41 protein-coding genes, 14 pseudogenes and 2 other annotated features (1 of these 57 running past the window's edge) are annotated in these 57,671 nt (G+C 41.5%); of the genes and pseudogenes, 10 read left to right on the top strand and 45 right to left on the bottom strand.

Annotation, left to right across the window (positions count from 1 at the left end; genetic code table 11):
- Positions 1–83: pseudogene (gene trpC / locus MFLO_RS05385) on the bottom strand (indole-3-glycerol phosphate synthase TrpC); it reaches 687 nt to the left of the window's first position.
- Positions 80–1,099 (bottom strand): anthranilate phosphoribosyltransferase, encoded by a 1,020-nt coding sequence (trpD, locus tag MFLO_RS05380; RefSeq protein ID WP_036096884.1) that lies wholly within the window; start codon positions 1,097–1,099, stop codon positions 80–82. Before trpD ends, trpC begins: the two are co-directional and overlap by 4 nt.
- 163 nt (positions 1,100–1,262) lie before the next feature.
- Positions 1,263–1,475: a binding site (T-box leader), on the bottom strand.
- Positions 1,476–1,519: 44 nt separating this feature from the next.
- Positions 1,520–1,768: a binding site (T-box leader), on the bottom strand.
- A gap of 336 nt (positions 1,769–2,104) precedes the next feature.
- Here trpD and adhE point away from each other — a divergent pair.
- The 3 genes and pseudogenes from adhE to MFLO_RS05365 all read left to right on the top strand — a co-directional run bounded on the left by adhE (position 2,105) and on the right by MFLO_RS05365 (position 6,850).
- Positions 2,105–4,706, top strand: a pseudogene (gene adhE, locus MFLO_RS05375) (bifunctional acetaldehyde-CoA/alcohol dehydrogenase).
- A 162-nt stretch (positions 4,707–4,868) separates the two neighbouring features.
- A complete protein-coding gene (locus tag MFLO_RS05370) occupies positions 4,869–5,786 on the top strand; it encodes an ABC transporter ATP-binding protein (protein ID WP_036096882.1) in 918 nt (305 codons plus the stop codon).
- Positions 5,783–6,850, top strand: a complete 1,068-nt coding sequence (locus MFLO_RS05365) for an ABC transporter permease (protein ID WP_036096880.1) — start codon at positions 5,783–5,785, stop codon at positions 6,848–6,850. The genes MFLO_RS05370 and MFLO_RS05365 overlap by 4 nt, the downstream gene beginning before the upstream one ends.
- Positions 6,851–6,885: 35 nt before the next feature.
- Here MFLO_RS05365 and MFLO_RS05360 read toward each other — a convergent pair whose 3' ends face one another.
- The 7 genes and pseudogenes from MFLO_RS05360 to MFLO_RS05330 form a co-directional block, all read right to left on the bottom strand.
- A complete protein-coding gene (locus MFLO_RS05360; protein WP_036096879.1) occupies positions 6,886–7,452 on the bottom strand; it encodes a DNA-3-methyladenine glycosylase I in 567 nt (188 codons plus the stop codon).
- A gap of 21 nt (positions 7,453–7,473) precedes the next feature.
- Positions 7,474–7,707, bottom strand: coding sequence for a hypothetical protein (locus MFLO_RS05355; protein ID WP_036096877.1), 234 nt, complete (start codon positions 7,705–7,707; stop codon positions 7,474–7,476).
- Positions 7,708–7,814: 107 nt separating this feature from the next.
- Entirely contained in the window at positions 7,815–10,514 is a 2,700-nt protein-coding gene (acnA, locus tag MFLO_RS05350) for an aconitate hydratase AcnA (protein ID WP_036096876.1), read from the bottom strand.
- Positions 10,515–10,670: 156 nt separating this feature from the next.
- A pseudogene (locus MFLO_RS05345) lies at positions 10,671–11,088 on the bottom strand (general stress protein).
- A 14-nt stretch (positions 11,089–11,102) separates the two neighbouring features.
- Positions 11,103–14,291, bottom strand: a pseudogene (locus MFLO_RS15830) (DEAD/DEAH box helicase).
- A 66-nt stretch (positions 14,292–14,357) separates the two neighbouring features.
- Positions 14,358–17,423: an AAA family ATPase gene (locus tag MFLO_RS05335; protein ID WP_036096874.1), complete on the bottom strand. Its 3,066-nt coding sequence runs from the start codon at positions 17,421–17,423 to the stop codon at positions 14,358–14,360.
- 2 nt (positions 17,424–17,425) lie between these two features.
- Positions 17,426–18,550 carry an exonuclease SbcCD subunit D gene (locus MFLO_RS05330; RefSeq protein ID WP_036096873.1) on the bottom strand — a complete coding sequence of 375 codons (1,125 nt, stop codon included), beginning with the start codon at positions 18,548–18,550 and terminating at the stop codon, positions 17,426–17,428.
- A 98-nt stretch (positions 18,551–18,648) separates the two neighbouring features.
- Between MFLO_RS05330 and MFLO_RS05325 the strand changes: the two genes are divergently transcribed.
- Positions 18,649–19,272: a lysophospholipid acyltransferase family protein gene (locus MFLO_RS05325; protein ID WP_036096871.1), complete on the top strand. Its 624-nt coding sequence runs from the start codon at positions 18,649–18,651 to the stop codon at positions 19,270–19,272.
- Between the two features lie 133 nt (positions 19,273–19,405).
- Here MFLO_RS05325 and MFLO_RS05320 read toward each other — a convergent pair whose 3' ends face one another.
- The 6 genes and pseudogenes from MFLO_RS05320 to lepA form a co-directional block, all read right to left on the bottom strand.
- Complete coding sequence (locus MFLO_RS05320; protein ID WP_036096869.1) at positions 19,406–19,681, bottom strand: hypothetical protein; 276 nt, start codon at positions 19,679–19,681, stop codon at positions 19,406–19,408.
- 69 nt (positions 19,682–19,750) lie between these two features.
- Positions 19,751–20,242 (bottom strand): hypothetical protein, encoded by a 492-nt coding sequence (locus tag MFLO_RS05315; protein WP_036096868.1) that lies wholly within the window; start codon positions 20,240–20,242, stop codon positions 19,751–19,753.
- Positions 20,243–20,375: 133 nt separating this feature from the next.
- Positions 20,376–20,858, bottom strand: a complete 483-nt coding sequence (locus tag MFLO_RS05310) for a CcdC family protein (RefSeq protein WP_036096866.1) — start codon at positions 20,856–20,858, stop codon at positions 20,376–20,378.
- Between the two features lie 67 nt (positions 20,859–20,925).
- Entirely contained in the window at positions 20,926–22,737 is a 1,812-nt protein-coding gene (locus MFLO_RS05305) for an ABC transporter ATP-binding protein (protein WP_036096864.1), read from the bottom strand.
- Positions 22,730–24,478, bottom strand: a complete 1,749-nt coding sequence (locus MFLO_RS05300) for an ABC transporter ATP-binding protein (protein WP_036096862.1) — start codon at positions 24,476–24,478, stop codon at positions 22,730–22,732. Before MFLO_RS05300 ends, MFLO_RS05305 begins: the two co-directional genes overlap by 8 nt.
- A gap of 426 nt (positions 24,479–24,904) precedes the next feature.
- Positions 24,905–26,727: pseudogene (gene lepA, locus MFLO_RS05295) on the bottom strand (translation elongation factor 4).
- A 255-nt stretch (positions 26,728–26,982) separates the two neighbouring features.
- On the opposite strand from lepA, the pseudogene rpsT reads away from it, so the two are divergent.
- A pseudogene (rpsT, locus tag MFLO_RS05290) lies at positions 26,983–27,235 on the top strand (30S ribosomal protein S20).
- 67 nt (positions 27,236–27,302) lie between these two features.
- Here rpsT and holA read toward each other — a convergent pair.
- The 14 genes and pseudogenes from holA to MFLO_RS05225 all read right to left on the bottom strand — a co-directional run.
- A pseudogene (gene holA / locus MFLO_RS05285) lies at positions 27,303–28,328 on the bottom strand (DNA polymerase III subunit delta); the annotation flags it as partial.
- A gap of 53 nt (positions 28,329–28,381) precedes the next feature.
- Positions 28,382–29,152: a ComEC/Rec2 family competence protein gene (locus tag MFLO_RS14595; RefSeq protein ID WP_051993522.1), complete on the bottom strand. Its 771-nt coding sequence runs from the start codon at positions 29,150–29,152 to the stop codon at positions 28,382–28,384.
- Between the two features lie 7 nt (positions 29,153–29,159).
- On the bottom strand, positions 29,160–30,620 hold the full coding sequence (locus tag MFLO_RS14590; RefSeq protein ID WP_051993521.1) for a ComEC/Rec2 family competence protein: 1,461 nt from the start codon (positions 30,618–30,620) through the stop codon (positions 29,160–29,162).
- Positions 30,621–30,649: 29 nt separating this feature from the next.
- Positions 30,650–31,210, bottom strand: coding sequence for a ComE operon protein 2 (locus MFLO_RS05275; protein WP_036096861.1), 561 nt, complete (start codon positions 31,208–31,210; stop codon positions 30,650–30,652).
- Between the two features lie 68 nt (positions 31,211–31,278).
- Positions 31,279–31,680 carry a helix-hairpin-helix domain-containing protein gene (locus MFLO_RS05270; RefSeq protein ID WP_051993520.1) on the bottom strand — a complete coding sequence of 134 codons (402 nt, stop codon included), beginning with the start codon at positions 31,678–31,680 and terminating at the stop codon, positions 31,279–31,281.
- Between the two features lie 8 nt (positions 31,681–31,688).
- Positions 31,689–31,928 carry a hypothetical protein gene (locus MFLO_RS17180; protein WP_036096859.1) on the bottom strand — a complete coding sequence of 80 codons (240 nt, stop codon included), beginning with the start codon at positions 31,926–31,928 and terminating at the stop codon, positions 31,689–31,691.
- A 49-nt stretch (positions 31,929–31,977) separates the two neighbouring features.
- Positions 31,978–32,711: pseudogene (locus tag MFLO_RS05260) on the bottom strand (class I SAM-dependent DNA methyltransferase).
- A gap of 70 nt (positions 32,712–32,781) precedes the next feature.
- Positions 32,782–33,138, bottom strand: a complete 357-nt coding sequence (gene rsfS, locus MFLO_RS05255) for a ribosome silencing factor (RefSeq protein ID WP_036096858.1) — start codon at positions 33,136–33,138, stop codon at positions 32,782–32,784.
- Complete coding sequence (gene yqeK, locus MFLO_RS05250) at positions 33,139–33,717, bottom strand: bis(5'-nucleosyl)-tetraphosphatase (symmetrical) YqeK (RefSeq protein ID WP_036096856.1); 579 nt, start codon at positions 33,715–33,717, stop codon at positions 33,139–33,141.
- Positions 33,704–34,279 (bottom strand): nicotinate-nucleotide adenylyltransferase, encoded by a 576-nt coding sequence (locus MFLO_RS05245; protein ID WP_277619763.1) that lies wholly within the window; start codon positions 34,277–34,279, stop codon positions 33,704–33,706. The genes yqeK and MFLO_RS05245 overlap by 14 nt, the downstream gene beginning before the upstream one ends.
- A gap of 19 nt (positions 34,280–34,298) precedes the next feature.
- The gene (gene yhbY, locus MFLO_RS05240; RefSeq protein ID WP_036096853.1) at positions 34,299–34,589 is read right to left on the bottom strand and encodes a ribosome assembly RNA-binding protein YhbY; all 291 of its coding nucleotides are present in this window, start codon (positions 34,587–34,589) and stop codon (positions 34,299–34,301) included.
- Positions 34,590–34,599: 10 nt separating this feature from the next.
- Complete coding sequence (gene aroE / locus MFLO_RS05235; RefSeq protein ID WP_036096852.1) at positions 34,600–35,412, bottom strand: shikimate dehydrogenase; 813 nt, start codon at positions 35,410–35,412, stop codon at positions 34,600–34,602.
- Positions 35,413–35,422: 10 nt separating this feature from the next.
- Positions 35,423–36,522 (bottom strand): annotated as a pseudogene (yqeH, locus tag MFLO_RS05230) (ribosome biogenesis GTPase YqeH).
- The gene (locus tag MFLO_RS05225; RefSeq protein ID WP_036096851.1) at positions 36,519–37,040 is read right to left on the bottom strand and encodes a YqeG family HAD IIIA-type phosphatase; all 522 of its coding nucleotides are present in this window, start codon (positions 37,038–37,040) and stop codon (positions 36,519–36,521) included. The pseudogene yqeH and the gene MFLO_RS05225 overlap by 4 nt, the downstream one beginning before the upstream one ends.
- A gap of 176 nt (positions 37,041–37,216) precedes the next feature.
- Here MFLO_RS05225 and MFLO_RS05220 point away from each other — a divergent pair, with 176 nt between their 5' ends.
- Complete coding sequence (locus MFLO_RS05220; protein ID WP_036096850.1) at positions 37,217–39,019, top strand: M3 family oligoendopeptidase; 1,803 nt, start codon at positions 37,217–37,219, stop codon at positions 39,017–39,019.
- A 49-nt stretch (positions 39,020–39,068) separates the two neighbouring features.
- On the opposite strand, the gene MFLO_RS05215 is transcribed toward MFLO_RS05220, so the two are convergent.
- From MFLO_RS05215 to MFLO_RS05185, 7 genes and pseudogenes are all read right to left on the bottom strand, one after another.
- Complete coding sequence (locus MFLO_RS05215) at positions 39,069–39,749, bottom strand: 5'-methylthioadenosine/adenosylhomocysteine nucleosidase (protein WP_241433552.1); 681 nt, start codon at positions 39,747–39,749, stop codon at positions 39,069–39,071.
- 69 nt (positions 39,750–39,818) lie between these two features.
- Positions 39,819–40,455, bottom strand: a pseudogene (locus MFLO_RS05210) (YrrS family protein).
- Positions 40,456–40,492: 37 nt separating this feature from the next.
- Positions 40,493–40,972, bottom strand: a complete 480-nt coding sequence (greA, locus tag MFLO_RS05205; RefSeq protein WP_036096848.1) for a transcription elongation factor GreA — start codon at positions 40,970–40,972, stop codon at positions 40,493–40,495.
- 180 nt (positions 40,973–41,152) lie between these two features.
- The gene (gene udk / locus MFLO_RS05200; protein WP_036096846.1) at positions 41,153–41,788 is read right to left on the bottom strand and encodes a uridine kinase; all 636 of its coding nucleotides are present in this window, start codon (positions 41,786–41,788) and stop codon (positions 41,153–41,155) included.
- A complete protein-coding gene (locus MFLO_RS05195) occupies positions 41,785–42,426 on the bottom strand; it encodes an O-methyltransferase (RefSeq protein ID WP_036096845.1) in 642 nt (213 codons plus the stop codon). Before MFLO_RS05195 ends, udk begins: the two co-directional genes overlap by 4 nt.
- A 28-nt stretch (positions 42,427–42,454) precedes the next feature.
- Entirely contained in the window at positions 42,455–43,522 is a 1,068-nt protein-coding gene (gene mltG, locus MFLO_RS05190) for an endolytic transglycosylase MltG (RefSeq protein ID WP_149022972.1), read from the bottom strand.
- 138 nt (positions 43,523–43,660) lie between these two features.
- A complete protein-coding gene (locus tag MFLO_RS05185; RefSeq protein WP_241433549.1) occupies positions 43,661–43,810 on the bottom strand; it encodes a hypothetical protein in 150 nt (49 codons plus the stop codon).
- A gap of 216 nt (positions 43,811–44,026) precedes the next feature.
- On the opposite strand from MFLO_RS05185, the pseudogene MFLO_RS05180 reads away from it, so the two are divergent.
- A pseudogene (locus MFLO_RS05180) lies at positions 44,027–44,667 on the top strand (DedA family protein).
- Between the two features lie 30 nt (positions 44,668–44,697).
- Here the strand turns inward: MFLO_RS05180 and MFLO_RS05175 are convergent.
- The 7 genes and pseudogenes from MFLO_RS05175 to MFLO_RS05140 all read right to left on the bottom strand — a co-directional run bounded on the left by MFLO_RS05175 (position 44,698) and on the right by MFLO_RS05140 (position 51,769).
- On the bottom strand, positions 44,698–45,027 hold the full coding sequence (locus tag MFLO_RS05175; protein ID WP_036096843.1) for a DUF1292 domain-containing protein: 330 nt from the start codon (positions 45,025–45,027) through the stop codon (positions 44,698–44,700).
- Between the two features lie 14 nt (positions 45,028–45,041).
- A complete protein-coding gene (gene ruvX / locus MFLO_RS05170) occupies positions 45,042–45,458 on the bottom strand; it encodes a Holliday junction resolvase RuvX (RefSeq protein WP_036096842.1) in 417 nt (138 codons plus the stop codon).
- On the bottom strand, positions 45,455–45,727 hold the full coding sequence (locus tag MFLO_RS05165; RefSeq protein WP_036096840.1) for an IreB family regulatory phosphoprotein: 273 nt from the start codon (positions 45,725–45,727) through the stop codon (positions 45,455–45,457). The genes ruvX and MFLO_RS05165 overlap by 4 nt, the downstream gene beginning before the upstream one ends.
- A gap of 165 nt (positions 45,728–45,892) precedes the next feature.
- Entirely contained in the window at positions 45,893–46,246 is a 354-nt protein-coding gene (locus MFLO_RS05160) for a hypothetical protein (protein WP_036096839.1), read from the bottom strand.
- A gap of 308 nt (positions 46,247–46,554) precedes the next feature.
- A complete protein-coding gene (alaS, locus tag MFLO_RS05155) occupies positions 46,555–49,191 on the bottom strand; it encodes an alanine--tRNA ligase (protein WP_036096838.1) in 2,637 nt (878 codons plus the stop codon).
- A 296-nt stretch (positions 49,192–49,487) separates the two neighbouring features.
- A pseudogene (locus tag MFLO_RS05145) lies at positions 49,488–50,185 on the bottom strand (ABC transporter ATP-binding protein).
- Between the two features lie 6 nt (positions 50,186–50,191).
- Positions 50,192–51,769, bottom strand: coding sequence for an ABC transporter permease (locus tag MFLO_RS05140; RefSeq protein ID WP_036096836.1), 1,578 nt, complete (start codon positions 51,767–51,769; stop codon positions 50,192–50,194).
- Between the two features lie 153 nt (positions 51,770–51,922).
- Here MFLO_RS05140 and pieR point away from each other — a divergent pair, with 153 nt between their 5' ends.
- Together pieR and pieS are read left to right on the top strand one after the other, a co-directional pair.
- On the top strand, positions 51,923–52,618 hold the full coding sequence (gene pieR / locus MFLO_RS05135; RefSeq protein WP_036096835.1) for a two component system response regulator PieR: 696 nt from the start codon (positions 51,923–51,925) through the stop codon (positions 52,616–52,618).
- A gap of 6 nt (positions 52,619–52,624) precedes the next feature.
- Positions 52,625–54,059, top strand: a pseudogene (pieS, locus tag MFLO_RS05130) (two component system sensor histidine kinase PieS).
- Positions 54,060–54,473: 414 nt separating this feature from the next.
- Here the strand turns inward: pieS and MFLO_RS05125 are convergent.
- Together MFLO_RS05125 and MFLO_RS05120 are read right to left on the bottom strand one after the other, a co-directional pair.
- The gene (locus MFLO_RS05125) at positions 54,474–54,929 is read right to left on the bottom strand and encodes a hypothetical protein (protein WP_036096832.1); all 456 of its coding nucleotides are present in this window, start codon (positions 54,927–54,929) and stop codon (positions 54,474–54,476) included.
- 12 nt (positions 54,930–54,941) lie between these two features.
- Positions 54,942–57,152: a GW dipeptide domain-containing protein gene (locus MFLO_RS05120; RefSeq protein ID WP_036096830.1), complete on the bottom strand. Its 2,211-nt coding sequence runs from the start codon at positions 57,150–57,152 to the stop codon at positions 54,942–54,944.
- Positions 57,153–57,534: 382 nt separating this feature from the next.
- Between MFLO_RS05120 and MFLO_RS16300 the strand changes: the two are divergent.
- Positions 57,535–57,671, top strand: a pseudogene (locus MFLO_RS16300) (IS5/IS1182 family transposase); the annotation flags it as partial.

The following is a 57,671-nucleotide window of genomic DNA, read 5'->3' as shown; positions in this document are numbered from 1 at the left end:
TTTGGGAGCAAGTTTTCAAGCGGCATCTCGGCGACTTCAAGGCGTTTTGCGGCAAGTATTTTTTCCAAAAAAACGGGTTTCATCCTGCAAGCACCTCCTTTTGTTTTGTAAGCAATTCATGAAGTTTTGCGTTCGCTTCGCCGGAAAGGATAATTTGTCGTGCCAGCGTTACGCCTTTTTCTATAGAAGAAACTTTTCCGTAAGCAAAGAAACCAAGTCCGGCATTTAGAAGAACGGTATCAAGATACGCGCTTGGCTCTCCTGAAAGAACGTTTAACAGAATGGCTGCATTGGTGCTCGCATTACCGCCGCGAATTGTTGTTTTTGGCGCGCGCTTCAATCCGACATCTTCTGGTGTGAAACTCATTCGTTTGATGGCTCCTGCTTCAAGTAAGGCAAGCTGATTTTCACCGACAAGGCTCGCTTCATCCAATCCGCCTCCTCCGCTTATAACAATTGCCCGCTTGCGCCCAAGTTTTGAAAGGACGGTCGCTGTTTGTTCAAGCAAATCACTGCGATAAATGCCAAGTAGTTGTGCCCCAAGCGGAACGGGATTCGTGAGCGGTCCAATTAGATTAAAGATTGTTGGTGTTTTGAGCTCTTTTCGGACGTTCATCACATGTTTTAAGCTTGGATGAAGCTGTGGAGCATATAGGAAGGCTATTCCTACTTCATCAAGCAAGTAAGCGAGTTGCTCGCTTTGAAGTTCAAGCTCGATTCCAAGCGCTTGGCAGACATCTGCACTGCCGGAACGGCTCGAAACACTTCTATTGCCGTGTTTTGCCATTTTGACTCCGCCTGCCGCTAAAACAAAAGCACTTGTGGTGCTGATATTGAAACTATTCGAATGATCTCCGCCGGTTCCGCAATTATCCATTGCATCATTTTTCGTATAAGGTAGTGGCAATGCAATATTTCGAACGGCTCGTGTTAGGCCTGTCATCTCTTCTGCTGTTTCTCCCTTCATTTTGAGTGCAATCAGAAATGCTGCAAGTTCTGAATCCGTTAGCTCGCCTTTCATCATCATGTTTGCGACCTCTTCCATTTCGTTTTCGTTTAAATCTTGATGCTGATAGATTTTTTGCATGTATTTTTGCATATCTTTCCCTCGCTTTCTCTAATATGTCTGCGAATCAATCTTCACATTGTTTGGTGTCTTTCCGCTTTTTCTTCATCTTTTCCTAAGTTTTAAGCTGCATCACTATTTTTACTCCTTTCATGATATTTGTGAAAACAAAAAAGCCCTCTAAACGAAATATCGTTTAGAGGGCGAAAAAATCGCGGTACCACCTCATGTTTCAGCGTTTTGAAGACACTGCATCTCTGCCGAATAACGACGGCTAACCGTAAGTCCCTACTGATTTCAAGACTTAACGCGCAAGGCCCATTCCTTTAGCACTCCCGTCAAGCTTCCACCAACCGCTTGCTCTCTATCCGTTCGACGCTAAAGTACTCTTCTTGCTTCCTGCTTTTTCTGATTCAACTAAAAAAAGGGCTCCCCGAAGCTTGTCTATTTCTAGACAAGGACGAGAAACCCGTGGTGCCACCTTGTTTAACTTACGAATAAGTTCACTTTATTCCATCTGCCTTTCAGGCCAAATGGTGCCTTGTATAACGATAAGGCTTAGTCGCTGAATCCTACTTCGCACTGCGGTTCGGTTCAGAGCTAGAAAGTCCATTCGCACTAATGTCAGCTGCTGACTCACACCACCCGTCAGCTCTCTTGTAACATTCATTAGGCTACTTACTCTTTCATCATTGCTTTTTTGAAGTTGTAAGCAATCTTAGCAGATTTGTTTTTACTTTGCAAGGGGTTTAAAACACGGTTGCAAAAATGCGGCAGATTTCCCAATTTCAAATCATGCCGAAAGAACTATCTTTTTTTACGCTTTACATGTCCTAAGTCTTATTTTTTTGATTTTGTGAATGTTTTCACGTGAAACTATTTACAAACTTTTTTTCTTAAGATATACTAAATTTGTAATCAAATAAATCACCGAAAAAACGCGGCACTGTCGACTGCCACAATTTTTTTGGACATTCAGGGACACATTGAGACTAACATGGACGTTTTAAGTCCCTTCAAATTTAGGAGGAAAGAAAAATGGCGATTAAAGAAGAAGCGACTCGTGAAGTAGCAGAAGTACAAAAAATGATTGATCAATTAGCAAATAACGGTCAAAAAGCGTTAAAGGAATTTGAAAGTTTTACCCAAGAACAAATTGACCATATCGTACATGCAATGGCTCTAGCTGGGCTCGATCAACATATGCCGCTTGCAAAGATGGCAGTCGAAGAAACTGGTCGCGGACTATATGAAGATAAATGTATCAAAAATATTTTTGCAACTGAATATATCTGGAACAGTATCAAAGCAGATAAAACAGTGGGCATCATTAATGAAGACAAACAAACTGGTGTGATTGAAATTGCTGAACCAGTCGGTGTGATTGCTGGTGTAACTCCGGTAACAAACCCAACTTCAACAACTCTTTTCAAAGCGATTATTGCGATTAAAACAAGAAATCCAATTATCTTTGCTTTCCACCCGAGTGCACAAAAATGTTCGGCTGAAGCGGCACGAGTTGTGTACGAAGCAGCAGTTGCGGCCGGAGCTCCGGAACACTGTGTTCAGTGGGTTGAAAAACCTGCTCTTGAAGCAACGAAACAACTGATGAATCATGATAAGGTTGCGCTTGTTCTTGCAACGGGCGGTGCCGGAATGGTGAAATCGGCATACTCGACTGGTAAACCAGCTCTTGGCGTAGGTCCAGGAAACGTTCCTGCTTACATCGATAAAACTGCGAAAATCAAACGTGCAGTCAATGATGTGATTTTATCAAAATCGTTTGACCAAGGAATGATTTGTGCGTCTGAGCAAGCGGTTATTGTTGATAAAGATGTTGCGAGTGAAGTAAAAGCTGAATTTGCAGCAAATGACTGCTACTTTGTTAAAGGCGCTGAATTCAAAAAAACTTGAAAGCTATGTGATCAATCCTGAAAAAGGAACCTTAAACCCTGATGTTGTTGGTAAGTCCCCTGCTTGGATTGCTGAGCAAGCTGGATTCAAAGTTCCTGAAACAACGAAAATTTTAATTGCAGAAATTAAAGGTGTTGGCGATAAATATCCGCTTTCTCATGAAAAACTTAGCCCTGTTCTTGCATTTATTGAAGCGAAAGATCAAAAAGAAGCGTTTGATCGTGCGGAAGAAATGCTTGAATATGGTGGCCTAGGTCACTCGGCTGTTATTCACTCAACTGACAGTGAAGCGCAAAAACAATTTGGTTTACGTATGAAAGCTTGCCGGATTATCGTAAACGCTCCTTCTGCTCAAGGCGGAATTGGCGATCTGTATAACGGCTTCATTCCTTCTCTTACACTTGGATGCGGATCTTACGGTAAAAACTCTGTTTCGCAAAACGTTAGCGCAACAAACTTGCTTAATGTGAAACGAATCGCAGATCGGAGAAATAATATGCAATGGTTTAAACTTCCACCAAAAGTGTTCTTTGAAAAATATTCAACGCAATACCTTCAAAAAATGGAAGGCTTAAATCGTGTATTTATCGTAACTGACCCAGGAATGGTTGAATTTAAGTATGTCGATGTTGTGATCGATCATTTAAAACGCCGCGGTAACGAAGTAGCTTATCAAGTATTTGCTGATGTTGAACCAGATCCATCTGATGTGACGGTTTATAAAGGCGCTGAACTGATGAAAGATTTCAAACCGGACTGCATTATCGCACTTGGCGGCGGATCGGCAATGGATGCTGCGAAAGGTATGTGGCTCTTCTATGAACACCCAGAAGCTTCATTCTTTGGGCTTAAACAAAAATTCTTAGATATTCGTAAACGTACGTTCAAATACCCTAAACTTGGGGAAAAAGCAAAATTTGTTGCAATTCCAACAACAAGCGGTACGGGTTCAGAAGTTACTCCGTTTGCAGTTATCACGGATAAAGAAAACAATATCAAGTACCCTCTTGCTGACTATGAACTTACACCAGATGTAGCCATTGTAGATGCTCAATATGTGACGACTGTACCGGCTCATATTACGGCTGATACTGGAATGGATGTATTAACGCATGCGATTGAATCTTATGTGTCGGTCATGGCAAGTGATTATACACGTGGACTTTCGATTCGGGCTATTGAACTTGTATTTGAAAACTTGCGTGACTCAGTTCTTAAAGGTGACGAAGATGCACGCGAAAAAATGCACAATGCTTCTGCTTTAGCTGGGATGGCGTTTGCCAATGCCTTCCTCGGTATCAATCACAGTTTGGCACATAAAATTGGACCGGAATTCCACATTCCTCATGGTCGTGCCAATGCCATCTTGATGCCGCATGTTATTCGTTACAATGCAGCAAAACCTAGAAAACATGCGCTATTCCCTAAATATGAAAGCTTCAGAGCTGATGAAGATTATGCACGTATTGCACGCATCGTCGGACTTAAAGCTTCAACGACTGAGGAAGGTGTTAAGTCTCTTGTTGATGCAATTATCAAGCTTGGTAAAGATATCGGCATCGAAATGAGTCTGAAGGGCCAAAATGTTGATAAAAAAGCATTTGATACGGTTGTAGATACATTAGCTGATCGTGCTTTCATGGATCAATGTACAACTGCTAATCCAAAACAACCGCTTGTAAGTGAACTGAAAGAAATTTACATTGAAGCGTATAAAGGTGTTTAATACTACATCAATTTTATGAAGAGAGAATCGCCCTTCTTTTCCAACAAAGAAGGGTTTTTCTCATTCTTCGGACGTAGTAGAGAATAAAACTAGAGGTGAATGGCGAAGCTCTTGACTTTTAGGGTATAATACAAGTGTTGATCGTGAAAAAGGAGTGAGAAAATGACAGAAAAAGTGTTGCAGCTCGAAAATGTTTCCAAAAAAATCGGGCAAAAAGAAATTATACATAACATTAGTTTTGAAGTTGAGAAAGGTGAAGTTTTTGGGTTGCTTGGTCCAAATGGTGCCGGGAAAACAACGATTATTCGTTCGATTGTCAAATTGATCAAAAAAACGAATGGCGATGTGCATATCAGCGGTATCAATGTAGATGATAATTTTAAAGATGCTATTAAACATGTTGGTGCTATCATTGAAAATCCAGAGTTCTACATGTATATGTCTGGTTTAAATAACTTAAAGCAATTTGCACGAATGAGCCGCAAAGAGATTAGTGACAAGCAGATTATGGACGTGGTCAAACAAGTGAAACTTGAACATGCCATTACTAGCAAAGTAAAAACCTATTCGCTAGGTATGCGTCAGCGTCTTGGTCTTGCTCAAGCATTAATTCATCAGCCGGATCTGCTTATTTTGGATGAGCCAACAAATGGACTTGACCCGCAAGGAATGCGAGAATTTCGGGAATTAATCCGCGAACTTGCTCAGCGTGGTACTTCGGTTCTTATTTCGAGTCATTTGCTTAGTGAAATTCAGCAGATTACGGATCGTTTTGCCATCATCAATCAAGGCAAGCTTACGCATATTGAACGTATTACGGATTTAGAACAAGAAGCAGGTTTTACGATTCAGCTTGAAGTTTCAGATCCAGAAGCAGCTAAGCTTGTTCTTGAAACATTAGCGCTTGAAATCACTAACCGCAACGGTAACCAGTTTACCCTGCACACAACGAACGAAGTTGTTCCAGAAATTGCACGCGCTTTAGTAAAAGCAAATATTGATGTCTTAGAGCTTGCGAAAATTCACGTTTCCCTCGAAGACCGCTTCTTAACATTAACGAACGGAGGGGAAAAAGCATGAGTTTAATCAAGAACGAATGGCAAAAATTATTCTTACGCAAGTCGAGCTGGATTATGCAACTTGTTTTAGTCGTGATCGTCTTTCTAATGGCTTTGCTGATGTTTTTTGTACGCACAACAGCTGGTGATGACGAGTTCTCAAAACCAGTGGCACAAGGGGTTACTCAATACTATGATGAAGCAGGTCAACCGATTTCTGAAAATGAGTATAACTCTTTAATCTCAACTAAAGAAGGCTCAAAGCTCAATTTGAAATCAGAAACGCTATCCCCTAAAGATTCAGTTACGGTTTTAAAAGCTCAAAAAGAAATGACATCTGGTAAACAAGCAAAAGCTGAGCTGCAAAAACAAATTGATTATTACCAGGTTTACGCTGATCAAGGCAAAGTACCAATGAAGTCTGATTTTGCGCCAAGCGGTGCCGACTTCCTCAGTAGCTTGGGATCAGGCGCAAGCATTGCGACGATTCTTGTTGTGATTGTAGCAAGTACGATTGTAGCATCCGAATTTTCCGGTGGCACGATTAAATTACTGCTCACAAGACCTTACTCGCGCTCGCAAATTCTTGCATCTAAGCTTGCGATCTGTGTGTTCTATGCCCTACTCACAAGTGTTGTCCTGCTTTTATCCGCATTCGCCTTCTCCTTCATGCTTGGCGGAGATGCTTACAGTCTCCCTGTTTCTGCAAGTACGGGAGCTCTAAATGCTTATGAACTGGCCTTCCAAATGTTAGGAACGAATCTAATTTTGATGATTACATTCTTGAGCATTGCTTTTCTATTCTCTTCTGTTGTCCGCTCGCAAGCGCTCGCGGTCGGCGTCGGAATCGGAGTATTATTTTCAGGAAATATTATTGCTGCTATTTTACCGCTTGCAATCGAAAAATATGATTGGCTAAAATGGCTCATCTTCAACTTGCTCAACTTAAATTCGCTTGTATCTGGTTCAGGAATAGCTGGCGGACTAGCGATGTGGCAGGTCATTCTTGGTCTGTTTGTCTACGTTGCGTTAATTTTAAGTCTCACCTTCTATATCTTCAAGAAACGTGATGTAGCACTTAGTTAAATTAAAAAAGAGAAAATCCGCGGATTTTCTCTTTTTTATTTGGCCGTAGCGTGTAGCGGGCAAGAAAGGACATGATCATCCACAATTCCAATGGCCTGTAAGTAAGAATAAATAATGACTGGACCGACAAATTTGAACCCGCGTTTTTTCATATCACGGCTAATTGCCTCAGAAAGCTCGGTTTTTGCCGGCATTTCAGCATCTGATAGCAGTTCATGAATCACACGATTTCCTTCCGTAAAATGCCACATATAATTAGAAAAAGAGCCAAACTCCTGTTGCACTTTCAATACCGCTTGAGCATTATCGCGGACAGCTTTAATTTTTGCTCGATTGCGGATAATTTTTTCGTTGTTCCGCAGCTGTTCGAGGTCATCGTCTGTTAATGCGGCACAAAAATCAATATCAAAATCAGCAAATGCCTCTTGATAGTGAACACGTTTATTGATGATTGTCTGCCATGACAAACCCGCTTGTGCGCCCTCAAGATTTAACATCTCAAATAAGTAACGGTCATCATAACTCGGCACACACCATTCTTCATCGTGATACGCTTGCATCAATGGACTCGATTTCGCCCAGTTGCATCCTGCTTCTTCCATTTTCATCCTCCTCTTTTAAAGTTAATGAATTAAAATGTATTGTGTACTGATAAATGCTGCGATAAAAAACCCGGCCAATGAAAAAGCCATACGCTTATTACGCCATTCTGCTACACCGACGCCAAGGCTTATTGCAATAAACAGTAAAAAAATCCAGCGATTCAGTTCAAGTTTAATGCCACCGAACATGCACAAAACACCAATCAAAATTCCGCCGAATAAAGTCATAATCAAAAGTCCAGTCTTCTTTTCCATACCACAGTCTCTCTTTCTTTTTATTCTCTTTTTATTTTAGAACATTTGTTCTTGTTGTGCAACTAAAAACCGGCTACCCTAATCAACTAGGATAGCCGGTTTTTTTATCAGCGTAATTTCTCACGTAATACCATCGGCAAGATACCGCCATTGCGATAATAATCAATTTCCACTTCTGAATCAAAGCGAACCACAGCATCAAACGTCTTGAAACTGCCATCTTCAGCGGTCGCGGTTACTTTGACAAGACTTTTCGGTGCTACGTTTTCATCAACTGCAACAGAGATCGATTCACGACCTGATAATCCAAGGGTGTCAGCACTTTCGCCTGCTTGGAACTCAAGCGGTAAAACACCCATCATCACAAGGTTCGAGCGGTGAATCCGTTCGTAACTTTTTGCGATCACTGTTTTTATGCCAAGCAAGTTTGTCCCTTTCGCAGCCCAGTCACGCGATGAGCCCATTCCATAATCATCACCAGCAAGGATAACAAGTCCAGTTCCACTCGCCAAGTATTTTTGCGACGCATCATAGATGGACATCACTTCGCCGGTTGGGAAATACGTCGTGTATCCGCCTTCTGTTCCCTCAGCAATTTGATTTTTGATACGGATATTGGCAAAGGTGCCTCGCATCATCACATCATGATTACCGCGTCTTGATCCGTAGGAATTGAAATCGCGGATTGCAACGCCACGATCGCGCAAGAATTTTCCTGCAGGCGTATCTTTCCCGATCGCTCCAGCAGGCGAAATGTGGTCGGTTGTCACAGAGTCGCCGAATTTGCCAATGACACGCAAGCCGGAAAGAGGCTCCACTTGGCCGGATTCTTTCGACAAATGTTCAAAAAACGGTGGATTGGCAATATAGGTCGAATCTTCATCCCACTGATAAAGCGGTTCGTCTGTCGTATCAATCGCATTCCACTCCGCATTGTCGTCAAAGACATGGGCATATTGTTCACGGAATAGCTCAGGCGTCACGGTTTCTTGTACGAGCGCCTTCACTTCTTCTGAGCTTGGCCAGATATCTTTTAAGTAATAGTCTTTACCATCTGTTCCTCGACCAATTGGCTCATCATTTAAGTCAATATTCGTTGTGCCTGCAAGTGCATAGGCCACAACAAGCGGAGGTGATGCTAAGAAGTTGGCTTTTACAAGCGCATGAATTCGACCTTCGAAGTTACGGTTACCGCTTAAAACGGCTGAAACGAGCAGGTCATTATCAATAATCGCCTGTTCAATTTCTTCTTTTAGCGGACCTGAATTTCCGATACAAGTCGTACAGCCGTAGCCGACAAGGTCAAAACCTAGTTTGTCTAGGTATGGCAAGAGCCCTGCTTTTTCAAGGTAGCCGGTTACCACTTTCGATCCTGGTGCAAGTGAAGTCTTCACGTACTTAGGCACTTCAAGCCCGAGCTCCACCGCGCGTTTTGCGACAAGACCTGCAGAAAGCATCACATAAGGATTGGATGTATTCGTACAGCTTGTAATAGCTGCAATAGCAACGGCTCCCGTTTTCATGACAGATTCATCGCCGTTTCCATAAACCACTTTGGCTTCTTTTTCAAATTCTGCTTCTGTCAGCCCAAACCCTTGATTACCGGCTGGGTTTGTAACCGATGCTACAAATGTTTCCTTCATTTTCGACAGCGGAATCAAATCTTGCGGACGCTTTGGACCCGATAAATTTGCTTCAATTTCACTGAGATTAATTTCAACAATATCCGTATATTCAGGCTCTTCTTCTGTAAAGAACATTTGATTTTCTTTCAAATACGTTTCGACAAGAGCAATCTGCGCTTCGCTTCGACCGGTAAGACGCATGTAGCTGAGCGATTCTTCATCGACAGGGAAAAAGCCGCAGGTTGCGCCGTATTCTGGAGCCATATTCGCCACAGTTGCACGATCAGCAAGCGGAAGTGTGGAAACGCCAGGCCCGTAAAATTCAACAAACTTACCAACGACTTTTTTCTCCCGCAGAACTTGTGTTACTTTTAAGGCAAAGTCGGTTGCAGTAGCCCCGTTTGGCAGTTCTCCAACGAGTTTAACCCCGATTACTTCTGGAATTTGGAAATACGACGGCTGACCAAGCATCCCAGCTTCTGCTTCAATGCCGCCAACGCCCCATCCAAGCACACCAATACCGTTAATCATTGTCGTATGGCTATCCGTCCCAACTAAACTGTCAGGAAAAGCAACCGTTTCTCCGTCAATTTCATTTGCAATCACAACACTTGCTAAGTATTCAAGGTTGACTTGGTGAACAATCCCCGTTGCGGGCGGAACGGCACGATATTTATCAAAGGCTTTTTGTGCCCAGTTTAAGAACTGGTAACGCTCCATGTTGCGCTTAAATTCAAGTTCCATGTTGATTTTAAGCGCTTCTGGGTTCGCATAGCTATCCACTTGAACAGAATGATCGACAACTAAATCAACAGGAATTTCCGGATTGATTTTCTCTGGATCGCCGCCCATATCTTCCATGGCTTTTCGAAGCGATGCAAGGTCAACTACTGCCGGAACACCTGTAAAATCCTGCAAGATAACTCGAGCTGGTTTAAACGGTACATCTCCGTTATTCTCCACTGGATATTTTGACCAACTTGCTAAGTGTTCAACATGTTCATCTGTAATCACTCGTCCATCGCTTTGCCTGAGAACTGATTCCAGCAAAACTCGAATCGAATAAGGTAAACGGCTGATTTTAACATCTTTGTGCGCTTCTAACGCGTTTAAATTGTAATAGTGAATTGGTTTTCCATCCAGTTCAAAAACTGCTTTTGCTTGTTCTTTCCATTTCGTCATCTTCGTTTCCTCCTTCATTGGAACGACTCTCTTTTCTTATTGTACTGGAATTTAAGTGATAAGTAAATTAAGATAATCTTTATAAAATCAATAATTTTTTCTTATGTATAAAATGACAAAAAAAAGCCGGCATCAACTGCGCCGGCTTTCGACCAATTAACGTGCAAGAATCAAAATTTTTCCTGCATCAAGCTCGGTAATAAACTGTTTGATTTGTTCTTCTGTAAGATCAAAATCTTCCAAGAGACGGCTGACTGATTTATCATCAGTCCGTGAAAACCATTTGGCAAACGGGCCTGCTGCATAAAGCGATCCATCTTGTGGATTATAGACTTGAGGAATCACGAGCCCTCCGCTTAAGGATTGCAAAATGCCAGAGATCACTCCGAAAGCATCCTCATTAACTGGCCGTTCGATTTCCGTATCCGTTTTTTCAGCAACTTCACGGCTGATTTTTTTTATGTCGAGCAAGTACTGATAAATCTTCTTTTGTATAGCCTTCCTGCACTAGCTGTTCAATTTTCTGTGCAGCTTCTTTTTCGCTTGCCACTGTAAAAGCTTCCCATTTCTTCATACCCATTCCTCCTCTTAGTTTAGTTCAAGTAGTGTTTTTATTTCTTCAGTTGAAAGCTGATGTAGCATTTGTTCTCCTGGCTTAATCAACTGATCGACTAGCGCTTGCTTTGTTTTTTTGCAGTTCAAAAATCTTTTCTTCAATCGTACCTTTTGTAATCAGTCGAATGACTTGTACAACTTTTTTTCTGCCCAATGCGATGTGCTCTGCTTGCAGCTTGTGCTTCAACGGCTGGATTCCACCATAAATCAAATAAAATAACCGTATCCGCACCCGTCAAATTAAGTCCGGTTCCGCCTGCTTTAAGCGAAATCAAGAATAATTCCTTTTCACCGTTGTTAAAAGCAGTAGCCATTTCTGTTCGCGCCTTTGCTGACGTTTTTCCATCCAGATAGAAAAAGTCATAGTCGGTTTCTAGTTTTTTCGCAATAATGTTAAGCATGGATGTAAACTGTGAAAAAATCAAAATCCGCTGTCCATTTTCACGCGCTGCTTCAATCGTATCAATTAATTGATTCAACTTACCTGATTCCCCGTGATAGTTTGAATCAAACATGTGCGGGTCACAGCAAATTTGCCTGAGCCGTGTGAGGCCGGCTAGGAGTTTGATATGCTCCTCTCCCCGCCCATAAGTTCCGCCAGAAATATCTTGCTGAATGCGTTCCAAATAAGCGAGATACAGGCTTTTCTGTTCGGTTGTCAGTTCAGAAAAGAGATTCGTTTCTAGCTTATCCGGTAGCTCCTTCACAACATCTTGTTTCAAACGGCGCAATAGGAAAGGTCGAATCATTTCAGCTATTTTTTCATGTTTCAGTTCTTTAAACTTGCGAAGCGAAGGGAAAAAGCCAGGCATGATCGTTTGAAAAACTGTCCACAGTTCTTCGATTGAGTTCTCAAGCGGCGTTCCGCTAAGTGCAAAACGCGTTCGTGCATGAATGGCACGAACAGCTTGCGAAGCTTTTGTCGCATAGTTTTTAACAGTCTGCGATTCATCGAGAATAACGGTATGGAATGTTTTTCCGCTAAATGCCTCATAATCTTGGCGCAGCGTCGGATAGGAAATTAAATAGACTTGATTTCCTTCTATTGCTGCAATTTGCTCATCGCGAACATCTTTTGTGCCTTGAATAATTGTAACTGGAATTTCTCTGGCAAACGCTTCAAACTCATTCAGCCAGTTATATAGCAGCGAGGCTGGCGTAACGATTAATATCGGCTCAAGCTCCGCGTGTTCTTCAAGCTCCGAAGCAAGGTAGGTGATAGTTTGAATCGTTTTTCCAAGCCCCATGTCATCCGCTAAAATTCCGCCAAGCTGGTATCTCGATAACGACTTGAGCCACTCAAAGCCCGTTACCTGATAGTCACGCAGTGTTGCCGTAAGTGCTTTTGGAAGCTCATAATGAATCGTTCCACTTTTTTCAATGGTCTCTAAAAGTCCGAGGTAATTCTTGCTAAATTGTTCATGGAGTTTGGTATCTTCCGAAAGCGTTTCATACAATTGAATTCCTCGGTAAACCGGAACTTGCACAGTTTGCTGAATCGCATTGCGGCGTAAATCCAGCCATTCGAGCATTTGCGCGATTTCTTGATAAGATTCATCTTCAAGGGATAAAAAACGACCATTTTTCAGTCTGTGGAAGCTTTTCTTTTCCTTTAATGAAAGCAAAACATCACGAATTTCCGCTTCCGGAATACCCATAAAATCAAACGAAATTGATAGAAGTCCGCCTTGATCCGGCAGATCAAACGATGCCGCTGCTTCAGCTTGCTGTTCGATCATCTGCTTTAGTTCTGGTGCCATATGAACCGTAAGCAGTTCTTCAAGCTTCGGCAAAATTCGATAATAAAATTGATACAATTTTGGATCATCCGCTTCAAGTACCATTCGATCTGCCGAAAATACGATCGGGGCATTTTCAATTGCATTCATGATCGCACTTTCCCGTTCAATATCGCGCATAACAATTTTGCCGTCCGACTTTTTAAGTTCCGTCGTTTGAAAAGGATCAAACACTTGGTCGCCGTATCTGTATTCTAGTTTCAGCTGATGCTTATCCTCTTCAAATGGTGTGATCCACAGTTCAGCAAGAAGCGCTTCGCGATCAATTCGATTTTCAATCGTTTCATCAATCTCAACTTGCCCGCTTTTTTGCAGAGTCGGCAAAACATAGGATACCATCTCGCTAAGCTGACTTTCCGAAAACTGAATGACATTGCCATTTGCAGTCGCTTGAAAATCACGTAGCGGGGCAAGGGAGTCCCAATTTTCCCCACTTAAAAAATGTATCGTGCCATCCAAAAATACCGCGCGATAAAGCTCCAAAAAAACAGCTTGCTGCAACGTTTCAAATTCAATTTGATACTTTCCCGCAGCCGTTTCGCCGAACTGATAGCTGAAATCAAGCGCCCCGTCCACAGCACGAAATGACGGATATTGCAGCGCAAGTTCATTTTTCGCTGTATAAAGCTGAAAAATGGCGCCGTTATCACTAAGCTCTTCCAGCAGTGAACGCGCACGATCCGGCGGAATAAGCAACCGCTTGTCCTCCCGGTAGCTTTTCGCAAACGAATCGAGTTCAGTATCATAGAGCTTTGCAGCTTCAAAAATCGTACGTAATTGGTTTAAAAGGGTAAGGTCCGTTTCAGTGAATTGATGTTCACTTGGATCATAACTAAAATGAGCGGTAAACTCATAAATTTGCTGTTCATGAACCGCCGAAAGAAAGGCACCGATCTGCTTCACAACATAGGTGCGTTCAGGGCCAACCTTCAGCTCAAGTGCTAATCGATTCGTCCGGCCTTCCGGAACGAGCTTAACCAAATAATCGATGCGCAGTATTTTCCTGTCTATCCCATTATTCTCTTCAAAATTACGGCTAGCACTAGACTTGAACAAAGCTAAAAGAGCAAGCGATTCTTGTTCTAAAATTCGTTCCTTTAAACTTTGTTTTTTTTTCTTCCTGTCGAAGTTCTTCTTCCTTTAGAAAAGCAGCATAAATATGCTTACAGACACGCTCACCATATTCATGTGCTCGGCAAGTACAATCATAGAGATCTTCTCCAAGTTTTACCGCTTCTTCGCCATCTTCAAAATGAAAAGTTGTTCCGCGCTTTTCAAGCTGTTGCTCGCGAAGCAGCTGTTTAGCATCTTGCTTAACATGATAGGAAATCATTTCATCCTGAATATTAACGCTCTGGCTCAAAACTTCACTCCCCATCTTGAAATTCATTTAACACTCCATTTTAGCATAAATCCACATAATTGAAAGTTAATTAAGTCCGACGAACCGAGTTTTGCTTCCATCACTCGAAGCCGTCACTTCAAGACGAGCTGAAATTCGTTCTTTCAGTTCCGGAACATGCGAAATAATCCCGACAAGCCGACCATTTTCCTGCGTTTCGATCAAACATTCAATCGCCATTTCAAGCGACTCCGGATCAAGCGTTCCGAATCCTTCATCAATGAACATCGTATCAAGTGAGATGCCGCCCGCCATTTCCTGCACAACTTCAGCAAGAGCTAGCGCTAGGGCGAGCGATGTCTTAAAGCTTTCACCACCGGAAAGCGTCTTGACGTGACGCGAAACTCCTGTATATTCATCAAACACTTCAAGCTCTAGCCCACTTTGCACATTGCCCTTCGCCCGTTCGCGTTTGCGCTTAAGTTCAAAGCGGCCGCTTGTCATCTTAAGAAGCCTTGTATTCGCCCGAGCAATGATCGTATCAAGAAAAGTGGCGAGCACGTAACGTTCAAACGTAATCCGAAGTTCATTTTTTCCGTGAGCCGTGTCCGCTAAAAGGCCAATATCCGCATAATCACCAGAAATCTCCTCAAACCGCACGCGTGTCTTTTCAAACGCTCTTTTCAGTTCCGCCGTACGCCGTTTTTCCTCACGCTTAAGAGCAAGCTCCTGCTCTCGCTCCGCTTGAAGCTGTTTTGCCGCTTCAAAAGCCGAGTTCAGAAGCGCCATATCAGGCTTTTCGATATGTTCAAGTTTTTCTGAAAGCTGCTTTTGCCGTTCTTTTGCTAGGAGAAAATCTTGTTCAAAGCGGCGGATTCGTGCTTCCAGTTCCTCTTGCTCTGTTTCACTTAAAAGCGCCGCCATAAACACGTCGCGGCTTGGGAAGCCGCGCACGCCAAGTTCAGCCTCAAATTTTTGCAGCCCTACTTCGCGCTCCTCCAAAAGTTCGGCCGCGCGCTGTTCGCGATTTTTCCGTTCAGCTAGGAGCGCCGCCACTTGTTCCTTTTGTTCATTCAAGCGGTCATTCGTTTCCTTTTCGCGTCTTAAGAACTGATCCAGTGCAGTTTGAATCTTATCTTTCGTTGCTAGAAACTCATCCTTTTTGCGCAGTTTTTCAGGCACCGCTCGTTCCAATATCCCAATCTCCGTTTCAAGTCCAAACAGCTCACGTTCCGCTTGTTCCTTTTCGATTTGTAGATACGACATCCGCTCAGTAAGCTTATCTTTCTGCTGCTTTTTCATCTCTTGATTTTTCGCTAGTTCTTCCTTTTGCGCAAGTTGCGCTTCATACTCTGCAAGCTTCACGTTTTGCTTTTGTAGTTGCAGATTGAGCTCATCAACATGCTTCTTCTGCTCCTCAACGAGCTGTATATCCAGTTCTGGCCATTGCTCGATTTGCCAAACAAGCTGCCGTTCCTTTTCATCTCGAATTTTTCGTTCCTGCTTGATGCGCTCAAGCTCGCTTTCTAGCCCTTCAAGCGCCTCTTGATTACCATCTCCGTGAAAAACGGCTAACTGAGGATGTTCCGTTGAGCCGCAAACCGGACAAGCCGCACCCTCCTTAAGCTCACGAGCCAAAATTGCCGCTTGCTCGCGCGTTTCCTCCGCAAGAGCCGCATCAAGCTTTTCTTGTTGTTCCGTTTCCAACCGCACGATTTCAGCAAGCTCCGTCTGCAGTACTTTTCGTTCCGCATCCCAAGTCTTAAGTTTCTGAAGCCGCTTCAAATTCTCCTTCAGCTCAGCCACTTCACGTTCAAGCTTGTTTATTTCAGTAAGCAGCTGATAACGTGCTCCTTCTAACGCAGATAAAGATTCCAGCTGACGCGTATAAAGTTCTGTTTCCTGATTCACGTGCTCAAAATTCTGTTCAAGCCGTACAAAATCAGCCGTGACCGACGCTACCTTATTTCGAAGCACTTCCTGCCCCGTTTGTTTTTCTGTAAGCTGTACAAGTTTCGGCTCGATTTCTTCCAGTTGAAATAAGTTATGGCGCCATTTTTCCACACGATCCGCCATTTCGCTAAGCTCTTTTTGCTCCTTCAAAAGCTGCTCGCGCTCGCTTTCCGCTCGCTCCAAATCCTGCGTCATCCGCTGCGCTTCCTTGCGTTCCGCTTCTTTCTTTGCCGCAAGTTCCGCGAGGCGCACATCCATCACCCGAAGCGGTTCTGCCTTACGTGCTTTTTTTAGACGAGTAGAAAGATCAGCCACAGCTTTGCTCTCGCCTTCCAGTCGTTCGACTTGCGAATTAATCTCCTCAAAACTTTGAAAATCCGCCAGAATCTGCTCAGCGCGCGCCGTCTCCTGCGCGCGCAAATGTGCTTCTTCCTGCGCCGTTTCGAGCAATTTTTCTGCCGCCGAATATTCCTTCTCATGCTCTTTTTCCCGCTGAATAAACCGGTTCTGCTGTTCATCGAGCGTTTCACTACCACGTTCGCCAAAAGCCGCTTCTAAAATTTTATCAAGCTCGGCTTCCTCATTTTTTGCTTTCAGCTCGAGCTCCTTTTGCTTTTCAATTAAGCGATCTTCCACCCTTTTATAAAAATACGTATGCGCGAGCCGCTGCAAAATCTGCTCTTTTTTCTTGCTGTCTGAGACGAGCAGCTCGCGAAACTCGCCTTGCGGAATCATTAAAATCTGCCGAAACTGATCAACCGACAGCTGAATAATCTCCTTCATTTGCGCCTCTACTTCTTGAACCGAACTTGCCAAAAGCTTCATTTCTTCATTTTCCGCCAGTTCATATAACTCAACCTTATGACCAATCGAACGCATTCCCGTTCCGCGAGCTTTTGGCACCTCTTGTTTCGGATTGCGTTTTATAAAATAAATTTTATTCCGAATCTTAAAAGTCAATTCAACTGAAGTGAGCTGATCCGCTTCCGCAAAATCACTTCGAAGTGTGGAGCTGTCACGATCAGACAAATTTGCCGAACCGAATAAAGCAAAACTGATCGCATCAAAAATTGTCGACTTCCCTGCCCCAGTCTTGCCCGAGATCACAAAAATCCGTTCATGTCCGAGCTTGGTAAAATCAATTTCTTCCCGTTCCTTGTAAGCCAAAAAAGCCGTCATTGTCAATTTAAGCGGACGCATCGCTACTCACCTTCCTTTCTGACCTCATCAAACACATCTTTCATCAAAGCTTGCTGTTTCCGAGACAACTTCGTACCGTTTGCATGTTCAAAAAACTGACCGAACAAATCAATATCGTCTTTTTTCATTAACTCTTCAAAGCGATCCTTATTTTGTTCCTTGATTTCCTGCTTCGTACGTTCGAGCTGCAAAATATTCGGATAAAATCGTCTCAGTTTCCCAATCGGATCAATCAAAGCGCCCTTATCTTCCAAGCGAATATTCAAATAGTCTTCCGGCGCATCTAAAATATGTGTAGATAACTCCTCCAGAGTCCCACTAACGATGCGCATATCTTTTTGCGGCTTAAGTGGAACCTCGCGAACATCCAGGAGCTTATTTTTTTCAAAAGTGACAATCCGAACACTTTTTTGATCGCTGCTTTCCGAGAAGGAATATTTGAGCGGCGATCCGCTGTAATGAATCGTCGGATGATGAATCGCGTGAGGATGGTGCAAATGACCAAGCGCCACATAATTAAAGCCGTGAAACGCATCTGTTGAGACGCGGTCAACATTTCCAACGGATAGCTGACGTTCGGAATCGCTTGGAAGCCCGCCTGCGACAAAAGCATGGCCGACTAAAATTTGGGCTTTATCGGGATGGTGAATCGAGCGGATTTGACTCGTTAAGTACTGCATGGCGTCCTCATAGCTACGGATACTCTCATCTCCGGAAAGTTCGCGCACAAGGGCAGGCTCATGAAATGGGACAAGCCAGATTTCAGCATCAAGAAACGCAACCGGGCTGCTAGGGAGACTTAGTTTTCCTGCCATAAAAAGGTGGGTATGTTTGTACCAAGCTGCACCAAAATTTAGACGTTCTGCACTATCATGATTGCCGCCGATCGCAAAAATTGGCAATCCAAGCTCAACATTCCACTGGTAGAGCGTGTCATTTAAAAGAGTGACTGCGCTTGTCGGTGGAACTGAACGGTCATAAAGGTCCCCTGCAATAATGATCGCATCGACTTGTTCCGCTTCAATAATTCGAGTGATTTCCTTCAAGATATAACGCTGATCATCGAGCATCGAAACACCGGAAACGATCTTGCCAAGATGAAGGTCAGCTGTATGTAAAAATTTCATGATATCCTCTTTTCTCTCTATTTAATTTATTTTTGGTGCAAAATCGCTCCCGATTGAGTATACTTAGTATGAACTTAGCTTTTTAGGGAGTGAAAATGTTGTTTTATCGATTTGCTAAAACTGTCGTCCACTTCATTTTAATCATTATCGGCGGACGATTTCAAGTACAAAACAAAGAAAAGATTATTGAAGCTCCATATGTCGTAGTTTCAACACATACGTCGTGGATCGAAATTATTTATTTGGCCTTTGCGGTCTATCCGACATCGGTTCATTACATGGCAAAGCAAGAATTATTTAAAGGCAAATTTCTCAATTGGCTGATGACACACCTCAATGCTTTTCCAGTAAACCGTGAAAATCCGGGTCCAAGTGCTATTAAAGCGCCCATTCGTTTGCTTAAGCAAGGTAAAGTCGTTGGAATTTTCCCAAGCGGAACACGAAAACAAACGAACTTGCATCTTAAACGAGGCGCTGTGACAATTGCTTACAAAGGAAAAGTTCCGATGCTTCCGGCGGTCTACGATGGACCGAAAACGTTCGGCGAGCTGATTAAGCGCAAACCGATTATCATTCGTTTTGGTGATGCAGTACAAGTACATGATAGTGATTTAGAACAAAAAGAGGTGCTTGAACAAAAGTCAAATGAGCTGATGGAAACCTTTGAAAAGCTACAAGCTGAAATTGATGCAGCAAAAAAACGAAAAGAAAAAATAAGGTGAATAAATCTGCCGGCTATCTGTTTTCAGCGTTATTTGAAGACGGATAGCTTTTTTAGTGTTGTTTGAAAAGCTATCCCCCGTCTGATTCAGACGAGGGATTTGAAGCTCTTCCATACCCATATTCCAAGAAAAATTACAATTCTGAAATTCGTTTCGCTAATTCTTGGTCTTTCTCGACCATTTCCCAGATAGATTTTTGGGTCGTTTGAATCGTTTCGTCAAATTCTTGCTCGATCGCTTTTAATTCTATCATAGCTTTTTCATACTCTGCTTTAGGTTTCAAGCGAATTTCAGCTTCGGTTGCGTCGCCGTCTGCCAGCGCAATGATATCGCGTTGATCCACATACAGGAAACCTTTGTTCGTCGCCGTGAACGCATTCGCTGTGTGAATTTTCCAGACAAAAAACATCAAATAAAAAACCTGATCAAACGCATCCGCGTTTGATCAGGTTTTTTGATTCATAATTAACTCACTGTGTTACATTGTGTCCGTCAAAATATCCGATCCAGCAAGTCCATTATCTTTTAAGATTTTAGCAATTTCATCTGCTGCTTTTTGCAGTGCTTCGTCTGCAGCTGCAGTATCTGGTTTAGCTGCTTTCAAAGCCTCAGCTTCTTGTCCGTAAGCTGCACTTAAATCAGAAATAGCAGTTTTAAATTTATCAGTTGATTTGCCTAGATCAGGCACTTTTTCATCTTTCAACATGTCAGAAACTGCTTGTGCTGAAACAGTTCCTTTTTTCGCAAGTTCGCTAAGTTCAGCATCTGTTGGTTTCGGATCAGCTGATTGTGCTTGTTGGAATGCACTGAAATCAGCATTTTTATCCGAGATTTGAGAAACAACATCCATATAGTAATTCAACACTTTTTCTTTACTCGAAGAAGTCGACGTTTTAGTATCTTCTTTTTTGCTGCTGTCATCCTTCGCGCCTGATGAACAAGCTGCTAGTGAAAACGCAAGTACTACCATTAATAAACTAATAACAATCTTTTTTCAAAGTATTTCCTCCTAAAATATCCTTTTTTTACATAAGTGACACCTCAATGTCACCTTCCTTATTATAGCCGTGAAAGCCTTATCATACAAGCAATTTCTAGCTTTTTCAGTCCGAAAGTTCACTTGATCTGGAAAGGCCTCGTTCCACTGCTCTATACTGAAAATACATCGCAATCCGCCACGGTACAATCATCGCAAATGCCATGATCCAAAACATTCCAGCCAGCTCCCCAACTTCAACACTTCCACTGATCAAATATTTCAGAAGTATACGTATGAGAAGCAGCGTCATCAAAATGATTGGAAACGACTTCGTTCGCTTAATATAAACCTCTTCATTTTTAATTTCAAAACGTGTCGTCCAGATCAGAATCAGTGAAAACACAAGTCCCATCGCCACTGCTTCCAGAATATCAATACCGCTAACGCGAAAATAAGGTACAACAAACATCAGCGCCCCCGTTGACATCATGATCGGTGGTAAAATGATCCCTTTAATTGAAGCAGGTCTTTTTGAAGCCTTCATTCGGATGACAATAATCATCGTTCCGAATAAAAGCGTGATTAAAATCGATACTAAAAGTGACATGATTTAATTCCTCCTACATTACGCTATCCGCCACTCATTATAGCGCTTCTTCTGTGGGAAAAACAACTTAAACGGTCAAATCAGCATCAAGATCCATGCCATTATTTTGCAGCTGGTACATCGAATGATACACGCCTTGTTTTGCAAGCAGTTCAGCATGATTTCCACGCTCAATAATCTCCCCCTTGCTGAGTACAAGAATGAGGTCAGCATCCTTAATCGTCGAAAGTCGATGCGCGATCGCGATTGTCGTTCTGCCTTCTCTCATTCGTCTCAGCCCAGTTTGGATCAAACTTTCGGTTTCTGTATCAATATTCGCCGTCGCTTCGTCTAGCACTAGAATTTGTGGATTCGTTACAACCGTTCTTGCAAAAGAAATCAGCTGCCGCTGCCCACTGGAAAAAGAAGCGCCTCGTTCTATTACTTTATGGTCATAAGTTCCGGCTAGCGAATTGATGAAGCGATCTGCTTGCACAAATTTGGCTGCCTCCTCGACTTCTTGATCCGTGATGAAAGTATTGTAAAGTCGAATGTTATCACGAATATTGCCATAGAACATGAAACTATCCTGTAGCACTAAGCCGGTCTTTTGCCGCAATTCTTCAATCGGATAATGTTTGATTGATTTGTCGTCAATCAAGATGTCCCCGTGCTCAAATTCATAAAAGCGCATCATCAGATTGATAATCGAACTTTTTCCGCTTCCCGTATGACCGACAAGCGCCACCGTTTGTCCCGGAAGAGCCGTAAACGAAATATTCTTCAAGACGTTATGCTCTCCGTCATAAGCAAACGACACATCTTTAAACTCAATTTTCGCATCGCGGATAACCGCATCCTCCTCGGGGTGCTGCTCAGGCACTTCTTCTTTTTCATCCATGATTCGAAATACACGCGAAGCCGCCGTAATCGCTTCTTGGTACATCGCAAGCCGCTCCATCACATTGAAGATTGCTTCAAGAAAACGGTCAAAGTAGTTAACAAACGCATAAATCGTCCCAATCGCAACGGGGCCAATCAAAGCTTCCGCACCAAAATAGCTCAAAATAATTACAACCGCAATTGCATAAAGAAAATCAATCGCCGGCCCAAGCAAAAGTGCATTGAACTTAATATTTTTAATTCCGACATCATAATAATCCTTGTTAATTTTTTCAAAATCACGAATTAAACGACGCTCTTGATTGAATTGTTGCACAATCGACATACCCGAAATGGATTCGCTGATGTTCGCATTCAGCTGACTGAGTTTTTCACGCTTCGATCGGTAAAATTTCGAGCTGTATTTGCGGTATACAATAATCAACCCAACGATAACCGGAAATAAAATCAAACTATAAAGCGCAAGCTGAACATTCAGCGAAAACATTGCTACATACATCCCGATCAGCATAAACAAACTTTGAATCGCCGTTGAAAGCACATTGATAAACATATCCTTAATTGCTTCCGTGTCATTCGTCACACGAGAAACGATGCTCCCCGCCGGCGTTTTATCGAAGTAGCGCATGCCGAGCGTGTGCAGTTTAGAAAAAATATCAACACGAATCCGTTGTACAATTTCTAGTGCAATTTTTTGGAAAAAGAACAGTTGAAAGTACCAAACAACAAATTTTCCGATTTCAAGCCCAATGTAAGCTGATGCAAGCACGAGAACCGCCTTCATTTCAAAGCTGAGCGGTGTTAAATGATTGTCGAGGAAACTGCGCACAATTAGCGGTGAAATAACCTCGGCTGCCGTTACGAGCAAAACTAAAAACCCTGTAAAAAGAAGCAGCGGAATATGATATTTCGTATAGCTCATTAAACGTTTCAAAACTGCCCGATGTTCTTTCCCGGTCATCGTGGTCAATTCTTCATTCATTGTCTCTTCATTCATAGTCCCCACTCCTTTCCTCAAGTTGCTGCTCATGATACATCTCAGCATACCATCCGTCTTTTTGCATCAACTCTTGATGCGTCCCGCGCTCCACAACTTTTCCGCCGTCAACCACGAGAATTAAGTTGGCATGCTCCACTGAACTCAGCCGGTGGGCACTAATAATGGTCGTTTTCTTGCTGCGGCTTTCCTTCAGATTCGTCAAAATTTTCTCTTCCGTTTTCGCATCTACAGCAGAAAGCGCATCATCCAAGATTAACAGTTCAGGGTCCATCAGAAGAGCCCGTGCAATAGCAAGACGCTGTTTTTGCCCGCCTGAAAGCGAAACTCCGCGTTCGCCGACAACCGTCCCGTAACCATCCTTGAATCCTTCAATATCGTCATGCACCGCAACCGTTCTTGCGATTTCGTGTACCGCTTCTTCCGTTGCATCTGGTACACCAAAACGAATATTTTCGAGCACTGACGTTGAAAACAAGAACTGATCTTGAGGCACGTAGCCAATCGCACTGCGAAGAACTTTTGCTTGGTACTTTTGGATTTTCACTGCGCCAAAGGAAATCTCGCCATGATAGTTGTCATATTCGCGCAAAATTAGTTTCAGCAAGGTCGTCTTACCGGCACCAGTCCGGCCGACAATTCCAAGTGTCTCTCCCTGATTCAGCTTGAAGCTGACATCCGTCAGCACCGCCTCATTCTCATCCGGATACGTAAACGATTCAAGCGCTACTTCAAGAGCACCACGCGGACTATCCGTTATAGCATCATCCAGATCGACAATATCCGCTTTTTCACTGAACAAACTCATGATTCGGTCGTAAGAAGCACTTCCGCGCTGAATGATGTTGTACAAAAATCCAAATGCGAGCATCGGCCAGATCAAAAGAAACAAATAGTTCACAAATGCGATCACTTGACCGACCGTAAGAGTCCCATCTAGAACGAACTTCGAGCCAAAACCGATTGATAGCACGAACGAGAGTGTGACAATGATCGAAATGACCGGATCAAACATTGCATCCACTTTTGCAACCGAAACATTTTTCGCAACAACATCCTTCGTCTGCTTAGAAAAGTCTGCGATATCTTCCTCTTCTTGTCCAAAAGTCCGCGTCACTTTAATTCCGGATATGCTTTCCTGCGTTTTATCATTCAACTTTGAGAAAGCCGCTTGTGCCCCGTGAAACCGATCATGCAGTTTCTTCCCTAAAACGGACGTGCTGATCACCATAAGTGGCATCGGAAGCAGGGCAATCAAAGTGAGCTTCCAGTCGATACTGATTGCCATCATCAATATAACCGTTCCTCCGGTCAAACAAGAATCCGCCAGCGTCAAAACGCCTGAACCGGCCACTTGCTGAACAGCAGTAATATCATTTGTCGCCCTTGCCATCAAATCTCCCGTACGATAACGTTGGAAAAAAAACGATGACATCTTCGTCAAATGTTCGAACAAACGATATCGAAGTGTGCGCTGCAATTTATTGTCCGAACCGAAAATCATCAGCCGCCACACATAGCGTCCTAGGTAAGTTAAAATTGCAACCGCAATTAAAATGACGATCCACGTAATCAAATTGTTTTTAGTTAGCGTGTCATAAGTAATCGCGTCTACCACTTTTCCGATCAAATACGGCGGAACAAGCTGCAGCAGCGCAATCACAAATAATATTGCTACCCCAAAAATATACTGTTTTTTCTGTTCTTTAAAAAACCATCCTAAATCCTTAAAAATCTTCAAGTAACACGCCCCCTCCCTTTTTTAGACAACAAAAAATAATGGACTTATAAACTACGCCCATTATTACCCAAAAATATTATTTGTCATCATTTTTTCGCACAAAAATTCACAGAAAGGAAGCTAACAGACACTTCTCCCAGAAAAAGGTTTGATATAGCGATGAAAAACAAATAATTCATTTTTAAGTAACAATGTTGGCATTCCGACAAACCGTTGAAATGTTTCAATTTGATTGCTTTGCATCATCCATACCTCCTTTTCATAATTTATGCAACGACTTCATTCTACCGTATCTTTTTCAAAAAAACAACTGATTTCTTGAATTTTTATAAAATTAATTATTTTTACAGCTTTGAAAAAACGAACCGCTTGGTCATTTACGAAAAAAAAGCACCTCAACGTGAGATGCTTTTCCATACATTCCATTTATTTTTTCGGTTCATCGTCATCCATCTTAAGAATCGCCATAAATGCTTCTTGTGGAACTTCGACCGATCCGATTTGTTTCATCCGTTTTTTACCTTCTTTTTGCTTTTCAAGCAGTTTTCGTTTCCGTGAAACATCCCCGCCGTAACACTTTGCCAGTACGTTTTTTCGAAGTGCTTTAATCGTAGAACGTGCGACAATTTTTGTTTCCGATTGCCGCTTGAATCGGCACCTCGAACTGCTGCCGCGGAATGAGTTCCCGAAGCTTCTCAACAATATTTTTTCCACGTTCATAAGCAAAATCACGATGCACGATAAAGCTTAATGCATCGACTTTCTCGCTATTAAGCATGATATCCATCTTCACAAGTTTTGAAGGTCTGTATCCGAGCAGTTCATAGTCAAACGATGCGTAACCCTTAGTACTTGATTTCAATTGATCGAAGAAATCATAAACAATCTCCGAAAGCGGAATTTCATACAAAATACTCACTCGAATATCATCCAAGTATTCCATCGTGATGAAGTTTCCGCGTTTATTTTGTGCGAGCTGCATAATTGCCCCGACATATTCATTTGGAACCATCACAGTTGCCTTTACATACGGCTCTTCAATCGTTTCAATAACTCCCGGTTCAGGCATTTCTGCCGGATTATCGACTACAATTTCTGATCCGTCCGTCAACTTCACGTGGTAAATAACACTTGGTGCCGTCGTAATCAAATCAATATTAAATTCGCGTTCAATCCGCTCTTGAATAATTTCCATATGAAGCAGACCTAAAAAGCCGCAACGAAAACCAAAACCAAGAGCTTGTGACGTCTCAGCCTCAAATTGAAGCGCTGAATCATTTAATTCAAGTTTCTCTAACGCATCACGCAAATCATTATATTTGGAAGAGTCGATCGGATAAAGGCCGCAGTACACCATTGGATTAAGCTTCCGGTAACCTGGAAGAGCTTCCTCAGCAGGATTACTCGCAAGCGTAATAGTATCCCCAACACGCGTATCCCCAACGTTTTTAATCGAAGCTGTCAAATAGCCGACATCGCCGACCATAAGCACATCTTGAGGCGTCGCTTTTGGTTTAAAAACACCGACTTCCGTCACTTCAAATTCTTTTCCATTTGACATCAAGCGGATTTTATCCCCTGGTTTTACCATGCCGTCAACAATCCGAATATTTGCGACCACACCGCGATACGCATCGTAAACCGAATCGAAAATAAGCGCTTTTAAGCGGCTTATCAATATCACCAGCTGGTGCTGGAACTTTTTCTACAATTTGCTCTAAAATATCTTCAATCCCGATTCCAGCTTTAGCGGACGCCAAAACTGCATCGCTCGCATCGAGCCCAATCACATCTTCAATTTCTCCACGAACACGTTCCGGATCAGCTGCCGGCAAATCAATCTTATTGATGACTGGAAGAATTTCGAGATCATTATCAAGCGCCAAGTAAACATTCGCAAGCGTTTGTGCTTCAATGCCTTGCGCTGCATCAACAACAAGCACAGCACCTTCACAAGCTGCGAGACTTCTTGAAACCTCATAAGTGAAATCGACATGTCCCGGTGTATCAATCAAATGAAAAATATACGTCTCCCCGTCCTTCGCTGTATAAGAGAGCTGAACGGCATTTAGTTTGATAGTAATACCCCGTTCACGTTCAAGATCCATTGAATCGAGCAATTGATCTTTCATTTCACGATGACTTAGGGCATGCGTTTTTTCTAAAATTCGATCTGCTAAAGTGGACTTGCCATGGTCAATATGGGCGATGATCGAAAAATTTCTTATTTTTCCTTGTCTTTCCTGCATTTCTTTTTTATTTCATTATCCCAGCTCCTGATCCTCGTCTCATTCAATCTGAATGGCAGGCTAAACTTGATTATATCAATAGAATCGCGATTATTCAATATGCCAAATAAAATTCCACTGGTTTTTCTAAGAAAATTAGCAAGAAATATTGCAAAACCATTCATCTTTAGGTATAATAACATTTGTTCTGATGTATTTTAAAGGGTATGTTTGAAATAAATACTACCTCGATTAGTTTGGACGGAGGTGAATGGAATGCCAAATATTAAATCTGCTATTAAACGTGTAAAAACAACTGAAACTCGCAACAGCCGTAACGTTGCTCAACGTTCCGCAATGCGTACAGCAATCAAGAAAGTAGAAGAAGCTGCAGTTAACGGTGCTGACAACAAAGAAGAACTTTTCGTAGCCGCTTCTAAAAAAAATTGACACTGCTGTATCTAAAGGCTTGATTCATAAAAACAAAGCAGCTCGCGACAAATCTCGCTTAGCAGCTAAAATCAAGTAATTAATGAAAACATCACTACTCTGTGGTGTTTTTTATTTGTCAAAAAAGGGCCAAATTTCAGGCCCTTTTTTGTTTTTCTAAAATCTTCCAGTTTAAATAGAAACCATTCTAGTTTCTGCGTCTTTTCACCAAATCCCGTCTTAAGCTCATAGTCCGTTTCCGCTAGATGAAATAGCGCAAACTCAAGCTCCTCTTTCCTAAAACCACGAGCTTGTTTAGCCGCCATTTTCGCACGAAATGGATGAACTTTCAAAATCCCCGCAGCTTGCTGAGCCCCGGTGCCAGATTGTTCTAAAATCCGCAGTTGATTCATTAACCGAAACTGACTTGCCACGAGAGCAATAATTTTAATCGGTTCTTCCTTTTGCTTCAATAAATCATAATAAACCCGCAGTGCACCTTCCGTATCAAGCGCAATAATCTTATCAATTAAAAGGAAAATATTCTGCTCAAGCGAACGAACCACAAGAGTTTCAACATCTTGCACTGAAATTAATTTTGATTCAAATTGATACAGCATCAATTTGCTGAGTTCATTCATCGCTGTCGTTAAATTCCCACTTGTCAGTTCAGCTAACCGTTTGATTGCTGTCTGCTCCATTTGAAAACCATTTTGTTCCGCTTCAGTTTGAATCCACTTTAAAAGTTCAGCTTCACTTGGCCGTTTCGCTTCGATCACAACAGCTTGTTTTTTCAAGAGCTTTGTCAATTTCTTGCGCTCATCCAGTTTTTCAGCATGGACAACGAAACATAAAATCGAATAATCCACTGGCTCATTCAAATACTGCTCGAGCTTTTCCGTTCTGTGTTCCAGCTTCCCTTTCGCTTTTTCACTCGTCAAAAAAACAGGGTTGCTTGCAATCACTAATCTCTTTTCACCAAAAAAAGGCAACGTTTCAGCTTCTTCGATGACTGCTTCAATCGGTGTATCTTCAAGATCAAAGTTTGCATAATTAAATTCAAGCTCTTCATCCTTAAGCGCCGCGTGTAACAATTTTTCTTTCGTTTGATTAATAATATAATCCTCAACACCGATGATGAGATAGACAGGCGCTAATTTTTTCTGCTCAATATTTTTCCATTCCTTAATCACGAAATCCACCCCTCACGTTAATCGTAATCGAACTTCAACCTCATTTCAAGCATTTACTTAAGCTTCGTTTGAAAGCCACCAAAAAAACGGTACACGATCATGCCGTTTTGATCCGTCCGCAGCACTTCCACTTGATTTTTTTCAAAAGTCGCGAGCGTTTCTTGATTTGGATGCCCAAAATGATTATTTACTCCGCAGGAAATAAGCGCCCAACTTGGCTGAACTTTCGCAACAAATGCAGCTGACGAAGACGTTTTACTTCCGTGATGTCCCGCTTTCAGTACATCCGCACGAATCTCTTCTTGAAGCAGCTCCTGTTCAATTTCTCGTTCCGCATCTCCCGTAAAAAGCCAGATCAATCCGCCAAGCCGTGCCCGAAGAACTAGCGAATCATTATTCGTATTTTCAGATGGTTTACGTGGTGAAAGTACTTCAAATGGATATTCGTTAGTTCCCACCACATCTCCCTTTGCAATTTCGATCACCGGAATCCTATTCAACACTTCGAGAGTATGCTTGAGCATTCCTTTTTTAGACGTTCCTTTTGAAATATAAATCTCTTGAATACGAATTTCTTTTGCCAATGTTTCAAGTTCCCCCATGTGATCAGCGTGAGCATGCGTAACAAACACTTTGTCGAGTGAAGTAATCCCTTTCGCTTTCAAAACAGGTATCAATGTATTTTTCCCAACAGAAGATTCCGTTCTTCGCTTTTGCCACGCTTCCTTCACAAAACTCATCCGACCTCCCGTATCAATCAAATACGTTCCTTTGTTCGATGGAAGTTGAATCAAAATACTGTCTCCCTGCCCAATATCAATCATAGTGACTTCACCATGTATCGGAAAGTGCGCGACTTTTGCTGTAATTAGAAAAAACCAGTACGAAAAGAATCGCAAAACGAGGATGCTGTTTCTCCCACAAAATAAAAATCAAGCATGTGAGACCAACTAAAATCAAAATAATCCAAAATCCCGGTTTTCCTGCCGTAAAAGTCGTCCAATTTAAAATTTGAAACCAGTCCGTCAACTTTTCAGTCAGCCAAATAATCATTTCAAGTGAAAAGTGCGGTAAAGCAAACAATACGGGTATCTTCGCCAGTAAAAAGTTTAAAAAGACAAGCGGAACGATTATTACAGAAAAAAGTGGAATGTAAAGCAAATTTAACAAAACACCCGCTAGCGAAAACTCAAAAAAGTGAAAAAGCAGCACAACTGCCGATCCAAGCGAAGCAACAAGCGAAATAAAGAACTCCTGCTTGAACATGCCAGTCACTGTTTGAAAAATGGGGCGAGCCAACAAGATTGCATAAGAAACCGCATAGGATAGCTGAAATCCAGCATCAAAAACTATGTATGGATTCCAGCAAAAACTGGCAAGAAAAACAGCAGAAATGGCACTAATCGGAGATAAATACCATTTTAGCTTTAGCCCAAGCAAAATCAAAAATGACATACCGCAAGCACGAAGTACAGGTGCGCCTGCCCCTGCAATCAAGGCATAAACCGGCAAAACAAGAAGTAAAACGGTGCCAGCAAGTTCTCGCGTCCACCCAAATCGGAGCAGAAGTACATAGCAAAGTGCAATAAAAAGATTGACATGAAGCCCAGAAATGGCTAGCAGGTGAACTACGCCAAGCTTTTGATAGCCGCTGTACATTTCCTCTTCAAACAAACTTTTGTCGCCAATAACGAGCGCAGCAGCATAAGGAGCAGTCTTCACACTGAAATGTGCCGTCATATAATCGCGCAGTGATTCCCTCAAGTTCTCAAAAAAAGAGCCTAAATCGTTCTTCTTCCCAACTCGCTCCATACGCTCAGCCTGCAAACACCAGTGAATTTGTTGACGCTTCAAAAATCTACGGTAATCAAACTGATTAAAGTTCCGCGCCAACTGTGGCCTGTCTAGACTTCCCTTTACAACTACGATATCGCCGTAACAAATTTGTTCCAACTTATTTTTTTCTTGTTTCGACATTATTTTTTTACGTAGCAAGACGTTTTCATTTTGTATCCGAACTACAGCTGAAAACTGATCACCATCTACTTTCAAATCTTTAACAATTCGCGCTTTCCCATCTGTCAAACTCGGAGATAAATCTGAATGATTGCTAGCATCAAACCAGTAAAAGTAACCCGATGCGAAAACGATAACCGTTATAAGTAGCAAGTAATGTTTAGACTTTGATCTCATAGCTGAAAAAACACAAAAAATAACAAAAGGTAAAAGAAAAAAAGGAGTCGTAGTAACTCCAAGAACACCAAAGATGACGGCAACAACGCTGAAAAACAAGAAGTGTTCTATGTGTTAGTTCCCTCCTATTAAATTAATTTTGATTGGATTGATTCAAGCAAGCGAGTAGATGTTTCATCTGGTAAATTCTCAGCTTCTACAGCCGCTTTGATCGTATCCATCGTCATTTGCTTCGATAAACTATCCTCATTCAAAATTTCATGATCGAATGGTACTTTTTTCACTTCCACACCAGCTTGTTCAAACAACTGAATAGCATACGGGTGATTCTTATAGTCCTTGGCATAATAAACTGTTTTGATACCTGCTTGAATAATTGACTTACAACAAGCCACACAAGGGAAATGCGTGACATAAAGCTCTGCTTGATCAGTTGAAGCGCCGAACTTTGCACATTGAAGCAAAGCGTTCATTTCAGCATGAATAGTACGAATGCAATGCCCTTCTACGACAAAACAACCCTTTTCAGTGCAGTGATCGCCTCCTGCAATTGATCCATTATAGCCGCTTGCAATCATGCGTTTATCACGAACAATTGTCGCCCCCACCATAAGCCTTGTACATGTGCTACGAGTTGATATTAAATGGCTTTGCGCCATGAAAAATTGATCCCAAGCAATTCGTTTCATATTTCTATCCCTCTTTCTTTCTAATCTTTCTTAAGTATAGTGCGACAACAACTATGCGTCAATCAAATCTAAACCTCTAAATACGCTTTTAATTTTTCAAGCGTTTTAGCACCGATCCCGGAAACTTCTGTTAAGCCGTCCACAGTCTCAAATAATCCTTCTTTTTCACGATGTGCAATGATGGCTTCTGCTTTTGCTTTGCCGATGCCGGGAACTTGCTCTAATTCTGTAGCTGTTGCTTGATTAAGATTCACTTTTGATTTTTCAGCGGAATCAGATGCAAGACCCGTTTGCACAACCGGACTTGAAGAATCACCTTGTGTTAAAACAGTAATAACCATTTCATCCTTTAGCTTCTGCGCCAAATTGATTGAATTTTTATCGGCCTCCGGCAAGAAGTCTCCAGCGATACGTATCGCATCTTTAACACGTCCGTCTACAGCAATTTGATAGACGCCAGGATGGGTCACTGCTCCTTTTACGTCAACAAAATTTTTGTTTGGGGTATGTTTTTGCTTTCTTCATTTGGTTTGACCGGTTTTTCGGTTACCGTTTTTGGCAGCATCGGTTCTTCTTTTTCGCTGTCTTCAAAAAATATAAAAAGAATAGCTCCAAGCAAAAAAATGATACCTGCTAGTACGCCAATTAGCCATTTTTGATACTTTCGATAAAATTCTTTCAGCACACGCTCGCCTCCTTTAGCTACTGTATTCGCCATAAAAAGACAATCTCCTTTTTCAACACAAAAAAAAGAAAATAGCCAAAAGCTATTTTCTCGCACTGAAAAAGATTCGTTCACTCGTATCTTCAGGTTTTGAATCACTAAAATCAGCAAAAATTTCAATTTCACGAAATCCAGTATCCAATAATTTTTTTTTTTATAATCTTCTACTGCGAATGTCCGCTCTTTATGCAGCTCATCTTTTCGCTGATAGCTTCCATCTTCTTGTTCGACAAAAAAACTAAGTTCGTGCTCGACAGAATGTGGATACGCACCAGGAAAAGAATTCCAAATCGTAGATATATAAGGATCGCTGTCGCCGTAGCTGTAGTCGCGGAAACCAACTTCTATCTTATAAACGGAATGGACATCGAACAAAAAATATCCGCCGGGTTTCAGTGCCTCATACACAGCTGAAAAAGTCGCAATCACATCGTCTTCTTCCTCAAGGTAATTGAGAGAATCACAAAAACAAGTCACTGCATCAACTGGTTCAGTCACATGAAAACTGCGCATGTCTGCCTCTACAATTGGGACATTTAGCTCAATCGCAGTAAACTTTTCTTTCGCTACACGTACCATTTCAGAAGACAAATCAAGTCCACTCACTTGATAGCCGGAAAGTGCCATTCGAACAGCAAACTCGCCAGTTCCAGATGCAAGATCAAGCAACGAAACAGCATCCTGAGGTAAGTGGCGCTTCGCAAAGTCGGCCCAAGCATCATACAGTTCAGCATCCATTAGTTCATCATAAATAGTTGGAAAAAACTCGTAACTCATTTGTCGCAGCTCCTTTCCGCTTGAAAAAAAGCAGCAAGAAAACTTGCCGCTTTTTTTAGCCGTTTTATCTTTATGAAATAAACGCTTCTGAGACATTCTCAAGCGGTGCATCGCCCCAAAGCTTTTCAAGATTGTAATACGAACGTTCGTCGCGGTGGAATACATGGACAATAACATCACCTAGATCGATCAAAACCCACTGGGCAGCGTCAAAACCTTCTAATCGTTTTACTTCAACATCATTTTCTTGTGCTTTTTCTTTGATTTCTCGCGCAATCGCTTGAACTTGTTTATCCGAATTCCCGTGGCAAATTACAAAATAATCGGCAATACCGGAAAGTCCTTGCATGTTTAGGGCAAGAATATCTTCTGCTCGCTTGTCATCAGCAGCTCGTGCGACAAGCATTAATACGTCGTGACTATTCAATCATTCAACATCTCCTTCTTTAATTAAAAATGCAAAAGCATTAAAACTTTCAAATGTATCAGGGAAAATCGGCTGTCTTTTACTTGCTAAATACTCGATCGTTCGACCAAGTGCAAACAACATTCCTTCGTCAAGCGATTCAGCCGTAATTTTGCGCGCTTCGTTCACTCCCGGAAAATCGCGGTTCGGTTCAGTGTAATCAGCCAAAAAAAGGATTTTATCCAGTTTGGACATCGAAGTGCTTCCCGTCGTATGCACACGAATTGCTTCAAGGATTTCAGGATCAGTAATCCCGAATTCCTGCTCTGCTAAGTAAGCCCCAACAGGAGCATGAAGTAGCGCGCGATCATATTTCAGCAAAAGTGGGTCCATGTTTTCGTGAATCACCACTTGGCGTGCTTTTTCGTCCGGGTAATATTTTGCGTAGTCATGCAAAAGTGCTGCAATACTAGCTTTTTCAGGTGATGCACCGTACATCTCAGCATACTTTACAGCCATCTCTTCAACACCAAGCGTATGAATAAAGCGATTTTCAGGCATCGCATGTTTTACTTTTTCAAGGATTTCATTTCGGTTCATAAAGTTGATGCTCCTTTATATAATCCGCTACTTTTTCAGGTACATAATAATCAATCGGCTCGCCATGTCTCAGTTTAGTGCGCAAAAAAGAAGAAGAGATATCCATTTCCGGAACTTTAACATCAAGAACCGGATAATCTGAGCGAAGCGAGTAGTTCGGCCGATTAACACCCACAAACGTTACAAGTTTCAGTAGCTCTTCTATTTTATACCACTTCGGCAGATATTCAACCATATCCCCCCCGATGATAAAATAAAACGCCTGATTTGTTCCCTCTCTCACCATCTCTCGCATTGTATCATACGAAAAAGACTTCCCTTCACGATACAGTTCGCGCGGGTCAACTTCAAAATGCGGATTTGATCCCGTAGCAAGCTTCAGCATCTGAACGCGCTGTTCTGCGGAAACAAGACCGCTTTCACGTTTATGAGGCGGTATCGAATTCGGCAGAAAAATGATCTTCTCGAGCCCGAGCTGGCTGTATACCTCGTTTGCAATAATCAAATGGGCAATGTGCGGCGGATCAAATGTTCCGCCGAGAATTCCGATTCGTTCTGTCACTCTCATTCACCTCGCTCGCTTAAGGCAGTTTAATTTGTTTATTCTTGCTGGATTCTTTATAAAGAATAATCGTTCGCCCAATCACTTGAATCAGTTCGCTGCCGCTGCGTTCACTAAGCAGTTCAGCGACTTCTTCTTTCGGTACTTCACAGTTTTGCAAAACCGAAACTTTGATCAGCTCGCGCGCTTCAAGTGCTTCTGCGATTTGATTTACCATGTTCGGATTCACTCCGCCTTTTCCAACTTGAAAAATCGGATTTAGCTCATGCGCTTCTTTACGCAAAAAGCGTTTTTGTCGTCCAGTTAACATTGTTTTCCTCCTAAAATGAGTTGAGCACAGCTTGTTTCATAATGGCTCGATTAGGGTTTTCGCCTGTCCAAATTGAAAGTGCCAGTGCCCCTTGATTGACGAACATCGCAAGCCCATTTTGAATGATAGCTTGTTTTTGTTCAGCAGCTTGTAAAAATGGCGTTTTAAGCGGATTGTAGATAATATCCGCAACCAGTGTATCTTTTTTTAAAGACTCGAGTGAAAGCGGCAAATCGAAATGTGTTTGGTCTAAACCAACCGATGTCGTCTGGATAATGATCGTAAATTCCGCAAGGCGCGCTTCGGCTTCTTCTAGCGAAATTGCTCGGTCGCTTCTTTCCGCTGCAAGCATTTGCTCTGCTTTTTCAAGCGTTCGATTTGTAACTGTAATTGGCGCTTCACATTTTTCCGAAAGTGCCAGATAAATTCCCTTGCTCGCTCCGCCGGCCCCGATAATCAAAATTCGATCATCTATACTTAGCGGTCGCTTTTCTTCTAAACCTTCTAAAAAGCCATAACCATCGGTATTATAACCAGTCCACCCCGTATCAGAACGCTTTACCGTATTGACCGCCCCGCATTTTGCTGCAAACGGATCAATCTGATCCAAGTACGGGATAATTTTTTCTTTAAACGGCACAGTTACATTAAAGCCATCGATTTCGCTAGCTAAAAAACGACGGATTTCAAGGTCAAATTGATCAATCTCAAGTTTAACACGCGTATAATCCGCATCAAGCTGGAGTGCTTCAATGGCTGCCGTGTGCATCACAGGCGAAAGTGAATGAGCAATCGGATTTCCGATAACTGCAAAATGTTTCATTTTCGTCCCCTTAAATGAGCGCTTCGCGAATCGAAACGGAAACGCCCTTCGGCACCCAAGCTGTGACTTTCACACCGCCATGCGGAACTGTCACCCAGCCAAGTCCAGAAAAAACGATATCTGCTTTTTCGCGAATTGCAAATGAATACGGTGTAAGCTCAGGTAATTCAGCAACCCCAGCTTCATCAGGCGGCGTAAGCACCTGTCCTTTTTGAGTTGCATAGAGCTGATCGGCTTTTTCGAGTTTCGTGCGATGCGGTTCAAGTTGGTTCGACATATAAACGATGAATGACGAACGCGGTCCTTCGGTAAAATCAAGCCGTGCAAGCGCACCAAAGAATAAGGTTTGCTGATCATTCAGCTGATAAGCGAGTGGCTTAATTTCTTTTTTCGGGGTTATCAGTTTGAGCGTTTTCGGTCCGATAAAGTGCGCCATTTGATGATGATTGATAATCCCTGGTGTATCAACAAGCACATTCCCACCAGCAAGCGGTATTTCAATCTTATCAAGCGTTGTTCCAGGGAACTGTGAAGTTGTAATCACGTCAGATTCCCCAGAAGCACGTTTAATGATCTGATTAATCAGCGTTGACTTTCCGACATTCGTACAGCCGACAACATACACATCACGTCCAGCTCGTAACTCTTCGATTTTTTCAAGCAATGTATCAAATCCACTGCCTTTCGCCGCACTAACGAGGGTTACATCTTCTGATAAAAGACCAAGGTCTTTTGCACGGCGACGCATCCAACGAATAAGTTTGTCGCGTTTCAGTGATTTTGGCAGCAAGTCTTCTTTGTTGCCGACAAGAAGAACGGGATTATTTCCAACGAAGCGATGCAAGCCTGGAAGCCAGCTACCGTCAAAGTCGAAAATATCCACGACATAAACAATTAGCGCGTCGCTTTTTCCGAGGTCATTCAAGATTTTGAGAAAATCGTCATCGGTAAGCGGCACGTCTTGGATTTCATTATAATGCTTCAAGCGGAAGCAGCGCTGGCAAATAACTTGTTCTTTCATAAGCGATGATTTCGGTGCATAGCCTGGTTTGTTTTATCCTCCGATTGGATAATGGCACCACAGCCGATACATCTAAGTTCTTCTGTCAAAGTGAATCCTCCCATTCCATTTTTTGTTTCTTCGTTAATTGTTTTAAGATAATCCGTTCCATAAAACGGTTAAATTTCGTTGCCATTCCATCAGTTTCTTTGACTGGACGAACAAAAACGGTCATCAGTTTCTGTCGATTTCCGCCAAAGATATCCGTCATAATTTGGTCGCCAATCATGATGGTTTCCTCTGGATGCGAATCAAGTTCGCTCAGTGCTTTCTTAAAGTTTTTCCCAAGCGGTTTTCTCGCTCTGGCAATAAATGGAATCCGCGTTGCTTTCGCTACTCGTTCCACACGCTCAATTGAATTGTTAGAAAGAATCATGACTTTGATCCCTTCCGCTTCAAGCAGGGTAAACCAGTTGATGATTTCATGTGTGGCATCCATTTCATCCCATGCAATCAGTGTATTATCAAGATCGGTTAAAATCGTTGTTTTGCCCATCTTTTTTAAGTGTTCAGCCGTGATGCCAAATGGCGAATTCAACATTTTATCTGGCGAAAATTGCTTTAACAAATTCTGCACCTCATTTTCTTATTCTCTCGCGAACATATCTTCTTGTAGAAGAGATAACCTACAAATTTTATCATGTTTTCGCTTATTTTACAAAAAAAAGCTCAGATACTGCTATAATAAAGAAGTAATTGTGGATATCTTTATCCTAAAAACCGGTACTCAAGGAGGAGAAATTTATGACGAAAGATTATTCCCAAATTTGGGATCTTGATTCAATTTATCAAGGGGGAAGCACATCCGAAGATTTGCACGAGGCGCTGAAAGCCATTAAAGACGACTTGGACTTGTTTACGCAAAATGTAGCAGAGTGGAGCATTCCTGAAAACGTGGAAGATGCAGCTGAATTTCTTCTCTTGATCAATCAAAATGCGGATATTTCTAAGGTGCTTATGAACGCAGGCTCGTTCTTAGAATGTGTTCAATCTGCGAATGTGAATGATGAACGCGCAGTTGAAATTGCGGCGCGCGTTTATGCGTATGCGGCACAACTCCAAACTGCCCAAGATGATTGGCACGACAAATTCGCCCAAGTCGATGACCGGATTTGGAATGAAATTTTGGCAGAGAATGGGTTTAGCCAAATTGCTTTTGTCTTAAATGAAGCGCGAGAAAATCGCCGCAAAAAAGGCACGAAACAAGAAGAGGCTGTCATCAATGCCCTTGCGATCGACGGATATCAAGGCTGGTCAGACCATTATGACACGATTATCGGAAAAGTGCGCGTCAAAGTCGAAATCGACGGTGAAGTGCAAGATCTTTCGGCTGGTCAAGCACTCAACATGTTGAATCATCCGAAGCGCGAAGTGCGCCAGGCTGTCTTTAAAGCTTATACGGAAAGTTTCCAAGCGGACAGCCGTCTTTTCGCAGACACACTAAATCATCTTGCTGGATTTAGGCTACAAACATATGCAACGCGCGGCTGGGATAACGTGCTCAGTGAACCGCTTGCGATAAACCGGATGGAAAACTCGACGCTTCAAGCAATGTGGAATGTAATCCGCGAAAATAAAGCGATTTTTGTTTCTTTCCTGGAACGAAAAGCGAAACTACTCGGCATTCCAAAACTTAGCTTTTACGATGTCGAAGCTCCGCTAATTTTTTCCGGAGAACCAAAGAAATATACCTATCAAGAAGGTGCCGATTTTATTTTAGAACAGTTTAATAAATTCAGTCCAAAAATGGCGAAATTCGCAAAACATGCGTTTGAAAACCGCTGGATCGAAGCAGAAGATCGTGATAACAAACGTCCTGGCGGATTTTGCACCGACTTCCCGGTAGAAAAAGAAAGCCGGATTTTTATGACTTACGATGGTGCCCTTTCTACAGTCGCAACACTTGCCCATGAACTTGGACACGCTTTCCACTCACATGTGATTCGTGATGAGCCCTACGAAAATACAGATTATGCGATGAACGTGGCCGAAACGGCTTCGACTTTTGCAGAAATGATTATCGCTGATGCTTCTGTTAAAGAAGCTCCGACGAAAGAAGAAAAAATTACGCTACTTGATGATAAAATCGGTCGCAGCATTGCCTTTTTCATGAATATTCATGCCCGCTTCTTGTTTGAAACACGTTTTTATGAAGCACGAAAGAAAGGCATTCTTTCTGTTGATGCGCTCAATCGTTTGATGGAAGAAGCACAGCGCGAAGCTTATATGGATGTACTTGATGAGTACCATCCGCAATTCTGGGCATCGAAATTGCACTTCTATATTGCTGATGTGCCGTTCTATAACTTCCCTTATACGTTCGGTTATTTATTCTCGCTTGGTATTTACAGTCGTGCCATTCTTGCAGGTGAAAGTTATGAAGATGAATACATCTCCCTTTTAAAAGATACTGGGGCAATGACAACTGAACAGCTTGCAAAAAAACATCTCGATGTTGATTTGACGAAACCAGATTTCTGGGAAGATGCTGTTGCACTCACAGCTAAAGATGTTCGTGACTTCCTAGAACTGACAGAAAACCTCTAATACGTATAAAAAGCGGAAAAGATACTCAGAGGTATCTTTTCCGCTTTTTTTAATTCCATTCTTTAATAAGAGCTAGGATGCAATCGGAAGAAGCTCGTGCTGCGGTTTCAAGGAACTCATCGAATGAAACGGCTGCTTCTTTATCAGCCACGTCTGAAATGGCACGAATGATCAGAAAAGGTGTGTCAAAACGGTAAGCGGCTTGCGCAATCGCGGCTGCTTCCATTTCAACGGCACGTACTTCTGGAAAGTTAGCTAAAATCAGTTCGCGCTGCTCATCTTTCGAAATGAAAGAATCGTTTGTGATTACAAGACCGAACACGGCTTTATTTTCCGTTTCTTTGAGATACTCATCATAAACGCGTTCTGCTTTTTTTAGAAGAGAGCGATCGCCTTGATAAACCGCAGGCATTTGCGGTACTTGTCCGAACACGTAGCCGAATACAGTTGCATCAACATCCCCGTAACTTAGCTGATCAGATAAAATCACATCGCCCACGTTTAAATCTGGACCGATTCCGCCAGCGGAACCGGTATTGATAATCACTTCCGGTTTATAATGGTCGCATAGTATCGTGGTTGAAACAGCCGCATTAACTTTTCCGATTCCTGATTCAAACAACACCACTTCTTGATCAAAAATTTGGCCGCGGTAGAAATTCGCTCCCGCAATTTGATCCGTTTGCAAGTCCGTCATTTGGTCGCGCAAGATCGCCACTTCTTCTTTCATTGCCCCAATAATCCCTATCACACTTGTTCCTCCTTCGTAAACAAAAACGCCAGGTAAGTAACCAGACGTCTAACGTTTATCATTTTTCTTCAGTTTTTCAACTTTGAGCGGTTGCCAGCCTTCGCCGTCGCGCCACGAAATATAAACACGGAATGTTTCATCCGGCTTCTCTTTGCTGGAAACTGTTCCAATCGATTCAGTCGATGGATCGCTTCCTCTTCCGACAAACCAAAGTGTCATCTGATCGCTCGCAATTCCGGTAGCTTTCGAGAATGCTTCGATTTTTTCTTTCCAGTCCGTACTTGTTGCATCATATGAGTTGATGTGGTCTCCAGTTTGCTTTGTGCCGACTGGTTTCCAGTCTTTTTCAATTACTTCTGCTACGTTAGGATCATCGCTTGTCGATGCATTGCTGTCCTCCTTGCTATCTGTTTCCGACTTTTTCTTTTCGTCACTTGTCGATTTTTTTTGCGGCATCTTCCTTCTTTTGGACGGAAGATGCCGTTTTTGTTGCCGGTGTGTCGCCTTTATTTTCAGTTGCAAAGATCACAAAATAAACAGAGCCAATAATCAAGAGCGAAACGATGATAATCAAAATGTTGAGCACAAGATTTGTTTTCTTGCGTTTCGTATTCGTTTCAAGCCGAGAACCATCCACATTATTTTGTTTCACACGCCGGTTTTTGTTTTTTTTCTTGTCGGTCAGCCACAAGTTTTCACCACCTTGTTATAAAGAGCAGAAATTATGCTTCGATATTAATAATTTTAACAGTCATATCTCCACCAGGCGTTTGAACGACTAATTCTTCGCCGATTGTATGTCCAAGAAGTCCTTTTGCGATTGGAGAATCATTTGAAATCCTGCCGTTAAACGGATCAGCTTCCGCACTTCCGACGATGACATATGTTTCTTCGTCACCATCTGGAACTTCAACAAAAGTCACTTTTTTACCAAGCGTTACTGTATCATTGTCCACTTCAGAACCGTCAATGATATGCGCATTACGCAGCATATTTTCTAGTGTCGTAATCCGGCCTTCAACAAAAGCTTGTTCATCTTTAGCCGAATCATACTCGGAGTTTTCCGAAAGATCGCCGAAATCGCGCGCAATTTTAATGCGTTCTACAACTTCTTTACGTTTCACAGTTTTTAGTTCTGTCAGTTCTAGTTCGAGTTTTTCTTTTCCTTCAATTGTCATCGGATATACTTTTTCAGTTGCCAAATTTGTTCTCTCCTTTTATATCAAAATCAAATAAGTATAGAAAAGTACGGAGAGGTTACTCCGCACTTTTTTAGAATCTCCACTATATAAGAAGAAGCTTTCCTTGCTCCTTCAAGCAAATTTCCTATTTACTACGTGCATTTTACCGCAAAACAAACGGTTTTTCAAGAGGCCGAGTCCTTAGTTGTGCAGATTTTCCTCGAGTACTGCAGCAATTTTGGTTGTCATTAAATCAATCGCCACATGATTTTGTCCGCCTTCTGGAATAATAATATCAGCATATTTCTTTGTCGGCTCGATAAATTCATTATGCATTGGTTTTACAACAGTCAAATACTGTTCAATAACGGAATCAAGCGATCGCCCACGTTCTTTAATATCGCGAAGTAACCGTCTGATAATCCGAATATCATCATCAGTATCTACATAAACTTTAATGTCCATCAAATCACGCAAGCGCGGATCTTCTAGAATCAAGATTCCTTCTAAAATGATCACTTCACGCGGTTCTTGATGAATCACTTCACTTGATCGTGTATGAATTGTATAATCATAAACCGGTTTATTGATGGCCTCATAGTTCAGAAGCTTCTTCACATGTTCAATCAAAAGATCCGTATCAAAAGCAAGCGGATGGTCATAGTTTGTTTCAAGTCGTTCTTCAAATGATAAATGCGATTGATCTTTATAATAAAAATCTTGTTCCAACATTAAAATCGAACAATCATCAAAATGATCATAGATTTTTTTACAAACACTCGTTTTTCCCGAGCCTGATCCGCCAGTCACCCCTACAACAACTGGTTTTCTTTTCATTTGACGTCTCTCCTTCTCGTAATCGCAAGCCCATCTCCAAGAGGAATGGTACTCGTCACAAAATCAGTCTGCTCATTTAAAAATGCGTTGAAAGCACGCATCTTTTTCGCCATTCGGGCTTTTTTCTGTACTTCCGGAAGCTCATCAAGCGCAAGTCCTTTAAAAAGAACGTTATCACTATAAATCACACCGTTTTCAGCGAGATAAGGCGCATACAACTCAAAAAACTTTTCGTATTGCGCTTTGGCTGCATCAATAAAAATCGCATCGAACGGAGCAGACGCAAGGAGAGTTTCAAAATCAACTAGCGCGTCGCCAAGCACAAACTGAATCTGATTTGCCCCAAATTTCGCCGCGTTTTCTTGTGCAAGTGTGAAACGCGCCTCATCTCGCTCAATCGTAATAATTTCAGTTTCAGGCAACACCTCTTGCATTCTGAGTGCTGAATAGCCAATCGCCGTCCCAAGCTCTAAAATTCGCTTTGGCTGCTGAATGGCCATAATTTGGAGCATCGCATGAAGCGAATCCTTTTCCATGATCGGAACGCCTTCTTGTTTCGCATAAGCTTCAATTTCAGAAAAGAAAGGCGAGCGCTCAGGAATTTGTTCTAATAAATAGGCATGAATTGTTTCGTCCATTTTCTAAAAAAATCCTTTCACTCCAACATTAATTGCCAGTAATATGTTCTGCTTTCAAGCGGTTATGCTCTTCAAGCGTTTTCGAGAAGTATACCTTACCCGTTTTCGTGTTTGCAAGGAAATACAAGTAATCTGTCGTTTCCGGATAAAGGGCAGCTTCTAGCGACGTCTTACCGCTGTTCGCAATCGGTCCAGGCGGAAGCCCGTTATTGCGATACGTATTATACGGTGAATCTACTTTTAAATCTTTATAAAGCGTCCGGTCTTTATGTTTTCCAAGCGCATAAAGCACCGTTGGATCAGTTTGTAACCTCATATTTTCTTTCAGACGATTATAAAATACACTTGCGATTGTCTTGCGGTCGACATTTGCCGTCGCTTCTTTTTCAATCAGAGATGACATCGTCAGAAATTCATGAACCGTTTTGTTTTGCTTTTTCAGTTCATCACGATACGGTACGAGATTGAGCTGCGTAGCGCGAACCATTTCTTCAAGGATGGAATCAATTTTCGGATTAGATTCCTTAAACTCATATGTGGCCGGGTAAAGATAACCTTCGAGCGGGTGCTTAATCGATTTGTTAAGAACCGCTTCTGTTACAGTGTCAGGGTATTTTTTGATCATTTTTTTCACAAAATCTGCGTCGTCCATTGCTTTAAGAACAGACTTTTTCGTTAACGTAGGAACATATTGCACAATTCGCTCTGCAATTTGGTCGAGCGAATAACCTTCTGGAATAACCAGCTTCTCAGGTGCAACCGTTTTTCCTTCTTTCAAAACCTTTACGATTTTGTCCGTATCCATTGACGGGCTAAGCTCATAACGCCCTGCTTTTAAGTTCGTCTCATTGGTGTACTTGACGTAATAAGAAAACAGCGTCGCACTGTTAATCACCTTTTCATCTTCTAAAATCGAACCGATCGACTTTACATTTGAACCGGCAGGAATTTCAACCATAATTTTTTGTTTGCTATCAGGGCTTTTCGCTTCTAGTTGTTTTTTGACATAAAAATAACCTGAAAAGGTAGCAACAACAAGCAGAAGCACGATAACTCCAATGATGATTGTGATCGTTTTGCCTTTTGACCTCGCCAAGAGCATTCCCTCATTTCTATTCTTTATCTCAATCATTATACCGACTTTTTCGGCGGCTGACTATCACTTTTTACAATTTCCAGCAAACGATGTGAAAAATTCTGAAAGAGTCACCTCTTTCAGAACATTTCAACGTTATTATTCGCCAGCTTCGATTGATTCAACCGATTCAATGTTACGCTTATACAGCCGAACAGAACGTCCCGCATCATCATCAATTAAGAAGGTTCCTTCTCCCGTTGGAACAAGCGCTTCCGAAATTGCTTTTTTTCTGTGTTTCGCTTTCAACTGTCTTACTGTACGACCTGCCGCTTGCCATATGTACCTTCACTACAAATTTTTCCATGTTGAACCCTCTTTCTTTCAATTTAGAATAATACTTTATTAATAGTATCAAACATTATCGTATTCGTCATCTGAAAATGATATCACGCTTCTTTTCAACTGATCTATGCTATAATGATACAGTTAATTATTACTTGAACGAATTAAAGGAGTCTTACTATGCTGCACACACTCATTCAAAGCCTGCAGGATTTTGTGATGTTCTTGATCGACACGCTTGGCCATTTTGGCATTTTTCTTGCGATGCTGATCGAAAGCGTCTGTATCCCGCTCCCAAGTGAAGTCATCATGCTATTCGGCGGATTTATGGCCGAAGCTGGGAAACTAAATTTTTGGCTCGTTGTCATTGCCGGTATTCTCGGTAACCTTGTCGGCTCGCTGATCGCCTACTACATTGGAAAAAAAAGGCGGTCGCGCACTCGTGCTACGCTTTGGGAAATATATTTTTTTAAAATGTGAAACATCTCGATCAAGCCGAGCATTGGTTTAACCGCTACGGAGCATCTGCTGTGTTCTTTGGCCGTGTTCTTCCCGTAATCCGCACATTTATCTCGCTTCCAGCAGGGATTGCGAAAATGAATCTCTCAAAGTTCACGATTTACACGATTCTCGGCTGTATTCCGTGGAATATCTTTCTCACTTGGCTCGGTTTCACATTAGGCTCAAACTGGTCGGTTGTTGAAAAATATACTCGCCCGATTAGCTATACGATACTCGCGCTCCTTGTTGTGTTTATCATCTGGCTAGCCTACAAGATTTGGAACAAACGCGCGCGGAAAGAAAGCAAAAAAGACATGTAGCTAATGAATGCCGCATGTCTTTTTTAAAATTTATTCCTCGTCTTCGTCCGCCAAGAACGTAGCAAGAAGCTCTTCGATCATATCCCATTCCTCGTCAGTTTCAACGGGTTTAAGCTGACCTTGGCTCCCTTCTTCGTCTTGCACATAAGAAGAAGCTAAAATCTCAATTTCATCATCCTCAGATGCATCTGCTGGGAAGTAAAGTACATAAGATTTTTCAAACTCATCGGAATCAAAGTCAAATAAGATTTCATATTTTTCTTCTTTTCCATCTTCATTTGTAATCCAAATATATTTTTCTTCTTCGCCATGCGCATGATCGTGATCATGATTGTGGTCGTGTGTATGGTTTTCCGCCATTCTTTTCACCTCTTCTAATTATTTGCATCCAAGTAGGATTGTAAAATCATTACAGCTGCAAGCTTATCAATGACGAGCTTGCGTTTTTTGCGGCTTACATCTGCTTCAAGAAGCGTCCGTTCCGCGGCTTGTGTCGTGAGCCGTTCGTCCCATAATACAACTGGAATCCCAGTACGCGCTTCAAGAACTTCTGCATACTTCTTTGAGCTTTCAGCACGCGGTCCAATCGTATTATTCATGTTCTTCGGCAGTCCGACAACCACTTTTTCGACTTCATGCAAATCAATCAATTCTTTGACGCGATTATAGCCGAATTGCTTGGCTTCTTCATTTATCGAAATGATTTCAATACCTTGGGCAGTCCAACCGAGTGCATCGCTAATCGCAACGCCTACCGTCTTCGACCCCACATCTAACCCCATAATCTTCATTTGTCACCAATTTCATTGTTTTTAAGATAAGCTCGGACAAGTTCTTCAATAATTTCGTCACGTTCTAGGCGGCGAATTAAATTACGAGCATCTTGATGACGCGGAATATAAGCTGGATCGCCAGAAAGCAGATAACCAACGATTTGATTAACTGGGTTATAACCTTTTTCTTGAAGCGCCAGATAGACTTGCTTCATGATTTTTCGAACATCTTCCTCAATCGAATCATCACCAAAATTGTAAAACATTGTTTGATCTTTTGTACCCATAACGAATCAACACCTCAATTCCTTCGCTTTCCAATCTATTTTACACTAAACCAACCAGATTGACAAAGGAATGCTCAACTCTTAACCAAATTTTAATATTTCTTGGAAAAGAACGATAGATCCTTCTGCTAAACTTATTCATCCATATTTTTCGTTTGATTCTTCTCATTTTTTTTCCCAGTTGCTTGCCTGTTCAAGCCAGTGATCTTCTTCTTGCTCGAGTTCAATTTGCCTTTCAGCATAAAATTGAACTTTTTCCTCTGTTTGTGCAATCAATTCTCCGATTTGACATCTGATAATCGCCATATCTTCTTGAAAATAGCCTTCCATGCCTAGCATAGCTTCAATACTTGAAAGCTCATTAGCAGAAAATGACAAATTATCGTCTCTTAAACGCGTTAAAATTCGCAGTTGTTTTTCAGCGCTTTTCCCAAAATCAGCAACCACTTCCTGCTCAAGGCGATTTTTTTGAAGCTGGAAAAGCCATTCCTCTTCTTTACTCCGGTTATTTTTTTCCACGAACATAGCCCCCATTTCCCTTTGCGTCAAAATTGTCTGCTTGAGGTAAATCTTCTAAACACTTGATTTATTTTCAAAATGTATTGCTCTTTTCTATGCCAACTCAATTGCTTAATCCCGTTTCGCTTCCATTCAAAAGATCTTGAAAAATCATTTTATCAAGATTTTTCTTAAATAAAAACAGCTTTCCTAAATAAATCTTCGTCCGTTAAAATATAGCACAGATTTTAAAGAAGTACGAGCCAGTTCACCACCTCACTATAAAAAACGCTCAAAATCGCGCTAACGATCTCAAGCGTTTTTCCCCTTTATCCTTGCAAACCTTGAATAATACTTGGAACAGCAGCCAGAGCTTTTTCCAGTTCAGCAGGATTCTTCCCACCCGCTTGAGCCATGTCTGGTTTACCGCCTCCGTTTCCGCCAGTAAGCTGAGCAACCTCTTTGATGATTTTTCCAGCATGAAGCCCGTCTGCGATTGCCTCTTTTGAAACCGCAGCGATCAGATTCACTTTTTCGCCGGAAACTGCACCAAGCACTAGGACGCCCCCGATATTTTTATCCTTCCAGTTATCCGCAAACTGCCGCAGCGCAGCCATATCTTTCGCGTTGACCTGCTTCGCAATCACGTTCACACCGCCAACATCCGCTCCGCTCGCAAAAATATCTGCACTTGCTGCACTTGCAAGTTTTGCCTGCAGCGATTCATTTTCGCGACGAACCTCACGCATTTCGCCTTGAAGCTGTTCAATTTTGGTAAGAACCTCAGCCGAATTTGTCTTGAACAGCCGTGCTGCTGCTTCTAATTCTGTTTGCGCTTCCGTTACAAAGTGATATGCTGCTTCACCCGTCACAGCTTCAATCCGGCGCGTACCCGCGCCGATTCCTGTTTCACTTTGAATCTTAAACAGCCCGATTTCCGACGTATTCTTCACGTGGACACCGCCGCAAAGCTCGATACTGTAGTCGCCGATTTGAACGACACGAACAATATCGCCGTATTTTTCGCCGAATAGCGCCATTGCGCCAAGTGCTTTAGCTTCTGCAATCGGCATTTCATTGATACCAACCTCGATTTGCTCCCAGATTTTCTCGTTAACAATCGTTTCCATTCGTGAAAGCTCCTCGTCGGTAATTTGCCCAAAATGAGAGAAGTCAAAACGCAAACGATCTGGGGCAACAAGTGAACCCGCCTGATTCACATGCTCGCCGAGAACATCCTTTAAGGCACGATGAAGTAAATGCGTTGCCGTATGGTTTTTCACCGTTTTTTTACGCTCAACAGCATTAACAGTAAGCTTCACACGATCTCCCGTTTTTAAGACACCTTCTTCAACGACAATCCGGTGAATGTTTTGTTTGTTAGGTGCTTTTTGAACATCCTTAACAAACGCTAGCCCTGTTTCGCTTTGGACAGTTCCGTGATCGGCTACTTGACCGCCACTTTCTGCATAAAATGGTGTTTCCTTGAAAATAACTTGTACTTCATTACCTTGTTTCGCTTCATCTAGTAGCTGATCATCTTGAATCAAATATAAAATCTCCGAAGCATGTGTGGTTGTTTCATAACCGACAAACACACTTTTGTCCTTCAAGTTTTGCAATAATTCGCCTTGTACTTGCATCGACTGAACTTCAGCACGTGCTTTACGAGCCCGATCGCGTTGTGCTTCCATTTCCGTTTCAAACCCAGCATGATCAACCGAAAGCGCGTGGTCAAGAGCATACTCTTCCGTTAGTTCAACAGGGAATCCGTAAGTATCATATAATTTGAAAATATCTTTCCCGGCAATCGTTTGATCTCCATTTTTTGCTTCTTCAATTAATCCTTCCAAAATCGCAAGCCCTTCATTAAGCGTTTCGTGGAAGCGTTCTTCTTCCGTACGAATCACTTTTTCAATAAAGTCCTGCTGATTTTCAACTTCCTTATAAAATGAGTTCATGATTCTTCCAACCGTCGGAACAAGTTTGTACATAAACGGCTCATTAATTCCAAGAACTTTAGCATAGCGAACCGCGCGGCGCAGTAAGCGGCGCAGTACGTATCCGCGACCTTCATTTGACGGAAGTGCCCCGTCCCCAATCGCAAACGCAACCGTACGAATATGATCTGCAATTACTTTAAATGCTGTATCCTTTTCATCTGAAACCCCGTATTTTTCACCGGAAATCCCTTCTACGTCACGAATAATCGGCATAAATAAATCCGTTTCAAAGTTTGTCGGTGCATTCTGAATGATTGAGACCATCCGCTCAAGTCCCATCCCGGTATCAATGTTTTGCTTTGGAAGCGGCGTATAAGTCCCATCCGGATTGTGATTGAACTGTGAAAATACTAAGTTCCAAATTTCAAGATAGCGTTCATTTTCCCCGCCTGGATAGAGTTCTGGATCATTTGGGTCATTTCCGAATGCTTCTCCGCGGTCATAGAAGATTTCACTATCCGGACCGCATGGACCGCCGCCGATGTCCCAGAAATTATCTTCAATTTCGATAATCCGATCATCCGTTAAGCCGATTTTTTCTTTCCATAGTTGCTTCGCTTCATCATCTTCCGGATAGACAGTCACATACAATTTATCTGGATCAAAGCCGATCCATTTTGGACTTGTTAAGAATTCCCACGCATAAACAATGGCGCCTTCTTTAAAATAATCTCCGATTGAAAAGTTGCCGAGCATCTCAAAAAACGTATGATGTCGTGCTGTTTTTCCGACGTTTTCAATGTCATTTGTCCGGATTGATTTTTGCGCATTTACAAGTCGCGGATTATCCGGAATTACTGAACCATCAAAGTATTTTTTCATGGTTGCTACGCCGCTGTTAATCCATAATAGCGTCGGATCGTTCACGGGAACTAGCGAAGCGCTCGGCTCCACCGTATGGCCTTTTTCTTTAAAGAAATCTAGAAACATTTGTCTTACTTCACTGCTTGATAGTGTTTTCATTCTGTTTTTCCCCTCCTCCAAAAAAATAAAAAAAAGCCCTGCCTTGTTGCTCACAGGGACGAATTTTCGCGGTACCACCCTGTTTGCAACAATACAAGACTTGTATCATTACCTCTTCATATGCCTTTAACGCAGGCCTGCGATTTTTTTTAACGTGAGAGAGCAATTATAAAAGGCGCTTGCTTTTCTTCCAGCCAAGGAAAAGCTCTCTTTTGAAGCCGCTCGTTCATAATCATATTCTCACAAAAATGCGATATCAGTTATACATCAAATTATAGAGAAGCTCGCTTTCGTTGTCAACTGTTAATTACGAGTGTATCTTTTTGCACATTGGATGAAAATGAGCCATTTTTAAGCGTCAGTTTGACATCAGAAACCCTTGAAATTTCCGGATCATGCGTTACCATGATGATCGTTTTGCCGTCAACATGGGCAAGATCTTGAAACAGTTTGACAATTTCTTTACTTGTGCGTTCATCTAGATTCCCAGTTGGTTCATCAGCCACAATCAAATTCGTTTCAGTGCTGAGTGCTCGGGCAATCGAAACCCGTTGCTGCTGTCCGCCGCTAAGTGTTAAGACTTTCTGACGCGCTTTTTTTTTCATCAATCCCGACTTTTTCGAGCATCGAAAGCGCAAAATCTTTTTTTATTCGGATGCGACACTTTTGTGATTTCCATAGCTGTCATCACATTTTGAAGTGCCGTCATATAAGTTAAGAGGTTATAACTTTGAAAAACAACGGAGACAAATTTGTTGCGGTAATTGGACAATCCAATCTGCTCCAGTGAACTTCCCTCATAAAAAATTCCTCCTGATTTAGGACGATCAAGTCCTGCTGCGAGCGATAAAAAGGTCGTCTTTCCTGAACCTGAACTGCCCACGACTGTATAAAATGTTTCTTCTTCAAACGAATAATTGATATTTTCGAGAATTGATTCTTCTTTCGTTTTATACCAGTATCCGACATCTTCAAATGTTAATATTTTTTTCATCGCAGATCACTCCTGTTTCGTCAGTATCGTTTTGGGATTCATACGCAAAATCGTGATTCCAGGTAGAACAACCGAGATAAAGGCAATGACAAAGCCGATTCCTGCCATTTTCGCAAGTTCTTTCGGCGTGACTTGAATGTTTAGTTCTTTGATCTCTTCTTGGTTTTGTGTTAAGTTTTGCAGCGTTTGACTAGCATTTCCAAACGGTCCGCCGCCTCCGTTTCCGCCTGGTCCACCGCTTTGACGTCCTTGCGAAGAAGAACTGTTCGACGTGGCTGTTTCAGCACTTGCATTTTGCTGTTCGAGTAGTTGATTGCCGGCCACTTGTGCTACAAACGGACTTGCAAGACCCGCAACTACAAAGGAAATTAGAGCCACGATGAAGATTTCAACGAAAAATTGACCAAGCAATTTCGTTTTCTTTTCACCGATTGAAAGCAGAACACCCATTTCGTATTTGCGTTCCCGAATTTGCATCATCACTAGAAGCGCTAAAATCAAAATTCCTGCGATCGACACGATATATACGACATTTTTCGAAAATGATGCTACATTTTCAATTGGACCAACCATTTGTTTATACAGCGTGTCATTTGCATCCAGTTTAAATTCGTCCCAGTCGACCGTTTTCACTTTTTTAGCTACTGCTTCAAAACTTGAAATGTTAGCTGCGTCATCCATCGTATAAACAGCCGAATCAACCGTATCCGTGTAGTCGGAGCCTTTTAGTGTATTCGCGGCTGTGTATGGAACATAAATTTTATTGTACGGATTAAGGAATGAGAAGTTATTCGCCATGTCGTTACTTGTCCCCGTATCCCTTGCTTTGTAAATCCCAACGATTTTAAGTGCTACTGTTGTTGCTTCGTCGCTCGACTGAATTTCAATTGTATCGCCGACTTTCCATTCATTTTGCTCTGCAAGTGTTTCCTCAACGATTACCACTTTTTTGCCCACATCGCTTGCTGTAATCGCGCGTCCACTTGTAATTTTCGCTGCCGAGTCTCCTGTAAAATCAGTAGAAGTTGCCGAGTTGAGTACACCGCTCACACTGAGATCAGCTTGTACCATTTGCGGTCTGTTCCCGTCATCCACCGATCCGCCGCCGGGCATTGCTTCATTTGCCGAACTCGAGCTGTCGCTTGTTGATGTATTGCTACTTTCATCCGATTGCGAAGTATCACCGCTCGATTTGACAGGCTCGAAGTTCTTCGCGAGTGCTTGTGTACTTGAATAAAAATTATAGCTGTCGACGTGATCGAGCTTAGCTAGGCTCTCTGCTGCTGAAAGTTTGACCGGTGTTGTACGAAAAGACGGCCGTGTTTTTTCAGTAGACGAACTCGATTCACTCGAAGAATTTGAATTTTCTTGTTGAGCCGCCTGCATTTGTTTTTCACGATCATAGCTTAGCGTGACGGTTCCGCCAAGTTCTTTTCTTGCGAGCTCGCTTGCTTTATTTGCGGCTGATTGTATCGTAAATCCTGATAGAACAAGTACTGAAACGATCGTAAAGATAATAAAAAGTAAAATTGACCGCCCGAGCCTTGCTTTTATACTCCAAAAAGCACGTTTGATAAAGTTCATGTATGATTCCTCCATTCTCGGTTACAAAACCCATCTTAAAAGGAATTCATGAATAAATAATGAACAAACTGTGTTAACATTTTTAAACTTATTATAAAGACTTGCGAAAACGGTTTTTTTAAGCTACTTTTAAAGAGTGAGGTGGGGATAATCATGAAACTCTTAATGATCGAAGACAACGAAAGTGTGACACAAATGATGGAACTTTTCTTTTTAAAAGAGCAAATTGAAGCGACATTTATTCATGATGGCAAAGAAGGCTATGAACGCTTCCTAAAAGAAGATTTTGATCTCTTAATTATTGATTTAATGTTGCCATCGATGGATGGAATGACCATTTGCCGAAAGGTTCGTGAAATCAGCCAAGTACCAATTATCATTTTGACAGCCAAAGAATCGGAATCTGATCAAGTTCTCGGGCTTGACATGGGGGCAGATGATTATGTGACAAAACCATTTAGTCCGCTCGCTTTAATCGCACGGATTAAAGCTGTATCACGACGTGGAAAAAACCAATCAGGCGACACTGATGATCCAGCAGAAAAAGATTTGCTGAAAACCACATATTTTACAGTAAACAAGTCAACCCGCGAAATATTTTATGAAGGAAAACCCCTTGAAGCATTGACGCCAAAAGAGTTTGATCTTGTGTGCTTTTTGATGGAGCACCCGCGCCAAGTCTTTTCACGCGAGCAACTTTTGGAACGTGTTTGGGGTTATCAGTTTTACGGTGATGAACGCACTGTAGATGTTCATATTAAACGGCTACGGAAAAAGCTTGCCACTGATGAACATCTTTTTCTTCATACGATTTGGGGTGTCGGCTATAAATTTGACGAAACGGAATGATGCGCTGTGAAGTTTAAATATCTTTACCAGCTTTTTTTAACCCAGTTTATTATTTTACTGGTGACTTGTCTGTTGATTGGACTGCTTGTTTCTCAGTTTTTAAAAAACTACTTCTATGAATCGCAAGTAGAGGTACTCACTAATTACGGCGAGAAAATCAGTGCTGAGTTAAAGCACGCGGCCGGTGATCAGACGCTTTCGACACTTGAAGCTTATCAGCGCGTTTTAGATGTAAATGACATTCGTTATACCCTTTTAAACGAAAGCAATGAAACGCTATTCCCGGCCTCAAGCCGTCCGCTTCCGCCTGATTTTAAAATCTCAGAAAGCGATACGAAAAAACTGAAGAACGGAAAAACCGTAACCATCAAAGTGGACAACAGGTTTAACCAAGAAATGTCTGTTGTTTACGTCCCACTGATGAACGGTGACACCTACCTCGGTTCAATCATTTTAAACTCGCCGATCAGCGGCACTGAAAAAGTAATCGATGCGATTAACCGCTACATGTTCTTTACGATTCTGCTTTCCATTGCGATTGCGTTGATTCTAAGCGCTATTCTCGCAAAACTGCAAGTCAATCGGATTAATCGTCTACGTGACGCAACGAAACGCGTTATCGCTGGTGACTATGAAACACGCCTAAGAGAAAATAATTGGGATGAAATCGGCGAACTTGCCTCCGACTTTAATCAAATGACAAAAACTCTTTCTGCCTCACGTGAAGAAGTAGAACGGCAAGAAAAAAGGCGGCGTCAATTCATTGCGGATGTTTCGCATGAAATGCGCACACCGCTAACAACGATTTCCGGTTTAACCGAAGGACTTGTCAATGATGTGATTCCTGAAAGTGAAACAAAACGAGTTATTCATTTGATTGATAAAGAATCACGGCGCTTAACGAAACTTGTCAATGAAAACTTGGATTATGAACGTATTCGATCTAATAAAATTAAGCTGTATAAAACACGTTTTTCGGTCAAGTCGATTGCTGAACTGCTCATGGAACAGCTTGAACCGCTTGCTAATGCAAAAAAAAGACGAGCTGCGGATTGATGTCGAACGCGATTTAACCGTTTATGCTGATTATGACCGATTGACACAAGTGTTGATTAATATTCTTAAGAACAGTATTCAATTTACAGAAAACGGAACGATTACTTTGCGAGGAAAAAGTGATTACAAGGAAACCATCATCGAGATTGAAGATACGGGAATTGGGATGGACCCGAAAGAACTTGAACAGATTTGGGACCGGTTCTACAAGGCCGATCTATCGCGCACAAGTACCCGCTACGGCGAATCTGGGATTGGACTTTCGATTGTTGAACAGCTTGTAAAAGCACATGGCGGCTCTATTTCCGTTTCAAGCGCGCCAAGTAAAGGGTCAACCTTTGAAATTCGACTACCGAACTTTGCCGACCCTGATCAAGATGAATAATGCGACTAAACGGAAACGACAATCCCGGAATGAAAAAACGGGATTGTCGTTTTTGACTGCACTTTCGGAATACATTCTTTCTAATTTCCATATTATTGTGCCGTAACTTAAACAAACTAGATATACCGGTCATAGATTAGTTTGTCGGAGTCTATGGACAATATATCGATAATTTTTGGGTGAAATGAAAAGAAAAAAGTTCTCATTGTTTTTTCGATTTCCTACTCCTTTTTAAATCTCAACAGATAAACTACTCTTAATAAATGAAAAGCATCTACTTTTTGGCCAGGTCAAATGCCACATAACATTGACAAACCACACCCAGTGATGACTAGGTCCATAGCTTATACTCCTCCTATTGGCACTAAAAAGCAGACTGATTTTAGACAGCCTGCTTTTTAGATCATTAACAAGTCAAAATAAAGGTTTCACAAATAATCGTTTTTTCCATTGAAGCTTGATCTTCTCTGAAATCTTCTTCCCATCTTTTTCCCACATAATTTTATAATAAGTAGATTGCTTTAGTTCTGTTTTTTGGGGAGGATTATAATAAGTTTCACTATCAGTCAAAGTTTTTCCATCAAAATTTCCCTCTCCCTTTTTTAACATATCCCCATCAAATAACGGATAAGTTTCCCCTCCAACGATTTGTTCAATCTTGATTAGCTTTACGTCTCCAATTTTTTTCCATTTTATAGTTCCAGTCCAAGGAAATTTTTCTGAATCCGCTTCATCCCCTTTTCTTGGTTCATATTTAATTTTCCAATTTGAGCTTTGCCCTTCAATGATTGGCGGTTGAAGATAAGAAAAAATCATAAAACCTCCCATAATCAATATGGCTATGCTTAAAAATAAATATCTTTTTTTCATATTCTTCTCCTCTTAAAATCTAATAACTCTTATGGAGGCTCCCTTCATTGCTTTTTGTTGCATAATATCTCGGATACTTCTATTAAAGTAACTAGATGTATGGCTTGCTAACCTCAGTGTTCCTCCGCTTTTGCTAACTGCAAGAGTAGAGTGGAAGTATCTTCCAGCACCTTTTTTCCTAAATTGAATTACATCTCCTGGCCTTGCATAAGATATAGCTGAATTTACATTTGTAAATGAACGAACAGGCTGTTTTCCTGACCAGTAACTTGCAAAATCAGATACATTTATCCACGGTGTTGAAACTTGAATGGTTTTATATGTGTAGTAAGTTTTTATATACACGTGTTGACTATACCAGTATTTCGTTGTGCTGTATATTCTACAAGGAACAGGACGCAAAACCTTTTCTGGCTTTCCACCATTATAAATACATTGAGAAACAAAGTTCGTACAATCAGAACCGAATCTTCTGTAGTTTTGATTATATTGCTTATACCATTTTTTTGCATAAGCTATGGCTCTATTTCGATTATAGCCTTTTCTCATTAACTCATCTTCGCTGACCTCTAGATCATTATTCTCGATTTCTTCTTCAACTGCTTTTCCAATTACTTCTCCAATAGTTTTATCTTTTTCTTCATTTAATGGTGATAAAGATGGATTAACTTTTACTGCAGCCTCACTATAATCTATAATCTCATGGTCAACTGATCTAGCAATCGGGTCTAAATCAGCTGCAAATGAACTTGTATGATCTTCTTTATTTGTTACTTCTTCAATCTCTAAATTAACATCGAGATCAGCAGATTCCTCTTCTTGCTCACTTGTTGCATCTGCGAGTTCTGGATACACTTCTTTTTCATTGCAAGCATTAATATATTCACTTAGATAGGCACTTATCACCTCATAGTCCTCTCTTAAAGCTAGATCTTCATCCTTATCTTCTTCCAATTGTTCAAATGCAAACTCAACAAATTTATCTGTATTAATTTCCATTCCATTATGATTCATCTCTAGATATTTTAGCAAAGCATTTTCTATGGAGGTCACAGTCGACTGCTCATTCAAAAAATCGGTGAGATATTTGCTCTCAATCCATCCTAAATCTTTTCCGTCTATATTAATATATGAAAGATTAAATTTTTTCCCAGTTGAAGTAACAGTTAATGTCCTTTCTTTCAAAACATGTACCGTTTTAGAAACATAGGCTGATGAATCAAAATTCGTTCCAGTCCCATTAATAACATTGACATCATCACCCAGAATATCATTACTTCCTTTTTTAGATAAAATCTTTGTTGATGAAACTTCTTTATCTACTACTATATAAGGAATATTTTGTTTAACCGCACGTTTATTCACCCAACCAAATTCCTTATATGTAGAGCCCTCAAAAGACCATAACCATAGCCAGGTTTCATTTTGGCTAGTAACCACCTCTCTTCTAATTTGAAAAGTAGCGTTTAAATACCCTTTCGTACTACTTAACAGCGATGAATTAGGCGTGTTATCTGGTCCATTCTTATGTATTTGATACTGATCCGAATTAATAGTTGCCATATAGTTGACATCTTTTTGATTCATAATTTTTTGATAATCTTTTCCTTGTTCAACCACATTCTTATCTACCCAGCCTATTTCTTTTCCATCTAAACCTTTAAAATGAACCCAAGTTCTTTCATTATCCGTCACTACTTCCTTCACCGCATGCCATTCTTTTCCGATATAAGTGGACGAATGAGTAAGCAAGGAAGCATTTGGCGTATTATGTGGGCCATTCTTAAATACATTGTAAAGAATCTCCGTACGTTTTATCATCATGGCATAGTTGACATCCTTAGATGAAGTAATCACTCGAAAATCCGCTCCCTGTTTGATAGCTCTTTTATCTATCCATCCTATTTCATTTCCTTCTAAATCTTGAAAGTTAATCCATGTTCGACCATCGTCTACGAGCTTTTCTTTAACTGCCTGCAAAGGTTTCCCTACATAGGTAATAGAGTTCACCAATTTTGTTGACCCAGACGTGTTATATGGTCCATCTTTAAAAATATTATAAGTTATATCGGTTTTTATTATCTCCATACTATAGTGGACATCACTCTCAGAAATTATTTGACTATATGTCGCATTTCCTTTCTGAGGAATACTCGCCAATACGATGACAAGAACAAATAATCCAATAATTCCCTTTTGTAATAAATTCGCTATCTTTTTCATATCGTTGCTCCCTTCTTGTTCTGTTAATCTAAATATCACAAATGAATTATATCACGTAATTCATTTGCAATATATACATATTTACTAATTATTTGATAATTGTATTTTATTTATCAACTAACCATCTCTACAGATTAAATATCTTAACTTCTCTTAAAATGATATTTGGGCTTGATATTTTATTTCAGACTATATTATAGACAAAAAACAAGCTTTTTTGATCTTTAAATCCTGTATATTCTTTGGTTGGCAAGAAAAAGTCTAGAAGTTATAACTTCTAGACTCAGACTGTAGACAAAGTAGTGAAAAAACTTTTGTTTACAGTCTTTTTTTTGATTATACTAAGGAGAGAACTAGACATAAAAAACAAGAGGTGAAGAACATGTTATCCAAACATCAAGACGATATTCGCCACCAAATGGTGGCCATCTCCATGGATGATTTAGTGCCAGAAGACCATTTAGTTCGAAAAGTGGATGCGGTGATTGATTTTGATTTTATCTATTCCCTTGTCGAACA

The organism is Listeria floridensis FSL S10-1187 (assembly GCF_000525875.1).
GTDB lineage: Bacteria > Bacillota > Bacilli > Lactobacillales > Listeriaceae > Listeria > Listeria floridensis.
The sequence above is the reverse complement of the archived record's forward strand: the minus strand, read 5'-3'. Positions and strand labels throughout refer to the sequence as shown.

What these genes read in the sequence shown, in the direction of transcription:
- trpD (WP_036096884.1), bottom strand. Translation starts at nt 1,099, where the DNA reads ATGCAAAAATACATGCAAAAAATCTATCAGCATCAAGATTTAAACGAA.
- MFLO_RS05370 (WP_036096882.1), top strand. Translation starts at nt 4,869, where the DNA reads ATGACAGAAAAAGTGTTGCAGCTCGAAAATGTTTCCAAAAAAATCGGG.
- MFLO_RS05365 (WP_036096880.1), top strand. Translation starts at nt 5,783, where the DNA reads ATGAGTTTAATCAAGAACGAATGGCAAAAATTATTCTTACGCAAGTCG.
- MFLO_RS05360 (WP_036096879.1), bottom strand. Translation starts at nt 7,452, where the DNA reads ATGGAAGAAGCAGGATGCAACTGGGCGAAATCGAGTCCATTGATGCAA.
- MFLO_RS05355 (WP_036096877.1), bottom strand. Translation starts at nt 7,707, where the DNA reads ATGGAAAAGAAGACTGGACTTTTGATTATGACTTTATTCGGCGGAATT.
- acnA (WP_036096876.1), bottom strand. Translation starts at nt 10,514, where the DNA reads ATGACGAAATGGAAAGAACAAGCAAAAGCAGTTTTTGAACTGGATGGA.
- MFLO_RS05335 (WP_036096874.1), bottom strand. Translation starts at nt 17,423, where the DNA reads ATGCGTCCGCTTAAATTGACAATGACGGCTTTTTTGGCTTACAAGGAA.
- MFLO_RS05330 (WP_036096873.1), bottom strand. Translation starts at nt 18,550, where the DNA reads ATGAAATTTTTACATACAGCTGACCTTCATCTTGGCAAGATCGTTTCC.
- MFLO_RS05320 (WP_036096869.1), bottom strand. Translation starts at nt 19,681, where the DNA reads ATGTTTTTTGTCTGGAAAATTCACACAGCGAATGCGTTCACGGCGACG.
- MFLO_RS05315 (WP_036096868.1), bottom strand. Translation starts at nt 20,242, where the DNA reads ATGGTAGTACTTGCGTTTTCACTAGCAGCTTGTTCATCAGGCGCGAAG.
- MFLO_RS05310 (WP_036096866.1), bottom strand. Translation starts at nt 20,858, where the DNA reads ATGTCACTTTTAGTATCGATTTTAATCACGCTTTTATTCGGAACGATG.
- MFLO_RS05305 (WP_036096864.1), bottom strand. Translation starts at nt 22,737, where the DNA reads ATGAATGAAGAGACAATGAATGAAGAATTGACCACGATGACCGGGAAA.
- MFLO_RS14595 (WP_051993522.1), bottom strand. Translation starts at nt 29,152, where the DNA reads ATGATTGATATTGGGCAGGGAGACAGTATTTTGATTCAACTTCCATCG.
- MFLO_RS05275 (WP_036096861.1), bottom strand. Translation starts at nt 31,210, where the DNA reads ATGAAACGAATTGCTTGGGATCAATTTTTCATGGCGCAAAGCCATTTA.
- MFLO_RS17180 (WP_036096859.1), bottom strand. Translation starts at nt 31,928, where the DNA reads ATGGCGAATACAGTAGCTAAAGGAGGCGAGCGTGTGCTGAAAGAATTT.
- yqeK (WP_036096856.1), bottom strand. Translation starts at nt 33,717, where the DNA reads ATGAACCGAAATGAAATCCTTGAAAAAGTAAAACATGCGATGCCTGAA.
- yhbY (WP_036096853.1), bottom strand. Translation starts at nt 34,589, where the DNA reads ATGTTAACTGGACGACAAAAACGCTTTTTGCGTAAAGAAGCGCATGAG.
- aroE (WP_036096852.1), bottom strand. Translation starts at nt 35,412, where the DNA reads ATGAAACATTTTGCAGTTATCGGAAATCCGATTGCTCATTCACTTTCG.
- MFLO_RS05220 (WP_036096850.1), top strand. Translation starts at nt 37,217, where the DNA reads ATGACGAAAGATTATTCCCAAATTTGGGATCTTGATTCAATTTATCAA.
- MFLO_RS05215 (WP_241433552.1), bottom strand. Translation starts at nt 39,749, where the DNA reads ATGAAAGAAGAAGTGGCGATCTTGCGCGACCAAATGACGGACTTGCAA.
- udk (WP_036096846.1), bottom strand. Translation starts at nt 41,788, where the DNA reads ATGAAAAGAAAACCAGTTGTTGTAGGGGTGACTGGCGGATCAGGCTCG.
- MFLO_RS05195 (WP_036096845.1), bottom strand. Translation starts at nt 42,426, where the DNA reads ATGGACGAAACAATTCATGCCTATTTATTAGAACAAATTCCTGAGCGC.
- MFLO_RS05175 (WP_036096843.1), bottom strand. Translation starts at nt 45,027, where the DNA reads ATGGCGGAAAACCATACACACGACCACAATCATGATCACGATCATGCG.
- ruvX (WP_036096842.1), bottom strand. Translation starts at nt 45,458, where the DNA reads ATGAAGATTATGGGGTTAGATGTGGGGTCGAAGACGGTAGGCGTTGCG.
- MFLO_RS05165 (WP_036096840.1), bottom strand. Translation starts at nt 45,727, where the DNA reads ATGGGTACAAAAGATCAAACAATGTTTTACAATTTTGGTGATGATTCG.
- alaS (WP_036096838.1), bottom strand. Translation starts at nt 49,191, where the DNA reads ATGAAAACACTATCAAGCAGTGAAGTAAGACAAATGTTTCTAGATTTC.
- MFLO_RS05140 (WP_036096836.1), bottom strand. Translation starts at nt 51,769, where the DNA reads ATGAACTTTATCAAACGTGCTTTTTGGAGTATAAAAGCAAGGCTCGGG.
- pieR (WP_036096835.1), top strand. Translation starts at nt 51,923, where the DNA reads ATGAAACTCTTAATGATCGAAGACAACGAAAGTGTGACACAAATGATG.
- MFLO_RS05125 (WP_036096832.1), bottom strand. Translation starts at nt 54,929, where the DNA reads ATGAAAAAAAGATATTTATTTTTAAGCATAGCCATATTGATTATGGGA.
- MFLO_RS05120 (WP_036096830.1), bottom strand. Translation starts at nt 57,152, where the DNA reads ATGAAAAAGATAGCGAATTTATTACAAAAGGGAATTATTGGATTATTT.